Below are 45,326 nucleotides of genomic sequence, written 5' to 3' on the forward strand. Positions count from 1 at the left end.
GTGGATGTCGAGGGGCCGGCAGCCCTGGGGGTGGCTTGCCGGCCCCTCGACATCCACCCTTCGCCCGCCGGGGGCGCGGTGGTCAGCCCTGTGTGGCGATGTGCTGGGCTGCGAGCCGGCCGAAGGTGAGCGAGCGCAGCACCGAGGTGGCGGGCGGGTACTCGTGGTAGAACAGCCCGGTGATCTCACCGGCCGCGTACAGACCGGGGATCGGGGTGCCGTTCCCGGTGACGACCCGGCCGTTGAGGTCGGTGCGCAGCCCGCCGTAGGTGAAGCAGATCGCAGCGGTCACCGGCACGCCGATGAACGGCGCGGTGTCCAGCGGGGTGGCCCAGTTGGACTTGGGCGGGGTCAGGCCGACGGTGCTCTTGCCGTCCAGCCGGGTGTGGTCGAACTCGCCGGGGCCGACCGCCGCGTTGAACTCCGCGACGCTCTTCTCGAGCTGCTCGGCGTCCACCCCGAGCTTGTGGGCGAGCTCGCCCAGGGTGTCGGCCTGCTCCGGCGGGACGTCGCTCAGCAGGGAGTTCATGATGCCGGGGATGGCCAGGGTCTTGGCGTCGGCGATCCAGTACGCCTCCTGGTCCTGGTTGCGCCAGATCTCGAAGCCGATGTGCTCGAAGGTGTTGTCCCAGGTGTCCTTGCCCTCGTCGAAGAAGCGCTCCAGCTTGCTGTTGAGGAAGATCCCGGTGGGGTAGCCGTAGAGGACCGCGTCGGCCTTGTCGGTACGACGGTCCACCGGCTCGGCGTGGATGCCGTCGAACTGGCCTGCCGTGTCGGCGCCGAGCTCCAGCGCCATCCGCAGGCCGTCGCCGCGGTTGTTGGCGATGCCGGGAGCGATCAGCGGCAGGTCGCACGCGTTCTGGCCGAGATAGCGGGTGAGCATCTCGGCATTGCCCTGGAAGCCGCCGCAGGCCAGTACGACGGCCCGGCCGGCCAGCCGCTCGGTGCGGCCGTCGGCGCCGCGCACCAGCACGCCGTCCACGGTGCCGTCCTCGGCGACGCTCAGCCGCAGCGCCTCGGTCTGGTAGCGGATGTCCACCCGGGGGTCGTTCTCGATCCGGGAGGCCAGCGCCTCCACGATCGAGGCGCCGCCGCCGCGCGGTGCGCAGGGAGGGGTCATGGAGGGCTTGCCGGCTTCGAAGGTGTGCGGCAGCGGGAACTCGTCGAAGGCCAGCTCGACGCCGCGGTCCTCGATGAACTTCAGGGTGGCGGGGGTCTCCTGCTCCAGCAGTCGCATGTAGCCGTCGTCGGCCAGACCGCCGGCGGCGCGCTGGACGCGGTCGGGCCAGTCGGTGTCGAGTCGGCGCTGCTCGTCCACCCGCAGGAACGCACCGGTCCAGCGGGTGGCCCCGCCCCGGTCCTGCTCGGCGGAGCGTTCGAGGACGGCGATCCGGGTGGGCTCGGCGCGGTCGGCGGTGGCCTCGGCGTAGGTGACGGTGGCGGCCAGTCCGGCGGCGCCGAAACCGATCACAATCAGGTCGTACTGTGCTGGGCTCATGAGTCTTTTCCTTGGTAGGGCAAGGTGGTCGGACGTGGGGGAGGTGGATCAGCGCGCGGGGTTGATGACCCGGCTGGTGCGGTACAGGCGGAACCTGGCGCTCTCGGTGGTCTTGGCGAAGTCCGCGTAACGGCGGGAGAACTCCGGGTCCTGGAAGATCGCGGCGAACTGCTCCTCGCTCTCCCAGGCGGCGAAGTTGATGACGGTGTCGTTCTCCACGCTGGTCAGCAGCCGCGCCCCGCGGAACCCGTCGGCGGAACCCGCGACATGGTCGACCACATGGGCGAGCGCGTCGATGGACTGCTCGGCGTTCTCGGTGAGCGCGACGTTGACCAGCAGTACCGGCGCACCCGGCTCCGGCGCGGTCACCACGCCCGGGCTGACGACACCACGGGGCTCGAAGCCGTCGGTCTCGTACGCGGCGACGCCGAGCTGGTGCCACGGGTCGCTCTCGATGAGCTTGCGCAGTTCGTCGGCGTCGAGATCGGCGGTGACGACGATGGCACCGCCCTCGGGACGCGGCCCGCTGAGCAGGATCCGGCCCGCGTCGGCGTGCTCGCGGACCCATGCCTTGTGGGCGGCCATGCTGGCCTCGACGGCCGGCCGGGGCTGGAGGTAGCTGAGCTTGAGGATGTGAATCACGGTGGTGTCCTTGTCGGTTGCTCGACTGCGCGGGTTCCCTCGCGCAGTACTCGGGTGCTCGGGCGGGCGCCTGCCCAACTGCCGGGTCGGGTGCTCGGGTCGGGTGCTCGGGCCGGATACTCGGGGCGGGTGCCGCTCAGCCGCGGGTCGCGGCGCTGACGCGGGCGATGACCGACTCGGCCTCGGTGACCAGTTCGCGGACCAGCTCACCGGCCGGGCGGATGTCGTTGACCAGGTCGACCACCTCACCGGCGAACATGGCGCGCTGCTGCACGTCGTCCGCGGCGACGGCGGCGGCCCAGTCCGGCTCGACCTCCGCGCGGTGGGCGATCAGCTCGTCCTCGCGGTGGCCCCAGGTGCGGTAGAAGTCGTTGGCCACCGCGCGGGCCGGGTAGGCCCGGTCCCACGGGATGCCCCGGACCTGGTCGAAGATCCGGGTGTTGACGGTGTCGGCGGCCCGCGTGGTCGGCAGTGTCGCCTTGAAACCGGGCGTCGCCAGCGACTCCTCGGTGGCGGTGAAGCGGGTGCCCAGCATCACGCCGTCGGCACCGAGGGCAAGACAGGCGGCCAGGCCCCGTCCGTCCGCCACACCGCCGGCGGCGATCACCGGAACGGCGCCTTGGACCAGGTCGACGATGGTCGGGATCAGCGGCATGGTGGCCCGGACCTTGTGGTGGCCGCCGGCCTCGGCGCCCTGGGCGATGAGCGCGCTCGCGCCGGCCGCCAGGGCTGCCTCGGCCTGCTCGGGCTCGTGCACCTGGACCACCGCGTGGGCGCCGGCCGAGCGTGCCTCCGAGACGTAGCGGCGCACCTGGTCCGCGTTCCCGAAGGAGAGCGCGACCACGGGCGGCGCATAGCCGAGGACCTTGTCCCAGAGGCCGGGACGCTCGTCGAAGGTGAACATCACGCAGCCGGCGCCCCAGACGCCGCCGCCCGCCGCCGCGATCGGCAGATGTTCGTCGATGAAGGCGGCGTCGCCGTAGCTGACGCCGACCAGGCCCAGCCCTCCGGCAGCAGTGACCGCTGTGGCCAGCCGGCCGCCGGACACCGATCCCATGGGCGCGGACACCACAGGGTGGTCGATGCCGAGTAGTTCGGTCAGCTTGGTCTTGAGCATGCGGACTCCCTGGACGGAAGGCTGGTGGTGGAGAGGGAGGCGATGCGCTCTCCCTGTGCTCAACACACTAGGCAGCGGTACCAGTTGACGTCCAAGACCGGAAGTGAGTGGAAGCCATCAGCTCCAGCCTATGTCCCTTTTGAAACAAGGAAGTTGACGATGCATCATATGACTGAACGTCACAAGACCCGCCTCCGGAGTCACCGGAGGCGGGTCTTGCGAGGGTGCGGAATTCGGTTGTCCGGGCCGGTTGTCCCAGCCCCCGCGACGGCGTCTCAGTCCGTGTCGAGCAGCGGCCACCGCTGTTCGGCGGCCACCTCGCGCAGGATGCGACCCGGCGGGGTACCGCCGAGGGCGGCCAGCGCCAGCTGCTCCCGGGGGGCGTCCCCGGCGGCCCACGGGAGCCAGGTCAGCTCCGGGAGGCCGCGAACGGCGGACCGCGGGCGCAGCGCGACCAGGTTGGGGGTGGACCGGAGCGTGTGGACGAACAGCGCCTGCTGGTCGATGGCGATCGGCAGCAGTTTCGGCTGCCAGCCCAGCAGGGCCAGTTGGGCCAGTAGGGGATGGGTGTGGTCCGGGCCGCGTTCGGTCCGGGCCGACCAGAGGATGTGCTGCTGGGTCAGCTCGTCCCAGGGGAGCGAGGACCGGATGGCGAAGGGGTGATGGGCCGGAACGACGATCCCGAGCGGCTCGTCCCAGATGGTGGCGGAGACGATGCGGGGATGGCTCAGCGGAGCCCGGACGATCCCGAAAGTGATCTCGCCGTGCTGGAGCAGTTCGAGCTGCCGCTGGGACGGGACGCACTGGAACTGCACCGGGGAGAGCGGCTCCTCCGGCTCCCTGGCGGGCAGTCGTGAGGCGAGCGCGTCCTCCACCGTGCCCAGTACCTCGGACGGGATGTCGGCGCAGATGCCGACGGTCCAGGTCCCGCGCTTGGGTGCGGCGGCGTCGATGGCGGCGCGCAGCTGGCTCGGAATGCCCTCGACTCCGCGCAGGAACACCCGCCCGGAGTCGGTGAGTTCGACCCCTCGCGAGCTTCGGGTGAACAGCGGGGCACCCACCTTTCGTTCCAGCCGCAGGATCTGCTGGCTCAGGCTGGGCTGCGAGATGTGGAGCTCCTCCGCAGCGCCGGACACCGTGCCGACTCGGACCACCGTCAGGAAGTAGCGCAGGTGCCGTACGTCGACGTCATCGGCCGACTGGGCCGGACGGGAGGGCTGCTCCCGCCCCGCCGGTGCCCGGCGCTGGGGGGTGGTCGGGCGTCGGGTGGCCGTGGGGCGCTGGGGAGGGGCCGGGCGCTGGCCCGTGGGCGGGTGCTGCCCTCTCGCTGGTCTGGCGGTCGGTGCCGGCGCCGTCGTGACTGAGCGGTCGGTGGCCCTGTGCTGCTGTAGCGCAGTCATCTGTCGTCCTCGCTAAGCGTCGTGTGGGGCAACTGGCGTTCTTCGGGGGCGAGAATCAGCATCGCACCAGGAAGGTTCCTTCTGGAAGGTATTTTTTATGATTCTGACGTATCGCTTACGTGGTAGCCGGATCCCACCTCGCCGTGGATCATCGTCAGCAGCAGCCGGGCCTCGTCCTCCCAGCGGGAGCCCTGGCGGCCCGAACCCCGGGGATGTCCGGCGTGCTGCGCCGAGCTGACGACCGTGAGCAGCAACTGTGCCACCAGCTCAGGGCGGTAGGGCCGGGGGATGCGTCCCGCCTCCTGGGTCGCCCGGGCCAGCGACAGCATGACCCGGTAGATCTCCCGCAGGATGGCGGGGCCGTCGGCGGCGGACTGGGAGCGGTCCGCGATCAGCCGGGCGGCGGCGCGCAGTCGTACCTCGCTCCGCAGCCGGCGGCCGATGTCGAGGGTGAGGCGGTGCAGCGCCGTCGCGGTGTGCGCGTCTCCGTCCGTCTCGCCCCGCCCGCGGCCGGTGCGACCCTCCGTGTCCTCGGCTCCGCCCTCGTAGGTGTGGCGCAGTTGGCGCCAGGTCTCCTCGGCCTGCTGGACGAGGGCGGCGGCGAGCTGCTCCTTGGAGGTGAAGTGCCCGTACATCGCCCCCTTCGACATGCCGATTCTTCCGGCGACCGTGAGGAGGGTGGTGTTCGCGTACCCCTGGGTGGCGAACTCCTCGGCGGCGGCGTCGAGTACGCGCTCGCGGGTGCGGAGGGCCCTCTCCTGAGTCAATGCCGTCGTCCCTTCGGGTGGGTGGGTGCGTCCGGCCGGGCGCACTGAGGGTCTTTCAAAAGATACCATCCCAAAGGAATGTTTTCGGCTGAGGGAGACGGGGAGGCGGTGGAGCGCCTCCCCGCTGGTTCGGCATTGCCGCCACCCGCTACGGAAAACGGTACTGACGGCCGGTCAGGAGAGTGGAGAGTGCCTCAGGGCGCCGGCGGTGGCCGGAACGGTCCGCCAGCCCAGCCGCTCCGCATGGTCGAGCAGGACGGGGTCCTCCCCGACCACCGCGGGGTTTCCGACCGCCAGCAGCAGCTGGAGGTCGCTGGAGTGGTCCCCGTAGGCGGAGCAGTCCGTCGGGTCCACCCCCCGTGCGGCCATCAGGGCGGTGGCCGCCTCCGCCTTGGCCGGGCCGATCATCGGCCGGTCGACCTCCCCGGTGAGCACCCCGTCCGCGCTGCTGAGCTGTTCGGTGCAGATCGGGACCGCGCCGCCCAGGTCCTCGGCGAGCGGGGCGAGCAGCGCGTGGCAGGAACCGGAGACCAGAACCACCGTGTCACCCTTCGAGCGGTGGCGGTCCAGCGCGGCGACGGTGGCCGTCACAAAGGCGTCGGGCCGGGCGCGATGCTGCCGGTACCACTGCCGCGTGGCCTCCTCCAGCCGAGCCAGCCGGACTCCGGCGAACCGGCGGTAGTACGTCCGGTTCAGCGCACTGCGGTCCGCGCCGAGGCGCTGCAACTCGGTCAGCTGCTCTGCCGCCTGTGCGCCCCGCGCGGCCTCCTCCGGTGCGTAGCCGCCCCAGAACCTCCAGAAGTCGAGCATGCCCTTGACGGCGATCACCGTCTCGTCGACATCGAAGAAGGCGAGGCCGGCCCGTGCGGGTGCGGGTAGAACGCTGCTCATTCGGCGCCACCGTCCGTGCTCCGGCCGGTACTGCTGCCGCTAGCGGTGTCGAAGGCTGCTCCGGCATACGCCGTGGCGGCGGTCTCGAAGCGCAGAGTGCCGTGTCCGGCAGCGGTGTTGATGTCCCGCCACCGCTGCTGGACAGGATGGCCCTCGGACTGGGCGCGCACGCCGAGGGAGCGGAAGAGGCGGTCGACCGAAGCCGAGCAGAGCTGGACGGCCGCCACCGCGTCGCGCTGGTTCTGGGCCACGGCCAGTGCGGTGACATCGGCATGGTCGGCACGTTCGGCGACGGACTCCAGCAGCAGCTGCGAGGCTCGGATCTCCGCCGAGGACTGGGCCAAGGTTGCCTGCAACTGTGCACTGTGCCAAGCCGGTTCGCCATCAGGCCGGCGGCGTCCGGCCACGTCGGCCTGCCAGGCGTCCAGGGCACCCCGGGCGGCTCCCAGGATCGGCATCGCGAACAGCAGACCGGCGACCATCGGGTACGGCACCGAGTGGCAGCGGGCGGCATCGGCTGCGGGATGCAGCAGCCGGTCCAGGGTGACGGTGCGGTGCTCCGGTACGAACACCCCGTCAAGCTCGACCGAGTTGCTGCCGGTGCCGCGCATGCCGAGGGTGTGCCAGGTGTCGAGTACGGTCACCTCGGCGCGTGGGACGGCGAAGATCCGGTGCTCGCGGGCGGGCGCGGACCGGCCCGCGTCCACTCCGTCCCCGGGCCTCGCGGCGTCGGCCCCGCCGGAGAAACCGGAGAAACCGGAGAAACCGGAGAAACCGGAGAAACCGGGGGAGCCGGGGGAGTTGGTGGCCTCGGAGCCCTCGCCGGGCTGGGTCCAACTCGCGAACAGCACCCAGTCGGCGTGCTCCACCCCGCTGGCGAACGACCACTGACCGGCCAGCCGCCAGCCGCCCGCCACCGCGGTCGCACTGCCCTGCGGCGGAACCACCGAGGCGGCGATTCGCACGTCCGGGCCGTCCGCCCACAGGTCGTGCTGGGCCTGTTCCGGCAGGTAGGCGGCGAGCCGCCCGTGCGATGCGTAGAGGGTGGCGCACCAGGCGGTCGAGGCACACGCCTCGGCCACCGCGGAGGAGGCCGCGAGCAGGGAGCCGAAGGAGCCGGCCAGGCCGCCCCAGCGAGTGGGGACGAGATGCCGGGCAAAACCCGCTTCGGTGATGGCAGAGGCCAACTCCGTTGAGATGTGGCGCTGTTGTTCGACCTCGGCGGCGCTGAGCCGCGCGAGTCCGGCGACCCGGAGGGCGGCGGACTGCAGCGTCGCGGCCTGGTGCGCGGAGGACTGGCGGAGGGACCGGGAGGGGACTGCGGCGCGTCCGGTGGTCAGCAACGGATGCCTCCCCGGGTGCGGAGGCCACGGTGGGCAGTGCCGCCGACCGGGTGGACGGTGTGCTGTTCGGCGCTGTCGCCCGTGATGCGGGAGGGGAGGTCCCCGGGGGAGAGCGCGCTGCCGCTCATCAGACCGCTGGCCAGGATTCGTTCACCCTGCTGGGCGGTGAGGCGGACGGTGGTGCGGCGGCTGCCGGACCCGCCCGTGGGCGAGAGGTCTCCGCCGAAGGAGGGTTCGGCCACGGCGGTGATCGTGACGGGGATGTCCAGCTCGCCGAAGGACCCGAAGGCGGTGGAGGCAGAGGTCAATGTCCAGAGCGTGGGGGCGACCTCGGACGCCGTGGCCTCGGCGGCCGCGAGGTGCGCGGCCTGCCGGAAGGCCTCCAGGAGCAGCATGCCGGGGATGTGGTCGCACTCGTGGTCGAACAGGACCGGGTGGTCCGTGTTGACCCGCAGCAGCCAACTGTGCGGCGGGCCACCGGGATTGATGGCGAGGAGGACGTCCTCGTCGTCACGGTATCCGACGGCCATCGGCGGTACCGGAGGGGTTGCGGCCAGGGCGGTGGGCACCTGGAGCAGGGCCGTGTCGAGCGGCTCGGGGGTGGCGGCTCGGCTGCGCAGTGCGCGGTAGCGGCGGGGGGCCAGGGCCTCCCAGCGGATCGAAGCCCGGCCGTACCTCGTCCCGCCGATGTGGAGCGTGGCCTCCAGCACCATGCCGACCCGGCCCGGCCGGTCCACGGTGCGGGCCAGTGTGCAGTCGAGGACGACCGGAAGAGCGGACTGTTCTCCGGTGAGCGGGCCGGGGGTTAAGCCGGGGAGTAAGGCGGGGGCTAAGCCGACGCCCCCATCGGGCAGTTCGGGTGCATCGAGGTCGAGATCGAGGTCGAAGAGGACGAAGTTGTGGTCGACCGGTATGTCGTAGAAGGCGTGTGACAGGTGGATGACGCTCTGCCGGACCGTCTCGATCAGCAGGAGCGGGTCGCTGCTGCCGCCGGTCAGGTCCGCGTTCAGGAACCGCTCGCGCGGCCAGCGCGCGGCGACGGCGAAGCGGTCGGCGTGGATGCGCACGGCATCCGTCAGCAGGACCTCTCCCTGGGCGGCCTTGTGCACGGCGGCGGCCGGGAAGGCGGGCTCGAAGGAGAGCCTGCGGCCGCAGCGGTCGGACAGGGCGGTGCCGGACGCGGAGAACGGCGGTAACGATGGCTTGTACATGCTTGATCCCCCCAGCAGCAATGGACGAGAGCAGGGCACCCCGGACCGGCAGCGCCGGTCGAGTGCAGCCTGGCTGCTTCTCGAAAATATACTTTCCGGAAGGTATATTGCAACAGGCCAATACGGCCGCGGACCGGGGCAGCGATGCCCGCCACGAGAGGTGAGGAACCGTGACCAAACCACCGGGCGTCGATGCCTTTGTCGGCAAGGTGTTCGCCGACCGCAGTCCCGATCTCCGGCAGAGCCGGGCCATGCGCACGCGCGTGCATGTCCTGCGATGCGCGGCCGAGGTGTTCGCCGAGCGCGGCTTCGGGGCCAGCTCGGTCAAGGACGTCGCCGATCGGGCCCAACTGACCAAAGGCGCCGTCTACTTCCACTTCCCCAGCAAGGAACTGCTGGCCACTGCCGTGGTCGAGGCGCTCTACGAGCGATGGCCGGTGATGCTCGCCGACGTGCAGCAGGAGGAGCTCGGCCCGCTGGGGACCGCCAGGGAGATGCTCGACCGCACGGCGGTCGCGTTCCGGGACGACCCGATCGTCCAGGCGGGCGCCCGGCTCCAGATCGAGCGCGATCTGATCGAGGCCGAGCTGCCGCCGCCCTACTCGGACTGGACCGCCCTGCTCACCGGCCTGCTGGAGGAGGCCCGCGCGGCCGGGGAGCTGCGCGAGGGCGTCGATCCGGGTGCCGCTGCCCGGACCCTGGTGGCGGGCTTCTTCGGCATGCAGCACATCTCCGACAATCTGCATCGGCGCGCCGACATCATGGAGCGTTGGGCGGAGGTCCGCTCCCTGCTCTTCTTCGCCATCACCGGCTGATTCGCCATCACCGGCTGACCTCCTCACCATTGCCGGCCGTCGCGGCGCGGCCCCCGCACGTCCGCGCCGGCGGCCGGGCCGGGCCACGCCGTTCCGGTCGCGCTGCGCCGCCCGCGTCGTGCTCGGGGCCGGCGCACGACGGGCCGGTGCGCGGGCGGGCCGTCGTACGGACTGGGCGTCGTGCGTTGGTGGTCAGTGCAGGCCGAGCGCGGCCATGGGGTGTCCGGCCCAGATGGCCCGCGCGGCCTCGTGCGGGTAGCGGGTGACGCTGCTCCCGGTGTCGAAGATGCGGGTGAGGCGGGCCTCGGGGGAGTAGCGCCGCCAGTCGGCCATCCCGGTGGCGGCGAAGTCGGCCCAGGTCTGGCGCATCAGGGCGCCGAGTACCTCGGTCTCGGGCGCCGGCGGGTCGGAGTGGAAGGGGTTGGCCACGCCGGGGGTGTAGGTGCCGAAGACCAGCGGGACCTCGCTGCCGTGGCAGGCGCCGAAGACACCGCCGAGTTCGCGGGCGGTGTGTGCGTACTCGTAGAGGTAGGTGGTGCCGCCCGAACCGGTGTGGGCCTGGGCGAGCCGGACGGTCGGCATCCTGAACAGCCAGTCGGAGTGGGCGAGTTCGTAGAGCGTGCCGGCGTCTGCCGACGGATGGGCGGCGCGGTAGGCGATGACCGGGTCCGGACCCGGCACGAAGGTGCGCAGCGCGTGCTCGGCCTGCTCCTCGCCGATCCTGCCGAGCAGTCCGCCCGCGACGAGGTTGAGCCGGTACTCGTCCCGGGTGTGGCCGATCAGCAGTTCCGTGTCGCGCGCGCTGCCTGTGGCGACGGCCGCCCACGGGTCCTGCGGCAGCACCTCGCCGTCCACGACCGGGGCGAAGGGCAGCATGGCCTCGGCGACGGGGCCCCAGCGGTCTGCGTACTGGAGCATCTTCGCAGTCAAGGAGCTGCCTGCGTCGACCAGTTGCTGCGGCGTGAGCTCGCCCAGGGCCGCTGCCTCGGCGGGGCGGCCGACCTGGGCGGCGATCTTGCCGGCGATGTCCCGGGCGAGCTCGCTGGTGAAGTAGAGCCGCGGCACGCTCTGGAGGATGGCCCGCTGGAACAGGCCCGAGGCGCTGGGCATGGCCAGCAGCGCCGCGATGGAACCGGCGCCCGCGGACTGCCCGAACGCCGTCACACAGCGCGGATCGCCGCCGAAGGCCCCGATGTTCTCCCGTACCCAGTGCAGCGCCGCAACCTGGTCGAGCAGCCCGCGGTTGGCCACCGCGCCGTCCAGGTGGGCGAAACCCTCCACTCCCACGCGGTAGTTGAACGAGACCACGACGACGTGGCCCTCGTGGGCGAGCCGGGCCCCGTCGAAGGTCGGCACCGAGCCGTCCCCGGCCAGATAGGCGCCGCCGTAGAACCACACCAGGACGGGGAGGTCGGCCGAGCCCGGATCGGGAGTCCAGACGTTCACCGTCAGCCACTCGTGCTCGTCGGCCGTGCCCGGACCGCCGGTGGGCAGGGTCATCCCGAGGCAGGGCTGCGGCGCGGCCGGGCCGAAGGAGAGCGCGTCGCGCGCGCCGTCCCAGGGGAGAGCCGGGGCGGGGGCGGCGAAGCGCAGCGGGCCGACCGGCGGCTGGGCGTACGGGATGCCCCGGAAGGAGGCGACGCCCGCCGAGGCGGCGCCCCGGACGATGCCGAGGGTGGTGCGGATCTCGGGGAACGCGGGCAGGGATGTGTTCACGGTGCACCTCGCACTTCAGCGGGTCAGCGGCTGCTGCCCCCTTCGGCTCATGACCTTAGCAAATAAGTGGGGACATCTCCCCAGTTGTCCCCGGATGTACGGACGACTGCTTGTCGTCCGGTTAGCCGTCAGGACGTGCTGGGCAGAATGCTGACTCGCCGCTCCACCGAGCCCGAGCCGGTGCGCCCCCCTGCGCGCCCCGCGCACTCCGAACGCCGAACGCGTCCCCGGACCACCGGATCGCACAGAGTCGAGAGAAGGGCCGAGATGCCACAGTCACTGGGCCGCGCCGTTGTCCTGGGCGGCAGTCTGGCCGGGCTGCTGCACGCCCGGGTCCTCGCCGAGGCCGGTTGGCGGGTCACTCTGGTGGAGCGCGACCGGCGGTCCGAGGGCGCGCAGTTCGCCGGCGGAGTCCCGCAGGCCCGGCAGGCGCATCTGCTCATGCCCGCCGGACTGAACGCCATCGAGCGGCTGCTGCCCGGAACGACGGCGCTGCTCACCGGGGAAGGGGCGCAGCGCTTCGGCCTGCCCACCGACATCCGCTGGCTGACCCCCGCAGGGTGGCTCGACGGCTTCTCGCCGCGGCACACCATCGTCAGCTCCACCCGGCCGCTGATCGACTGGGCGCTGCGCCGCCAGGTGCTGCCCCATCCCGGGATCGAGGCGCGCGACGGCCTGGAAGCCATCGGGCTGACGGTCGGCGGCCGCCGGATCACGGGGGTCCGCTACCGCGAGCGCGGCGGCGGCGAGCGCTCCTCGGCGGTGCTGCCCGCCGAGCTGGTCGTGGACGCCACCGGCCGCACCTCCCGTACCCCGCAGTGGCTGACCGATCTCGGGCTCGCTGCTCCCGAGGAGAGCGTTGTCGACCAGGGCGTCAGCTATGCGACCGGGCTGTTCCGGCGGGTCGACGGCGGCCTGTCGGGCGGCCGTGCGATGTATCTCCAGCCCAGGGCGGGCCGCAATCCGCGCTTCGGGGTCCTGCTGCCGGTGGAGGGGGACCGGTGGATCGTGACCATCGGCGGGATGCGCGGTTTCAGCGCGCCGACCGACCTCGGAGGGTTCCTCGCCTTCGCCCGGGAGCTGCGCGCGCCGGACCTGTACGAGCTGGTCGGCGGTCTGGAACCGGCCGGCCCGATCCACGGGTTCCGCCCGCCGCCCAGCCGTCGGCGCCACTTCGAGCGGCTGGCCGATCTCCCCGAGGGACTGCTGGTGGTCGGCGACGCCGCCTGCACCTTCAACCCGATGTACGGGCAGGGCATGTCGGTGGCTGCGCAGTCCGCGCTCGCCGTGCACGGTCTGCTCGGTGGCGGGGCAACTCCCGGGGCGAGAGGCGATGTCGGGCTTCCCGCGTTCACCCGGCGGGCCCAGCGCGCGGTGTTCAGGGCGGCGGAGGCGGCCTGGCAGATGTCCTCCTCCGAGGACCTGCGCTACGACACCACCGTCGGCGGCCGCCGAGGTCTGTTGCTGAAACTCCAACATGCCTATCTGGACCGGGTGTTGACCGCCGCCCGGACCAACCGGGTGGCGCAGGGTGCCTTCATCGACACCCTGTCGCTGACTGCCGGGCCGACCCGTCTCTTCGCGCCCGGTGTGCTCTGGCAGGCCGTCCGGCACGGCGGTGCCAGGGGGCGCCGCGCCGAGGACTGAGCGCGGGCTCAAGCCAGCGGGGATGCGAATGCAGCTGTGGAACCGGAAGGTTCCCGTTCCGGACCGGTAAGTTCAGTCAAAATTAGGTAAATGTGGTCGGCGGGCTCTGCTGGCGGGTCTACGCTTGACGAGGTTTGCAGCGCTTGTTGCAAGACAGCGCTCGTTGCAAGAACTAGGCACCTCGTTCGGTGAGGCGTCTTCACGGACACAGGCCACTGATCCCAACCGTCGAGAGACGCTCCGGATCAGGACAGATCTTCCCGACCTAAGGGTTGATCCCAAGTGGCTTCCCGCCCCGGTGGCGGGATTACGCCGTGAAGTGCCAAAGCTCTGACGAGTTGGGGTGAACCGGCCGTTCCGGCTGGTCCGCTCCTTGCCGTGTCGATACGGCGCATCCGTGCGCCCCGGCCGGAAGGAGGCGAGAGACATGGATTCGAGTTGCAGTAGTCCGGGCCATAAACGGCCCCACATCCGCATGTCCTCGTACTCCATCGGCACGCGGTAACCACCCTCTCTGCGAGCATTTCCGACGCTTCCTCAGCTCGGCACGCCGTTATGTCGCCATGCCTTCATGTCGCCATTCCGTGATTTCGCCATGAGCTGCTTCGGCGTGCGCCCGTAGGGGGGATTGCTGCCGCGTGCCCCCGAACTCTCCCCCTACTGGGGGGTCAGGGAGGTTCGCCATGACCGACACCACCACGGTGACCGCAACCACCGCACCCACGATCCCGGCACCCCGCGCCGCGGTTCTCGACGACGCCCACATCGGCGACATCAAGGGCGCGCTCGGCACCATCAGCCTCGACGACACCACCGCCCGCCACGGCCTCTCCGCCAAGCTGAAGACGTTGCTCGCGATCATCGGCCCCGGCCTGATCGTGATGGTCGGCGACAACGACGCCGGGGCCTTCGCCACCTACGGGCAGGCGGGCCAGAACTACAGCACCCACCTGCTGTGGACGCTGCTGCTGCTGATCCCGGTGCTGTACGTCAACCAGGAGATGGTGCTGCGCCTCGGTGCGGTCACCGGCGTCGGCCACGCCCGGCTGATCCTGGAGCGCTTCGGCAAGTTCTGGGGCGCGTTCAGCGTGATCGACCTCTTCCTGCTCAACGCGCTCACCCTGGTCACCGAATTCATCGGCATCACCCTGGCGGCCGGATACCTCGGACTGCCCAAGGTGGCCTCGGTGGTCCTCGCCGCCGCCATCATCATCGCCTCGGCGTTCACCGGCTCGTTCCAGCGCTTCGAGCGGATCGCCATCGCGCTCTGCGCCGGTTCGCTGCTGCTGATCCCCATCTACTTCCTGGTCCACCCGAAGACCTCCCAGATGGCGCACGACTTCCTGGTCCCCAACATGCCCGGTGGCGCCGGTGAGCTGTCGACCGTCATGCTGCTCATCATCGGCATCGTCGGTACCACCGTCGCCCCCTGGCAGCTCTTCTTCCAGCAGTCCTACGTCATCGACAAGCGGATCACCCCGCGCTTCATGAAGTACGAGAAGGCCGACCTGGTCATCGGTATCGCGGTCGTGGTCATCGGTGCCGCCGCCATGATGGGCTTCACCGCCGTGGCCTTCGCCGGTACGGACGGCGTCGGGCAGTTCACCGACGCGGCCGGGGTCGCCAAGGGCCTGGCCGACCACGCGGGCAAGGTGGCCGGCGTGCTCTTCGCGATCGCCCTGCTGGACGCCTCGATCATCGGAGCCTTCGCCGTCTCGCTCTCCACCGCCTACGCCATCGGCGACGTCCTCGGTCTCAAGCACTCGCTGCACCGCGGTGTCGGCAGCGCCAAGGGCTTCTACGCCGTGTACGCCGGTCTGGTGGGGCTCGCCGCGGTCATCGTGCTGATCCCCGGTTCGCCGCTCGGCCTGCTGACCGAGGGCGTGCAGACCCTGGCCGGTGTGCTGCTGCCGTCCGCCTCGGTCTTCCTGCTCCTGCTCTGCAACGACCGCGAGGTCCTCGGCCCCTGGGTCAACGGACCCAAGACCAACGCCTTCACCGCGGCCGTCGTCGGTGTCCTGGTCACCCTGTCGGTCATCCTCACCGCCGCCGTCCTCTTCCCGGACATCAGCGCCGGAACGATCCTGCAGATCATGGCCGCCTGCGGTGTTATCGGAGTGCTGGCCGCCGGGTACTCCTTCACCCGCCGCCGTACCGCCACCAAGGAGGACCCGGTCGACCGCACCGGGCGCGACGACTGGCGGATGCCGCCGCTGGAGACCCTGACCAAGCCGGTGATGTCCACCGCTCGCAAGATCGGCATGGGCGCCCTTCGCAGCTACCTGCTGGTCGCGATGATCCTGGTCATCGTGAAGATCGTCCAGGTCGCGCTCTCCCAGTGACCTGCCCCGGGGGGCGGCGGTGTCGCCTCCCCGGGCCACCCCTCACTGCCACCGGCCTCATCCCATCAACTCCCCTGCGGAGAAAGGGAGAACACGCCATGCGAGTGACCCGGTGCCGACCCCGGTCGGCCTGCTGCACCCCTGACCCGATCAACGGCGCCGCCCGGCGGGCCCACAGCTGCCCGCGCCTGCGCCTGACCCTGCACGACGGCACCGAGCGCGCATACCGCCTCGACGACCCCGGCAGCTGCCCCGACTCCGGGACGCCGAACCGAGCCGACTCCGCGTACGAGCCCCGCGTCCACCTCGCGTACCTGCTGGCCCGCCAGGGCCACCACGCCGCCTGGCTCGCGCACTTCGCCGACCTGCCGCTGCCGGCCGCGCGCCGGATCGCCGAGGCCGCGGAGCAGACCGCCGCCTGATCCGGCTCTGCGCCCCGCGCCGCATCTTCCCGCAACACGCCGAGCCCTGGCCTCGGCACGCCCTCTTCGCGAATCAGACCCCGCCGTCACGAATCAGACCCCGCACCGCCAAGGAGGCCGATATGGTCGTGCGCTACCCACGGCTCAACGTCATCTTCTCCGACCGCCACACCGCACCGCCCGCGCTCCACCGGGTCGAGGCGCCCACTGCCCACGCCCGGGGTGGGGCCGCCGCGCCGCCGCACCTGCTGGTCGACCACTCCTTCCGGGTCGCCTCCGTCGACGGACGCGAACTGGAGCTGACCTACCTGGAGTTCGAGCTCCTGGCGCACCTGGTGGCCCATCCGATGCAGGTCCACTCGCGCCGCCGGCTGATGGAGGCCGTCTGGGAGCGACCCGACAACGGCGACACCCGGACCATCAGCACCCATATCGCACGGCTCCGCCGCAAGCTCGGCCCGGGCCACCGCGCCAGTATCGCCACCGTTCGTCAGATCGGCTACAAGTACGACCCCCGACTGGCCGTCGCGGCCTGACGCCGCGTCAACTACGTTCAGCACGAGATTGAGGAGGTGCCCCGATGCACACCATGACCACGGTCGAGTTCGTTCTGCGACTGGCCACCGGCGTCGCCTGCGGGGCGCTGATCGGCGTCGAACGCCAGTGGCGCGCCCGGATGGCGGGCCTGCGCACCAATGCGCTGGTCGCCGCCGGTGCCACCCTGTTCGTGCTGTACAGCGAGGCTGTCGGCGACACCGGCAGCCCGACCAGGGTCGCCTCCTACGTCGTCTCCGGGATCGGTTTCCTCGGCGGAGGTGTCATCCTCCGTGACGGCGCCGGAGTGCGCGGGCTGAACACGGCTGCCACGCTGTGGTGCTCGGCCGCCGTCGGGGTGCTCGCCGCCTCCGGACGCTACGACCTCGCCGCCATCGGCACCCTGGCCGTACTGGCCGTACACCTGGTGCTTCGCCCGGCGGGCCGCCTGATCGACCGGGCCCCCTCCTCCGGCAGCGACCCCGACGAGACCGTCCGCGCCACCGTCCACCTGGAGTGCGAACGCAAGGCGGAGACCCACGTCCGAGCCCTGCTGCTCCAGGCGCTGGCCGCCTCCGGCCTCGCCCCGACCGGGCTGCGCGCCCACCGCGAGCGGGGCGAGGTCACCGGAGTCCGGGCGACGGTGGCGGTCACGGGCGATGTCACGGCAGCGCTGGAGCAGGTCGTCTCCCGGCTCTCCCTCGAACCCGCCGTACGGGACCTGCACTGGCACCTGGAGGACAGCGCGGGCCACCCGGAGGACGAGGCGCTCGCCTGAGACCGCCCGGCCGCTCCTGCGGCATGGCTGGCGTCGTACTGCGCTGGATCGGCGCCGGAGTGCGACGGAGACTGGAAGAGGAGGTGCCCGTTGAAGCTGCATTCCGACCGCCGGACGGGCGAGGGACTTATGGTGCTCGGCGTCCTCGCCCTGCTCCTGCTGGAGATGGTCGCACTCGCCGTCTCGCCCGTCGAGGACCGGGTGGTGATCGGCGGAAGCCTGATCGGTGCCGCCGTCGCCGCCTTCGTCATCGCCGGGGCGATGGTGCACAGCCGCCGCTCCGCCACCAGAAGGGCGCACCCGGCCGGTCCTGTGCTGCCGCCGGGCGGGCAGTGGTACGGCGTGGACGCACTGGAGGGCTTCCCGGCGGAGGCCCTGGGCCGCCTGCTCCCGGCCTCGGCCGACCCGCACCAGGAGCTTCTGCACACCGCCTGGGTGCTCGCCAACCACGGCCGCGACGCCGCCTGGATCAGCCACCACCTCGACCTGCCCGCCGACGTCGCCCACCTCCTCGTCGACACCGCGAAGCACCGCGGAGTGCCGAGCCGGGGAATGCCGGTCCGGACCCCGCCCGTCGGCTGAGCCGGAGTCCGCCGGCTGTGTCCCCGGCGCCTTCGCGGGTGAGCCGGTGGTCAGGCGGGGGCGTAGCCCTGGTCGTGCACCCAGCTCCGCGCGAGCTCGGTGAAGGCGCGGGCGGCGGTGCTCTGGTAGGCGGTGTCCCGGCGGAGCAGTGTCACGGTGCGCGAGGGCAGGGCGGGCTGCAGGGGGACGGCGTGCAGATGCGGGTGCTCACGGGTGATGGCGTCGGGCAGCACGGTGGCGAGGCCGCTTCCTCTGACGATCTCGACGAGTGCGTTGACCGAGTCGGCCTCGACGGCGATCTGCGGGCGGACCCGGTGCTCGGCGAGGTGCCGGTCGATGTGCCGCCGGGTGGCGAAGTCGCCGCTGAGGAGGGCGAGTCGGTGCGTTCCGAGGTCGTGGATCGGCAGCGGCTCCCGGCTGCTCGCGGCCGGGTGGGCGGCGCCGACGACGAGGCTGAGGGTCTCGGTGAACAGGGCGGTGCCGGTGATCGCGGGCTGGTGCGCTCCGCCGAAGGCGATGCCGAGGTCCAGCCGGTCGTCGAGGAGGTCGGATTCGATGCGGTCCTGCGTCATCTCGTGGATGTTCAGGGTGATCCCGGGATGGCGCGTGTGGAAGCCGCCGACGAGCGGTCCTGTCAGGTAGGCGGTGAAGGTCGGGGTCATGGCCAGCCGGAGGGTGCCTTGCGAGAGGTCCCGGACGTCCAGCACCGCGCGTTCGGCGGCCGACAGATCCCGTAGCGCCTGGCGCGCGTAGCGGGCGAAGCCTTCGCCGGCGTCGGTGAGGCGCACGGTGCGCCCGGAGCGGTCGAGCAGCTGGACGTGCAGTGCCCGCTCCAACTGCTTGATCTGCTGCGACAGCGTCGGCTGCGAGATGTGCAGGGCCTCGGCGGCGCGGGTGAAGTTGGCATGCTCGGCCACGGCGAGCAGGTACCGGAGGTGGCGCAGTTCCATGAGCCCAACTATAGACATGGTCGATCGGTTCTATTGATCTTGCGTCTTGGACGCTATAGGTGCAGGTCATGCATCGTTGAGCTCGTCGGAACAAGCAACACCGGACGTCGAAGAAGCGGAAGAAGGAGTGACCCCATGAACGAGATAGCGGAGGGCTTCCAGCGGTTCAGCCGGGACGTGTTCCCCACCCAGGCGGCTCTCTTCAAGAAGCTCGCGACCACCCACCAGCCGACCGCCTTGTTCATCGGCTGCTCGGACGCCAGGGTCGTTCCGGAGCTGATCACCCAGACCGATCCGGGCGAGTTGTTCGTCATCCGCACCGCGGGCAATCTGGTGCCCCCGTACATGCAGGGTGCGGACGGCGTCGCGGCCAGCATCGAGTACGCGGTCAGCGTGCTCGGCGTGGCGGACGTGATCGTGTGCGGGCACTCCGCCTGCGGTGCGATGACCGCCCTCGCCTCCGGCGGCGACCTCACCGGACTGCCCGCCGTCGCCGGCTGGCTGCACCACGCCGACGCCTCCAAGGCCCGCACGGACGCGGGGGAACACCTGGTCGGCGTGGAGCGGGTCGCCGCCCTCGTACGGGACAACGTCCTTGCCCAGCTGGCCAATCTGATGACCCACCCGTCCGTGGCCAAGGCCCTGGTGCAGAACAAGGTGACCCTGCACGGCTGGGTCTACGACATCGGGACGGGCACCGCCGAGATGCTCGACGTCGACAGCGGACGGTTCACCGCGCCGGCCGGCTGACCGCGCCACCTCCCCCTCCACACACACACCCACGCCCGATCCGGGCGCACCCGCCCCGGATCTCCACCCCTGAAAGGCTCCCACCATGGTGCACGCCCAGTTCGACCAGAACGCCCGTCAGCAGCTCGCCCTCCAGGTCGTCGACGCCAAGACGCGCAAGGACCTCACCTGGCAGCAGCTGGCCGACGCCACCGGCCTGTCCGTGGCCTTCGTCACCGCAGCCCTGCTCGGCCAGCACCCTCTGCCCGAGGAAGCGGCCAAGGCCGTGACCGGGCTCCTGGGCCTGGACGAGGACGCCGCACTGCTGCTCCAGACGATCCCGCTGCGCGGCAGCATCTCCGGCGGCATCCCCACCGACCCGACCATCTACCGCTTCTACGAGATGCTCCAGGTCTACGGCACCACCCTCAAGGCCCTGGTCCACGAGCAGCTCGGCGACGGCATCATCAGCGCCATCAACTTCAAGCTGGACGTGAAGACGGTCGAAGACCCCGAGGGCGGCCACCGCGCGGTGATCACCCTCGACGGCAAGTACCTGCCCACCAAGCCGTTCTGAGCCCCGCGGTGGGCCGGGACTCGACCCCCGTCCCCGGCCCACCCGGCACCGACCCCCGCAACGGCGGCGAGCGCCGCGTGGCCGGATCCCTCACCTCGGCCTGATCCGTCCTGTTGCGTCGGGCATGTCCACAGGACTGATGGGACATCAAGGATTCATCAGGGAGAGTGAACCCGTCTTGCCCGGTGGTTCGCCGGTCCACTTCAATGAGGTCATGACCTGCTCGACACGCCACCACGACCGCCCGCCGCATCCGCGGGCGGGGGCTGTTGTCGCGGTCTTCGTCGCCATCCGGTAGCGCTTCCTCCCCGCGGAGCCTCTCCCGGTAGCGCCGCAGGCGGGCTCCCGGCGTACCTGGCCGGAGCCCGCCCGCGAACTTCCGCCGGGCCGTCGTCCTTCGACCGCCCGGCGGAGTTCCGCATCCGTGCACGTGCGCAAGGCGCGTACGGATCTCGCAAGTACACACCTCGCAGTCCCGGCCCCCGGCGCGCTGATCCTTCTGCGCGGCGGCACCCCGGGATGCCTGCAACCTCTTGGATGGGTCATGCCCGACGCAGTCCCCTCGTCCCGCGTTCTGTCGAACCGCACCGCTCTGGTCACCGGCGCCTCCTCCGGTATCGGTTGGGAGAGCGCCCGCCTGCTCGCCGAGCACGGCGCCACCGTCATCGTGCACGCGCGAACCACCGGGGAGGGTGAGGACGCCGTCGAGCGACTGGTGTCCGCCGGGGTCCAGCGCGACCAACTCATCGCGCTGGCAGCCGACTTCACCCGACTGGCCTCGGTCTCGGTGCTCGCCGGGACGGTCGCCCGTACGGTGCCCGCGCTCGATCTGCTGATCAACAACGCGGCGGTGATGGCCCCGGAGCGCTGCACCCTCACCGACGACGGCAACGAGGTCTCGCTCCAGGTCAACTTCCTGGCGGCGCACCTGCTCGCCAAGCAGCTCCAGGCCCCGCTGACGGCGGCCAAGGGGGCCAGGGTCGTCAATGTGTCCTCCTCGCTGCACCGGACCGCCGCGATGAACTGGACCGACCCGCACCGGGTCAAGAAGTACTCCCGGGTCGCCGCCTACGCGCAGTCGCAGCTCGCACTCACCATGGCCACCCGCGACATGGCGCCCGAGGGCTCCGGCATCACGGCGGTCAGCCTGAACCCCGGTCTGTGCGACACGGCGCTGCTGCCCCTGTACGGGCGCGTCGGCGCCCCGCCGGCCGAGGGTGCGGCGGCGGTGGTCCGCCTCTGCCTGCCGGACGTGCCGCTGGTCAACGGCGAGTACTACGACGGCGGCGACATCGCGCCGACCGCCCAGGCCGTGCACGAGGAGCGTTCCCGCCGTCGGCTCGCCAAGCTCGCCGACCAGCTGGTGGCCAGCGCCTGACTGTCCGTCAGGAAAATAACGCGCGTCAGAAGAGGGGCAGTACCCGCATGTCCAAGCGCGCCCGTAAGAAGAAGGCCCGCCGCAAGAAGAAGTCCAACCACGGCCGCAAGCCCGGCCAGTAACCCCCGTTGCCCACCCGGCGCCGAGTGCCACCGGCGCCGGGTGACGCCTCTTCGCAGTCTGTTCGCGGCCTCTTCGCGGCCCCGGGAAGACCGTCCCCGCCACGACAGCGGACGGACGGCCTCCCCGGGGCCGTCGGCATGTCCGACCTCGGGAAACGCGCCGTCGGCCCGGGGGGTGACACATTCCGGCCAAGGGCAGGTCTCGGGTGTGTGAAGCAGGCATCAAGGATGCATCAAGGTTTCCGATCCACCCGTATGGAGGGCGTCAGGGGCACGGGAACGGCGCGCGGTGGCTGGTTTGCTGCTTCTCGCCGGCCTCCCGTCGGTGTCGTGAGGGGCTTCCGGGGCGCCCGCGACCGGAGTCCCTGAACCACTTTGGTGGAGCCCATGCCCGATCTCATCTACGTCGGCGTCACGATCGTCGTGTTCGCCGCCCTGGCCCTGATTGCGAAGGGGGTCGAGAAGCTGTGAGTGCCGAGAACATCGCAGGTCTCATCGTCGCCGTCGCGCTGGTCGGCTACCTCGTCGTGGCGTTGATCTACCCGGAGAAGTTCTGACATGAGCTCCACTCTCGCGGGCTGGCTGCAGGCCGTCGCCCTGGTCGGCGCCCTGGCCCTGTGCTACCGCCCCCTTGGCGACTACATCGCCAAGCTCCTCACCACCGCCAAGCACCTCAGAGTCGAACGCGGTCTCTACCGCGTCATCGGCGTCGACGGCGACGCCGACCAGCGCTGGCCGAGCTACCTTCGCTCGGTGCTGGCCTTCTCCGCCGTCTCCCTTCTCTTCCTCTACCTGCTCCAGCGCACGCAGCAGTGGCTGCTGCTGAGCGTGGACAACAAGGCGGTCGAGGCGCACACGGCCTGGAACACCGCCGTGTCCTTCGTGACCAACACCAACTGGCAGTCCTACTCGGGTGAGTCCACCATGGGCCACCTGGTGCAGATGGCCGGTCTCGCGGTGCAGAACTTCGTCTCCGCCGCCGTCGGTATCGCCATCGTGGCCGCGCTGATCCGGGGCTTCACCCGCAACCGCACCGACCGCATCGGCAACTTCTGGGTGGACCTCACCCGGATCGTGCTGCGCCTGCTGCTGCCGCTCTCCATCGTCTTCGCCCTCGTCCTGGTGGCGAACGGCGTGATCCAGAACTTCCACGGCTTCCACGACATCGCGACCCTCGGCGGCGACACCCAGTCGATCCCCGGTGGTCCGGTGGCCTCGCAGGAGGCCATCAAGGAGCTGGGCACCAACGGCGGCGGTTTCTTCAACGCCAACTCGGCGCACCCCTTCGAGAACCCCAACGGCTTCACCAACTGGCTGGAGATCTTCCTGCTGCTGGTGATCTCCTTCGCGCTGCCGCGCACCTTCGGCAAGATGGTCGGCGACAACCGCCAGGGCTACGCGATCGTCGCGGTGATGGGCCTGTTCTGGGTCGCCTCCGCAGCGCTGATGACCCTCGCCGAGCAGCACCACGGCGGTGCCGCGCTGCAGGCGGCGGGCGGCGCGATGGAGGGCAAGGAGCAGCGCTTCGGCATTGCCGCCTCCAGCCTCTTCGCGACTTCCACCACGCTCACCTCCACGGGTGCGGTCGATGCGGCGCACGACTCGCTCACCCCCTTCGGCGGTGGCCTCACGATCTTCAACATGATGCTCGGCGAGATCGCCCCCGGCGGTACCGGCTCCGGCCTGTACGGCATGCTGATCCTGGCAATCGTCGCGGTCTTCGTGGCGGGTCTGATGGTCGGCCGGACGCCCGAGTACCTGGGCAAGAAGCTCGGTTCGCGGGAGATGAAGTTCGCCTCCCTCTACATCCTGACCACCCCGACCATCGTGCTGGTCGGCACCGGCCTCGCGATGGCGCTGCCGGGTGAGCGGGCGGGGATGCTGAACTCCGGTGCGCACGGCTTCTCGGAGGTGCTGTACGCGTTCACCTCGGCGAGCAACAACAACGGTTCGGCGTTCGGCGGTATCACCGTCAACACCGAGTGGTACGACACCACGCTCGGCCTGGCGATGCTGTTCGGCCGCTTCCTGCCGATGGTGTTCGTCCTGGCGCTGGCCGGCTCGCTCGCCCAGCAGCAGCCCGTCCCCGCCACCCCGGGCACCCTGCCCACCCACAAGCCGCTGTTCGTGGGCCTGCTGTCGGGCGTCGTCCTGATCGTCGTCGGCCTCACCTACTTCCCGGCCCTGGCTCTCGGGCCGATCGCGGAAGGTCTCCACTGATGTCGTCCACCCTTACCCCCACCCCGGTCGAAACGACCGAGGCAGCTGCTCCGCACAGAGTCTCCGGCGGCCTGCTCGACCCCAAGCTGATCCTGTCCTCGCTGCCGGACGCGGTGAAGAAGCTCGACCCCCGGGTCATGGTCAAGAACCCGGTCATGTTCGTGGTCGAGGTCGGCTCGGTGGTCACCACAGTCTCCGCGATCGCCAACCCGAGCGTGTTCGCCTGGGCGATCACCATCTGGCTCTGGCTGACCACGGTCTTCGCCAACCTGGCCGAGGCCGTCGCCGAGGGCCGCGGCAAGGCGCAGGCCGACACGCTGCGCCGGACCAAGACCGACACCACCGCCCGCCGCCTGCTCAACTGGCCTGCCGCGCAGGACGAGGAGGAGGTCTCGGCGACCGCGCTCCAGCTCGGCGACCACGTGGTGGTCGAGGCCGGGCAGATCATCCCGGGCGACGGCGACGTCGTCGAGGGTGTGGCCAGCGTCGACGAGTCGGCGATCACCGGTGAGTCCGCGCCGGTGATCCGCGAGTCGGGCGGTGACCGCAGTGCGGTGACCGGCGGTACCAAGGTGCTGTCCGACCGGATCGTGGTCAAGATCTCCTCGGAGCCCGGCAAGACCTTCATCGACCGGATGATCGCCCTGGTCGAGGGCGCCTCCCGGCAGAAGACGCCGAACGAGATCGCGCTGAACATCCTGCTGGCCTCGCTGACGATCGTCTTCCTGATCGCGGTGGTGACCCTGCAGCCGATGGCGACCTTCGCGGGCGCCCCGCAGTCGATGATCGTGCTGGTGGCGCTGGTCGTGGCACTGATCCCGACCACCATCGGTGCGCTGCTCTCCGCGATCGGTATCGCGGGTATGGACCGCCTCGTGCAGCGCAACGTGCTGGCGATGTCGGGCCGTGCGGTGGAGGCGGCGGGTGACGTCAACACCCTGCTGCTGGACAAGACCGGCACCATCACCCTGGGCAACCGCCAGGCCGCCGAGTTCCAGCCGGCCAAGGGTGTGAGTGTCGACGAACTCGCCGATGCCGCCCAGCTCTCCTCCCTCGCGGACGAGACCCCCGAGGGCCGTTCGATCGTGGTCCTGGCCAAGACCGAGTACGGCCTGCGGGCCCGGGCCCAGGGCGAGCTGACGCACGCCACCTGGGTGCCGTTCACCGCGCAGACCCGGATGTCCGGCGTCGACCTCGACGAGGCCGACGGCGTGCACTCGGTCCGCAAGGGCGCGGCCGGTTCGGTCACCAACTGGGTCACCGAGAACGGCGGTACGGTCGGCAAGGACGTCGCGGAGCTGGTCGACGGGATCTCCGCGGCCGGTGGCACCCCGCTGCTGGTCGCCTCCCGGATCGGGGCCAAGGCCCCGCGTGCCCTCGGCGTCATCTACCTCAAGGACGTCGTCAAGGAGGGCATGAAGGAGCGCTTCGACGAGCTGCGCCGGATGGGCATCAAGACCATCATGATCACGGGTGACAACCCGCTGACGGCCAAGGCGATCGCCGAGGAGGCCGGGGTCGACGACTTCCTGGCCGAGGCGACGCCCGAGGACAAGATGGCCCTGATCAAGAAGGAGCAGGAGGGTGGCAAGCTGGTCGCGATGACCGGTGACGGCACCAACGACGCTCCGGCCCTCGCCCAGGCGGACGTCGGCGTCGCGATGAACACCGGGACCATGGCGGCCAAGGAGGCCGGCAACATGGTCGACCTGGACTCCAACCCGACCAAGCTGATCGAGATCGTCGAGATCGGCAAGCAGTTGCTGATCACCCGTGGTGCCCTCACCACCTTCTCGATCGCCAACGACGTCGCCAAGTACTTCGCGATCATCCCGGCGATGTTCGCCAGCGTGTACCCGGGCCTGGGTCACCTGAACATCATGGCGCTGCACAGCCCGACCTCGGCGATCACCTCGGCGATCATCTTCAACGCACTGGTGATCATCGGCCTGATCCCGCTCGCCCTGCGCGGTGTCAAGTACCGTCCGTCCGACGCCAGTTCGCTGCTCCGCAGGAACATCGGCGTCTACGGTTTCGGTGGTCTGATCGTCCCGTTCATCGGGATCAAGCTGATCGACCTCGTCGTGCAGTTCATCCCCGGCCTGAGCTGAGAGAAGCAAGGAAATGTCCAAGCCACTGCCCACCGCCGTGCGCACGCACGCGACCGCGCTGCGGATGCTGCTGGTGATGACCGTGATCCTCGGTCTCGCCTACCCGCTGCTGGTCACCGGGATCGGCCAGGTCGCCTTCGCGAGCAAGGCGAACGGTTCGATCGTCAGCTCCGACGGCAAGGAGATCGGTTCCAGCCTGCTCGGCCAGAACTACAACCTGCCCAAGAAGAACCCGGACGACCCGAAGGAGGAGGCCCAGCCGGACCCGAAGTGGTTCCAGCCGCGTCCCGCCGCCAACGGGTACGACGGGAAGAACTCGGGTGCCTCCAACCTGGGCCCGAACAGCCCCGACCTGCTGAAGCTGGTCGAGGACCGGCGGGCAGCGGCGGCGGCCTTCGACGGCGTCGACCCGGCCACCGTTCCGGTGGACGCGCTGACCGCCTCCGGCTCCAGCCTGGACCCGAACATCTCGGTCGCCTACGCCAAGGAGCAGGTGGCGCGTGTCGCCAAGGCCCGCAACCTCTCGGCGGACACGCTCAACGGGCTCATCGCCAAGTACACCCAGGGCCGCTCCCTCGGTTTCCTCGGCCAGGACGGAGTCAACGTCGTCCTGCTCAACAAGGCGCTGAGCGAGCAGAAGTGACAATGTCACAGTTCATTCAGTTCACTCGGCTCGTCCAGTGAACCGACCGACCCGGGTGCGGGGGGACAACTCCCCGCACCCGGGTCGGTCTCCCATGTGTCCCCATACTGTGCCGATCCCCGAGCACGCCGCCCTTCGTACGGAAAGAGCAGCGCCCATGTCCCGTGACCTCACCCCCGGCACCCTCACCCGCCGCGGGCAGCTGAGGGTGTACCTCGGCTCGGCACCCGGTGTCGGCAAGACGTACCGGATGCTGGACGAGGCGCGCAGACGGCAGGAGCGCGGGGCGGACGTGGTGGTCGGGTACATCGAGTGCCACGGCCGCCGGCACACCGAGAACATGCTGGGGGGCCTCGACCTGATCCCGCGTCTGACCCGCACCTACCGGGAGACCGCCTTCCAGGAGATGGACCTGGAGGCGGTGCTCGCCCGCCGTCCCTCCGTGGTCCTGGTGGACGAGCTCGCGCACACCAACATCCCCGGCGGACGCCACGCCAAGCGCTGGCAGGACATCGACGAGCTGCTGGACGCGGGCATCGACGTCATCACCACCGTCAACATCCAGCACCTGGAGTCGCTCAACGACGTGGTGCAGAAGATCACCGGCATCCCGCAGCGGGAGACCGTCCCCGACGAGGTGGTCCGGCGGGCCGACCAGATCGAACTGGTCGACATGGCACCGCAGGCGCTGCGCCGCAGGATGGCCCACGGCAACGTCTACAAGGCGGAGAAGGTGGACGCCGCGCTCTCCAACTACTTCCGCGTCGGCAACCTGACCGCGCTGCGCGAACTCGCCCTGCTCTGGGTGGCCGGACGGGTGGACGAGGGTCTGCGCGACTACCGGGCCAGCCACAACATCGACCGGGTCTGGGAGACCAGGGAGCGCGTCGTGGTCGCCCTCACCGGCGGACCCGAGGGCGAGACCCTGATCCGCCGCGCCGCCAGGATCGCCGACCGTACGGCCGGTGGCGAGCTGCTCGCCGTCCACATCACCCGCAGCGACGGCCTCGCCGGGGCCTCGCCGGGAGCGCTCGCCCAGCAGCGACGACTGGTGGAGACCCTCGGGGGCAGCTACCACGTGGTGATCGGCGACGACATCCCCACCGCCCTGCTGGCCTTCGCCCGGGGCCGCGACGCCACCCAGCTGGTGCTCGGCACCAGCCGCCGGGGCCGGATCAACCGTTTCCTCACCGGGCCCGGTATCGGCGAGACCACCGTGGACGCCTCCGAGGACATCGACGTCCACATGGTCACCCACGAGTTCACCGGACGCGGCAAGCTGCCCTCACTCGGCCGCCGCCACTCCAAGCGCCGCACCATCGCCGGGTACCTATCCGGCCTCGTGCTGCCTTCGGTGCTGACGGCGGTGCTCTCCCAGTTCCACCACCAGATCAACCTCACCACCGACGCACTGATCTTCCAACTCGGCGTGGTGGCCGTCGCGTTGCTCGGCGGGGCGGTCTCCGCGCTGCTGGCCTCGCTGGTCGCCTCGCTGCTGCTGAACTACTTCTTCATCCCGCCCGTCCACACCTTCACCATCGGCGAGACCAACAACGTCATCGCCCTGCTGGTCTTCGCCGCCGTCGCGCTCACCGTCTCCACCGTGGTGGACCACGCGGCCAGACTGACCGCCCGGGCGGCCCGCGCCACCGCCGAGGCCGAGACGCTCTCCACCCTGGCCGGCAGCGTGCTGCGCGGCGCCGACGCGGTACCCGCGCTGCTGGAGAAGTCCCGTACCGCCTTCGCCATGGACTCCGTCGCCCTGCTCGACCGCACCAGCGGCGAGGTGCTGGCCCGCAGCGACGCCGAGGGTTCGGGCGAGGGCGAGCGCGAGAGCAGCCCCGGTGCCTCGGTCACCGAGATCGCGGTCGGCAGCGACGCCGTGATGATCCTGACGGGCCGTCGCCTCCCGGCCGCCGACCAGCGGGTCCTGACCGCCTTCGCCGCACACGTCGCCGCCGCACTGGAACGCGACCGGCTCGCCACCGTCGCCGCCGAGGTCGAGCCGATCAAGGCCGCCGACCGGATGCGCACCGCGCTGCTCGCCGCCGTCAGCCACGACCTGCGCACCCCGCTGGCCGCAGCGCTCGCCTCCATCGGCTCGCTGCGCAGCCCGGACGTCGAGTTCTCCCCGGAGGACGAGGCCGAACTCCTCGACATGGCCGACGAGGCGCTGGTCAAACTCACCCGGCTGGTGGACAACCTGCTCGACATGAGCCGCCTCCAGGCGGGTGCCCTCACGCTCCACCTGGCGCCCACCCACCTCGACGAGGTCCTGCCGCGCGCCCTGGACTCCCTGTCCGACCCCGATGCCCCCGTCCAGCCGCTCGACCTCGACACCGCCCCGCCGGTGCTGGCCGATCCGCCGCTGCTGGAGCGGGTGCTGGCCAACGTCATCACCAACGCCCTGCGCCACAACGCCCCCGGCGCACCCGTCCTGGTAGCCGCCAGCGGCTACCAGGACCAGGTCGAGATCCGGATCATCGACAGAGGCCCCGGCATCGCCCCCGAGGACCGCGACCGGGTGTTCCTGCCCTTCCAGCGCCTCGGCGACACCGACAACACCACCGGTGTCGGCCTCGGCCTCGCGCTCTCCCGGGGCCTCGCCGAAGCCATGGGCGGCAGCCTGGAGGTCGAGGACACCCCCGGCGGCGGGACCACCATGCTGCTCACCCTGCCCGCCGCCGGTCCGGGAGGAGTGCCCGTATGAGCAGGCGAGAAACCGAGAGGTACGCATCTCACGCAGCGAGCGACCAGCTTGGTGAGGTGGACGCATGAGTCACATCCTGGTCGTGGACGACGAACCGCAGTTGCTGCGCGCGCTGCGGATCAACCTGCACGCGCGCGACTACGCGGTGCTCACGGCGGCCACCGGCGCCGAGGCGCTGGAGTCCGCCGGACGCCTCGTCCCCGACGCCGTCCTGCTCGACCTCGGTCTGCCGGACCTGGACGGCATGGACATCATCCGGGGCCTGCGGGCCTGGAGCGCCATGCCGATCATCGTGCTGTCCGGCCGGAGCACCACGGTCGACAAGGTGCACGCCCTGGACGCGGGGGCCGACGACTACCTCACCAAACCCTTCGTCATGGACGAACTCTTCGCCCGCTTACGGGCGGTACTGCGCCGCCCCGGAACGGACGAGGCGAAGGCGACGGTGACGGTCGGCGAGTACGTCGTCGACATTCCGGCCACCACCGTGACCGGCCCTGGCGGTCCGGTGCGGCTCACCCCGACCGAGTGGAAGATCCTCACCCTGCTGCTTGCCACCCCTGGACGTCTGGTGCCAGGACGGCAGATCCTGCGCGAGGTCTGGGGGCCGGACGCGGAGGAGCACGGCAACTACCTGCGGGTCTACCTCGCGGGCCTGCGCCGGAAACTGGAGTCCAACCCGGCCCGCCCGCGCCACCTGATCACCGAGCCGGGGATCGGGTACCGATTCGAGCCGTGACAGCGGATCAGCTTCCGGTGATCAGCCGTCAAGAGAGCGTCAAGATCGGCCCCGGGGCCGCAAAGGACGCGTCAGGGGCGGCGGTCGCAGACTCCGGCCGCGCATAGCGTCAGCGGTGAGGAAACGGTCCTGCTCCTCGGGGGAGAGGCAGACCGTGTCCACGCCGGTGGAGACCTTCACCGTTCAACCACCGGCGGCCAGGTGATAGGGGAGGGGACGCGCGGCCATGACAGCGGGTCAATCGGGCAGACCGGTCCGTCCGGCAGGGGAGACACGTCCGCCGGGGGCGGCGGACGCCGGCGAGGCCGGCCCGAGATCCGCGTCGCGCGCCCCCCGCACCTCGACTGTGGGGGGCACAACACCTCCGGGACCGGCTGCGAGCACCTCACCGCCGCAGCCGGCCCAGGGAGGCGCGCCCGGCCGCCGGGCCGGGCGCAATCCGGGGGAACGCGAAGCCCCGCACCTGCGTGGCGGGTCGGCCGCCCGGTTCCCCGCACCGCTGCGGCGAGGCATCGCTGCCGTCCTGAAACCCGTTGCGCGGAGCCGAAGTTACCGGCAGACACCCCGACTTCTCAGGATCCTCACCGCTCTCTGCCTCGTGGCCCTGCTCACCGTGGGAGCCGTCGCCGCCACCGTCCTCGGCGGCGCCCGCGCAGGCACCGACACCATCGGCCACGACAAGGCCCCGCAGGCCATCCGCGCCGCAGACCTCTACTTCGCGCTCGCCGACATGGACGCCCAGGCGGCCAACCTGCTGCTCACCGGCGCCGACCCCGACTACGCCGCCCTGCGCACCCGGACGCAGCGCACCTACGAACAGCGCCGCGCCCAAGTCGACTCCGACCTCCAGGGCGCCGCCGAGGCCGCCATCGGCGACCCGGGCGGCGAACGGGCCGTGCACACCGTCATCGACGACCTCGGCCAGTACGAGAGCCTGGTCGCCCGCGCCCAGCTGCTGGAGGACCAGGCCCACGCCCCGGCCGGCCGCCCGTCCGGCGACGCGCTCACCGCCTACCGCCAGGCCACCGACCTGCTGCGGCAGCAACTCCTGCCCGCCGCCGACCAGGTGACCGCCACCAACGCAGCCGCCGTCGACCACGTCTACACCGCGCAGCAGGCCGACCTCGCCGCCGGACGCTGGTGGCTGCTGGCCGCAGGGCTGGCGGCGCTCGCCGCGCTCGTCCTGCTCCAGCGCACCCTCGCCGTCCGCTTCCGGCGGATCCTCAACCCGCCGCTGCTCGCGGTCACCGTGCTCACCGCCCTCGCCGTCGCGGTGGGCCTCGGCCTCGCCGCCGCGGCCGACCGCCACCTGCTCGTCGCCAAGGGCAACGCCTACGACTCGGTGATCGCCCTCAGCCGCGCCCGTGCCGTCGCCTACGACATGAACGCCGACGAGAGCCGCTACCTCACCGACCCCACCCGGGCCGCCGCGTACGAGCAGAGCTACCTCGACAAGAGCCAGTCCCTGGCCCGCCTCGGCGGCGCCACCCTCGCCGACTACGACACCCGGCTGGGCGCCGCCCACGCTGCCCACCGGGCCGACCCGCAGGCCAAGGTGCCCTTCGACGGCTTCCTCGGCGCCGAGCTGCGCAACATCACCTTTCCCGGTGAACAGCAGGCGGTGGATCAGGTGTTGGCGAGCTATCAGCAGTACCAGCAGGACGACCTCAGGATCCGCGAACTGCGCGAGCAGGGCCACCTCAAGGACGCCGTCACCTTCGACACCGGCACCGCTCCCGGTCAGTCCAACGCCGATTTCGGACGTCTCTCCGACGCGATGGACCAGGTCCTCGCCATCAACCGGCAGTCCCTGGACCGCGCGGTCACCGCCACCGACCACGCCCTCGGATCCGGCCTCGCCGTCGGCGGCGGGATCCTGCTGGCGGGCGCACTGGCGCTGACCGTCCTCGGTGTCCGCCCGCGCCTGCGCGAGTACCGCTGACCCCGGCTCGCGGCCGTCCTCGGCGACCCTGCGGTCTGACCCGGGCGCACCGCCATCGGACCCATGAGCGCGGAACGACCACGTTCTCAGGGGCGCGAGGTTGTCAGGCCGGGGCCACGGCCTCGGTCCAGTGCTCTCGCAGCGGGCCCAGCCGCAGCCCCCGGGCCTGGCAGGCGCCGATCAGGCGCGGTAGCGCGCCGAGCGTGGAGCGCCAGGCGCCCGGCGCGGAGGTGCAGTCCGAGTCGTGGAGCAGCACGGTACCGCCGCCTGCCAGCCTGCGGGTCACCGTGCGGTACACCGAATCGGGGCTGGCGCCGGCCGTCCAGTCGCGACCCCAGGTGCTCCAGAGCACCGGCGTCAGTTCCAGCTCCCGGGCGGCGGCCAGTGCACCGGCCGTCAGTACACCGTACGGCGGCCGGTACCGGGTGGGCCGCTCGCCCGTCAGGTCGGCGATCACGTCCCGGGCCCGGGCTATGTCGTCGCGTACCGCGCCCGGAGTGCGGGCGAGCAGACAGCGGTGCTCGTACCCGTGCACGGCGATCTCGTGGCCCGCCGCGACCAGTTCACGGCCCAGGCCGGGGGCGCGGACCAGCATCCGGCCGAGCAGGAAGAAGGTCGCCTGCACGCCCGCCTTGTCCAGCTCCCGCAGGAAGGCCGGAGTGGAGGCCGGGTCGGGTCCGTCGTCGAAGGTCAGCGCAACATGGTCCGGAGTGCCGTGCCCGCACAACTCGGGGGTGAGCCAAGGCCGGAGTGCGTTGAGGGCGCTGAGCGCGGGCGCGGCGTGCGCCACCGCCAGCGAGGTCGCCGCCAGCGCGCCGGACACTGTCAGGGCCTTGGCCACGGGGTGAATCAAGCTGCTCAAGAGGCCATCTCCCGGGTCTCCGCACGCCGGGATGCCGGCGCTGCGGGCGTTGTGCGAGCGGCGTGGGTGGCGTGCGCGGCCGGCGCGGCGGGCGCGGTCAGGACGGCGCCCGCCAGGGCCGCTACCACCTGATCGGCCGGGACGGCCGTCTCGGAGGGCGCCGCCGGGGCCGAGCCCAGTGCCGCCCGCAGCAGCGGGGCGAGCTGCTCGGGGGTTCGTATCCACGGGGCGAGCCCGGCCTCGTCCAGTGCCGCGGCGTTGGTGACACCGTGTCCCGGCAGGCAGCGATAGCTGACCACGGGGACACCGGAGGCCATCGCCTCCAGGGAGGTGAGCCCGCCCGCGTTCTGCACCACGACGTCCGAGGCGCGAAGCAGCGCGGGCATGTCGTCCACCCAGCCGAGCGCCACGCCCACGCCTTCCCTGACCAGCCGTTCACGCAGTGCCTCGTTCCGGCCGCACACCGTGACCGGCGTGGCCAGACCGGTGGCCGCGATCTCCCGGGCGGCCAGCTCCACCTCGCCCACACCCCAGGATCCGGCCACCACCAGCACGACCGGGCGGCCCGTCGGCAGCCCGAACCGTACGCGCTCGCAGAGCTGTTCGTCCTCGGAGGCCGCGGGGCGGAACTCCGGCCCGACCATCGGCCCGCAGACCAGTACGCCGACGGCCCGGTGATCGCGGGCCTGGACGGCGGCCACCGGGTGCAGTGCCAGGTGCAGATCGACCCCGCGGGCCACCCACAGCGGGTGCACCGACATGTCGGTGAGGAAGGTGACCACCGGTGCCGCGAGCCTGCCGCGCCGGCGGAGCCTGCCCAGGGCCTGGCTGGCCAGCGGGTAGGTCGACACCACGGCGCCCGTGTCGGGGCCGATCACCGCGCGGGTCCGCCGGGCGGCGGCGCAGCCCGCGAGTGCGCTGACCAGCGCCGAGGACCAGCGGTGCCGCTGCAGGCTCTCCAACAGCCAGCCCCAGGCCCATGGCGCGACCCGCAGTTCCAGCTCGTAACTCGCGCGGAGAATCCGGCCCCATCCCGGCGGCAGCAGATCGAGGAAGTCGTGGCAGTCGACCGCGAGTCCGAACTTCCTCAGACGGCGGACCAGTTCGCGGGCAGCGCCGTCATGTCCGGCTCCGATGCTCGCGGACACCACCGTGACCCGTCGGGGCGGGACGCGGTGGAGCCGGGCGCTGTGGGGCGGCTGCGCCGGCAGGTGCTGCTGCGTGGGGTCCGCCGCGCGTCGGGGCACGCGTTTCGGCACATCGAGCCCCTGCGCCCCGCCGTCGCCCGTTGCGCCGTGCTCGGACGGCTCCGGTGTATGGGGCTGAGACATCAAGGACTCCTCGCACAGGACCGGAACCTCCGTCCGGCAGTGCGGCCCAGCATCAACCCGCGAGCCTGAAGCCAGCCTGAAGCAAGCTGAAGACCCCTTCAGCGGACACGGTGCGAAAGGGGTCTTCGGTAGAACTCGCGTACTGCTCGGGGAGCGGTGGCCCGGAGCGTCAGGAGCGGACCAGCCGGGCGATGGCGGCGTTGGCTTCCTTCAGCTTGAGGGCGGCCTCGTCGCCACCGGCGCTGACGGCGTTGCTGACGCAGTGCGCGAGGTGCTCCTCCAGCATCTGGAGAGCGAAGGACTGGAGGGCGCGGGTGCTGGCTGAGACCTGGGTGAGGACGTCGATGCAGTAGGTGTCCTGCTCGACCATCCGCTGGAGGCCCCTGATCTGGCCCTCGATGCGGCGCAGTCTCTTGAGGACGTCGTCCTTGTGGTTGCTGTAGCTGTGGTCGACCATGGGCCTACTCCGGTTCCCTCATATGCTCGGCTCTCGCCCGCTCGGGGCGGATCCCACCCTTTTCCGGGGCGGCCATCGGCAGTGCCCGCCGGATCTCTGTCGGTGTGTCACTCGCTGCGGCTGCCTGGCGGACATGTGCGGACGTGTGCCAGGTCACTCACCAGCTTACTTTACCCGGGGACGGTATCGGTCGGAACGGCTGCGCCGGACGGGACCAGGGTGCGCTGGGCGAGCGCGGTGACGGCGGCGACCGCCAGCAGCACCGCGCCGATCGCCAGCCCGGCAGTGGTGCCGCTCGGTCCGTCGGAGAGGGTGCCCGCCAGCAGCGGGCCCAGGCACTGACCGAGGGCGAAGACGGTGGTCAGCCCGGCGATGGCGGCCGTCCAGCAGCGCTCGGGCAGGCTGTCCCTGGCGCAGGTGGTCACGGCGGTGATCACGGAGAGGAAGGCCGAGCCGAAGAGCAGCGCGGAGCCGTACGAGACCAGGGCGTTCGAGGAGAGCAGGGGGAGCGTCGCCGCAACGGCGGTGACGGCCATCAGCAGTGCACTGCCGCGTCCGCCCCGCAGCCGTCCGAGGACCCCGCCCCAGGCGAATCCGGCCACCACGGCGGCGCTGCCGAGCGCGATCCAGAAGGTGGTGATCAGGCCGTTTCCGGCACCGTGACCGCGCAGATGGGCCACGATGAAGGTCATGTAGGCGATGTAGCCGGCGCCGAACAGGCCGTAGGAGACGAGCAGCGCGAGCAGCGGTCGGGCGGGCCAGCGCAGGCCGGGTCGGGCCCCGCGGTGCCCGGCGGGCGGAGCGGACCGGGCCGAGCCCGGCAGGCAGGCGGGGACGGCAGCCAGCGAGAGGGCGGCGAGCACCAGCCAGGCCGTGCGCCAACTTCCCTCTGCGGAGCTGCCCATGACGAGCGGGACGGCGGCTCCTGAGACGGCCACGCCGAGGCCGCCACCGGCGAAGTACACCCCGAGCAACAGGGCGGAGCGGCCCGGTGCGGCCCCGGCGCCCAGGCGGGCGGCGAGCGTGCCGCCGACGATCAGTGCGATGGCGCCCGCCGTCCCGGCCACCAGACGGACCACGAGCAGATAGGCGAGGTCCGCGAAGGCCGCCGTGGCGGCCAGTGAGAGGACGATGGCGGTCAGGCTCCCGATCAACGCGGTGCGTTCGCCGCGCCGGGCGGCGACGGAGGGTGCGGCCAGCGCTCCGGCGAGGTAGCCGACCGCGTTGGCGGTGGTCAGAGCGCCCGCGGTGGCCAGCGACCAGTGCAGGGAGGTGCGCATCGCGGGCAGGACGAGCGCGTAGGCGAAGCGGCCGAGCCCCAGCGAGACGGCCGGTGCGGTGGCGAGTCCGAGAGCGGTCGCCATCGAGCGGGCCAGTCCGGGAGGTGCCGCCGTGTTCGTGGAGCTGCTTGCAGTTTCGGCAAGTTGACGGATCGTCATGAGACTCCTTGGCGAGGCCGAGCGAGCCGCGGGTACCGTCGTCGTCGTTTCTGGGCGGTGCTCGCGTCCTGCGGTGCACGGCCGGTCCACCGGTCCGCAGGGTGTCCCGGAATGCGGTGGGCCCGGGGTGTGCGCGGCGGTGCCGGCCTCGCGCACACCCCGGGGTGCTCCGGGTGGCTCAGGCTCGGGCGTGCTCCACCAGCTCGTAGCCGGCCTCGTCGATCGCCTCGGCCACGTCGCTGCGCTCCAGTGGCTGGTCGCTGTCGACGGTGACGTTGCCGGAGGCGAGGTCGACGGCCACCGCACTGACGCCCGCGAGCTTCTTCAGCTCGGCGGTGACGGAGCTGACGCAGTGTCCGCAGGTCATGCCCTGGACCAGGTAGGTCTCGCGGACGCCGGTGGCAGCGGAGGGGGCGTCGGCAGCGGCGCCGGTCCCGCACGAGCCCCCGCCGCAGCAGGAGGAGGCTGCGGCCTTGGTGACGTCGTCGGTGAGGAGGTTCTCGGACATCGGATGCTCCCTTTGCTGGGTTTCTCGCGTGCTCTCGCGTCAGGCGGTCCGGCGGCCTCGTCGGCCACCGACCCGATGAACATACTATACCCCCCTAGGGTACAGTCATGCCTCGATTGGCACTCGACGGGCGCGCGGATCCGCTCGTGGGTGACCAGGGCCTGCTTCGGCTGGGTGAGCTCGTCGAACTCGCCGATGCCGGTCGGGACCGGGCAGGTGATCTCGCCGACTCGGCCCTTGCCCAGCACGGCACCGCCACCCTCGCCGCCGCGACGGACGTGCTGCGGAACCTTGCGGAGATCTACGACCGGCTCTGACACCACGGTCGGTTCGGCCCAGGCCGGTTAGGTCGAGGCCGGTTCGGCCCGGGCTGCCTCAGCCCAGGGTGGGGCCGCAGGTGACGAAGTACGGGAGGGCCGGAGCGCAGAGTGCGAGGAGCAGGAGGGCGGTCCGGGCTGCCGGGTGGAGTCCGCCCCGGGGGCGCAGCAGGCGCTTGAGGCGCAGCAGTACGGTGGGCCCGCCTGCGGCGAGTGCGGTCTGCGGTACGCCGCCCGCGGCCACCTCGCACATCGCGGCGGCGAGCGCCTTCGGTGTGCAGCTGCGCAGCGCGTGGTCGTCGGCGACCATCTCCAGCAGGTCGGCGGTCTGGGTGCGGGCGGCCCGGGCGAGCGGCAGTCCCGGGAAGGCGCGGGCGAATCCCTCGGTGAGAGCGAGTGAGAGATGGTGCCGTCCGCGCAGGTGGGCGCGTTCGTGTTCGAGGACCGCGTGCAGCTGATCGGGCGTCAGGGCCGCCAGGGTGCCGCTGGTCAGGACGACGCGCGGCTGTGGCCCGGGCAGGCAGTACGCGGCCGGGGTGTCGTGCTCCAGCACGACCGCGTGCAGTCGGGGCTCGGGCCGTCCGGCCAGGTCCAGTAGTGCGAGATGGCGGCGGCGGTGGCTGCGGGAGCGGACGAGCACGGCGCCGAACCAGGCGAGCGGCCAGGCGGCGGCGAGGGCGATCGGCACCAGCAGGCCGGGCCCCTCGGCGGCGCGTTCGGTCGCGGGCGTCCCGGTCCCGCCGAGCCAGACGTCGAGAACTCCGAGCAGTCCGTGCAGGTGCTGCCCGGTGCGGGTGAGGTGGTACGCGGTCAGGGCGAGGGCGATGACGAACGAGAGCATCAGCGCCCGCCAGAGCGCCAGGGCGGCCTTGGGGGAGCGATGGGCCCAGCGTGCGCGGGCGAGGGCGGCCGGCGCCGCCCATCCCACCACGGTGGCGTAGCCGGCCAGGACGGCAGCGGCGATCACTGCTGGTCGGCTCGGTCGATGGCCAGGAGTGCCTGGCGGAGCGCCTCCTGCTCGTCGGGGGAGATCTGCTCGACGAACCGGGCGAGCGCGGTGGAGCGGTCCGGGCTGACACCGAGGGCGTCGTGCATCAGGGCCGCCGTGTACGCCTCGCGGCTGCGCGTGGGCTGGTAGACCCAGGCCCGGCGCTCCTTCTCGCGGCGCAGGTGGCCCTTGTGGTAGAGGATGTCGGCGACGGTCATCACGGTGGTGTAGGCGACGGCGCGTTTCCGGTTGAGGTCGTCGACGATCTCCCGGACGGTGGCCGGTCGCCCCCAGGTCCACAGGCGGTCCATGATCTCCGCCTCCAGGTCTCCCAGTCGTCGCACGCTGACGTCCCCTCCTCGTCGCACCGCCCGTCTGCGGTGCTCATGGTAGACGAAATCCTCCTTCCGGCGGGAGACCGGGCCGCTGCGGCCAATACCATCGGGGGGTATGGTATTAATCTCACCTGTTGCATCACTGCACGTCAAGTGTCCTTCGGAACAGCGAAGTTGAAGAATCCACGACGTCATCACTGTGCGGACGGCGCCGGGGCGGGCATTCTGGCCGACATGACAACCACCGCAACCAGCGCTGCCGGAGCCCCCGTCGCCGCGCCGAACGGCCATGCCCGCCCGCAGACCCGCGCCGTCCACATCACCGCCCCCGAGCCCCCGGGCAGCCGCCCGCTGAGCGTGCCGCTCTACCAGACCTCCGGCTTCGCCTTCGAGGATCCGGACGCCATCGCCGACGCCATGGCGGGACCCGACGGCGCCTTCGTCTACACCCGGCGCGGCAACCCGACCACCCGGGCGCTGGAGTCGGCGCTCGCCGATCTGGAGGGTGGCGCGGCAGCGATGGCCACCGCGTCCGGGATGGGGGCGATCAGCTCCGTCCTGCTCTCGCTGCTGCGGCCCGGCGACCATGTGATCGCTCAGCAGTGCCTGTACGGCGGCACCTTCTCGATCCTGTCCGACCTCGCCGAACGCTACGGCGTCGAGGTCACCGCCGTCACGGGCGACGATCCCGCCGAGGTCCGGGCCGCGCTGCGCCGCAACTCCCGGCTGCTCTACCTGGAGACCATCGCCAATCCCACCACCCAGGTGGTGGACCTGCCTGCGCTGCTCGCCGTGGGCCGCTCGGCCGGGCTGATCGGCGTGGTGGACAACTCGCTGGCCACGCCGCTGCTCTGCCGGCCGATCGAGTGCGGCGCCGACATCGTGGTCCACTCCACCACCAAGTACCTGGGCGGGCATTCGGACGTGATCGGCGGCGCGGCCGTCTTCGCGGACCGGGCGCGTCACCGAGAGGTCTGGCAGCGGGCGGTCGAACTCGGCGCCACCGCAGACCCCTTCGCCGCCTGGCTGACCATCCGGGGCATCCAGACACTCCCGCTGCGGATGCGTCAGCACTGCGAGAACGCCTCCTTCCTGGCCCGGCGGCTGGCGGCGCACCCGGCAGTGACGGCCGTCCACTGGCCGGGCCTGGAGAGCCACCCCGGCCACCGGGTGGCCCGGCGGCTGCTCTCGGGGTACGGCGGGGTGCTCGCCTTCGACCTGGCCGGGGGCCGGGAGGCGGGCCGCCGCTTCATCTCCTCGGTCGAGCTCGCCTCGCTCGCCCTGTCACTGGGCGGCGTGGAGACGCTGGTCACCCACCCCGCCAGTACCTCGCATCGTGAACTCGCCCCGGAGCAGCTGGCCTTGGCGGGGATAGGCGCGGGCACCGTACGGGTCGGTGTGGGCATCGAGCATCCCGAGGACCTGTGGGCCGACTTCCGGCAGGCGCTGGCCGGGCTCTGAGTCGACCGGTATCGCCTCCCCTCTGCCTCACTTCGATCGAACGCAGATGGACGGGCCGGTCGCACCGATGCCGTTGCGACCGGCCCGTCGGCGTCACCACCCGGGCGCCCACCCGCATCCATCCCCGATCCATCCAAAGATTTGTATTGACCAAATTATTGGCAGCCTCGTATGTTGTTCACGGCCCTGAAGCGCCATCCCACTCCTGATCGAGACGGTGTGCGGCCGGCCCGGTCGTGCGCACACGCAGACAAGAGGCACTCATGTACTACTTCGAGGACTTCGCCGCCGGGGACGTGTTCGACCTCGGCACGGTCGCCCTGACGGAGCAGGAGATCATCGACTTCGGCCGTCGCTGGGATCCGCAGCCCTTCCACACCGACCCGGAGCAGGCGGCCGGCTCCCCGTACGGCTCGCTGATCGCCAGCGGCTGGCAGACGGCGTCGATGTTCATGCGCCGGTACGTCGACGGGCTGCTCGCCGACAGCGCATGCGCCGGATCGCCCGGCGTGGACGAGATCCGCTACATCCGCCCGGTGCGGGCGGGCGACGTACTCACCGCCAAGGTGTACATCCTCGGCTCCGGGCCGTCGTTCGGCCGTCCGACCACGGGCATCGTCAAGCCCCGCTGCCAGCTGGAGGCGGCGGACGGGACGGTCGTCTTCAGCATGATCCTGCACAGCATCTTCGAACGGCGGGGCGAGCGCGAACTGGTCGGCAGCCGGCCCTCGGCCGGGTTCTCGCCGGACCCGGTGCACCCGTAACTCCCGTACTCCATCAGCGAACCAGACAAGGGGGACCTCCGTGGAGGCCGTATCCCGTACCGCCCAGTGGACCGCCGCAGCGCGCGCCCTGGAATCCGAGCGCACCGACGCCCTGTTCGTCGACCCGTACGCCCGGATCGTCGCCGCCGACACCGGTTTCAAACTGCTCGACCGCTACGCAGGGGCCGGGACGGTCGAGTTCCTGGCCATCCGGACCGCCTACCTGGACGGTGCGATCAAGAAGGCCGTCGCCGAACAGGGCGTCCGACAGGTCGTCTTCCTCGCCACCGGCATGGACACCCGTCCCTACCGGCTGCCGTGGCCCGAGGGCGTCACCGTCTACGAGCTGGACCGGCCCGCGCTGCTGGAGACCAAGGCACGGATGCTCGACGAGGCAGCCGCCGAGCTGCCCACCGGAGTCACCCGCCACCCGATCGCCGTGGACCTCGCGGGGGAGTGGTCCTGCGCGCTGCGCGCCGCCGGCTGGCAGGAGGAGACGCCGACCCTGTGGGTGGTGGAGGGCCTGCTCTTCTTCCTCCCCGAGGACGCGGTGCGCAGGCTGCTCACCACCGTCGGCTCGCTCTCCGCCCGGGGCAGCGTGCTGCTCGGCGACTTCGCCAGCCGGGTCTCCCTGATCAACCCGATGGCCCGGCCGTTCCTGAACGCGCTCAAGGAGGACGGCAACCCGTGGCTGTTCGGCACCGACCACCCCGAGAGCTTCCTGAACGAGTGCGGCTGGCTGCCCCGGGAGGTGAAGCAACCCGGTGACGAGGGCGCGGAGTTCGACCGCTGGCCGTACACCGTGGTGGCCCGCGAGACACCCGGTGTGCCCCGCTCCTTCCTGTTCACCGCCGACCTGCCGCAGGGCTGAGTACCCGGAACTTCCGTCAGGAGAAGCCGAGATGACCACCGAGACCATCGAGCAGTTCCACCAGCGGGTGATCAACGATGCGGGTGCGGCCGTCCGCGGCCTGACCGTCGCCCTCGGCGAACGCCTCGGCCTGTACCGGGCGCTGCTCGGTGCCGGACCGCTGACCATCGACCAGGTCGCCGAGCGGGCCGACGTCCACCCGAGGTACTCCCGAGAGTGGTTGCACGCGCAGGTCGCCGCGGACTACGTCGCGTACGACCCCGAGGCCGACACCTTCGAGCTGACCGCCACCCAGGCCGCCGTCCTCGCCGATCAGGACAGCCCCACCTACGCCGCCGCCTTCTTCACCGCCCTCAAGGCCCTCTACGCCACCGAGGACCAGCTCGTCGAGGCGTACCGCACCGGCGGCGGCGTCGGCTGGGCCGCGCACCATGCCAGCCTGGACTCCGGTATGGGCAGCTACTTCCTGCCCGGCTACCGGGCCAACCTCGTCCAGCGCTGGCTGCCCGCCCTGGACGGCGTCACCGACAGGCTCGCCGCCGGCGGCCGGGTCGCCGACATCGGCTGCGGCCCCGGCCACGCCACCCTGCTGATCGCCCAGGCCTTCCCGAACGCCGTCGTCCACGGCTACGACTACTCCGAGGAGGCGATCGGCCAGGCCCGCGAGAACGCCCGCGCGGCCGGACTCGCCGACCGGGTGCTCTTCGAGGTCGCCACCGCCGACGGCATCCCCGGCGGCGACTACGACCTGATCACCTTCTTCAACGTTATGCACGACCTCGGTGACCCGGAGACGGCCGCCCGCCAGGTCCTGGGAGCCCTCGCCCCCGACGGCGTCTGGATGATCGTCGAACCCAACGCGCACGCGGCCGTCAGCGACAACGTCAGCCCGGCCGGCCGGATGTTCATGGGCCTGTCGGCGGTGATGTGCCTGCCCGTGGCGGCCGCCGAACAGGGCCCGTACGCGCTGGGCAACCACGCCGGGGAGGAGACCTTGGGCGTCATCGCCAAGGATGCCGGCTTCACCCGCTGGCGCCGGGCCGCCGAGAGCGCCGTCAGCGCCGTGTACGAAGCACGCCCCTGAGTCTCCCGAGCCTCCTGAGCATCAACTCATCCACGGTATCCACGATGTCCACGGTATCTACGGAGAAGACCAGATGACCACTGCCACCCTCGAGCTCACCGACCGGTTCCGCGAACTCCTCGACCGGCTCTCGCAGAAGTCCGTCGAGGACTACTACAACCCGTACCAGAGCTTCGACTGGGCCGACAGCCTGCCCGAGGATCGGTACTGGATGAGCCCCGACCTGGTCTCCGTCCACGGCTCCGCGCTGTACGACGAGCTCGACGAGGACACCCTCAAGCGGCTCTCCAAGTGGGAGAGCATCAACTTCTACAGCCTCAATGTGCACGGCATCCGCGAGCTGATCATCGAGGTCATGGACCGGATCCACACCCCGGGCTTCGAGGTGCCCTCGGACTTCTTCCACCACTTCATCGGTGAGGAGAACGAGCACATGTGGTTCTTCGCCGAGTTCTGCCGCCGTTACGGCGGCAAGATCTACGCCGGCGCCGCCCTGAAGTCCGCCCCCGCCGAGAAGCGCTCGCCCGAGGTGGAGAACTTCCTGGTCTTCGCCCGGATCCTGTTCTTCGAGGAGATGGTCGACCACTACAACATGCGGATGGGGCAGGACGAGACGCTCCACGAGACGATCCGCCAGGTCAACCGGATCCACCACCAGGACGAGTCCCGGCACATCGCCTTCGGCCGCGAACTGGTCTCCCACCTCCACGGCCGGATGAAGGCCCGCGTGGACGAGGACGAACTGCGCGAGGTCGAGGCCTACCTGAAGCGGTACATCGTCTTCAGCCTGCACTCCTTCTACAACCCCCACGTCTACCGCGACGCCGGTATCGCCGACCCGCTGGCCATGCGGGACGCGCTGATCGCGGACGAGGGCCGAAAGGCCGTCCAGCGCAAGGTCGTCCGCAAGCCGATGGCCTTCTTCCTCAAGTCCGGCATCTTCGCCGACGACACCCTGCCGGACTGAACTCCCCTTCCCTCACCCCACCCTGGGAGGTGGCCCATGAGCCCCGTTACCAGCCCTCCTCTCGGCGCCGCTGCCGCCGCTGCCGCTGTCGAGACCACCGTCGAGACCCCCGTCGAGCGCAACGGCCTCTCCGTGCTCGGCCCCGAGGCAACCGCCCTGCTGCGCCTGCTCGACGACACCTTCGCCGCCTGGGGCACCGACGCCGGCGCGACGGCCATGACCATGCCGCCGCTGCTCCCGGCCGCCGACCTGGCCAGACTGGACTACTACGACAACTTCCCGCACCAGGCGATCCTCGCCTCGCCGCTGGACCTCGCCGAGCGAGAGCGCCACCCCTTCGACCACGACCGGGGCACCTTCGCCTGCAACGCCCTGGAACCCGCCGCGCTCGGGCTGCCCTCGGCCGCCTGCTACGGCGTCTACCTGCACCACGCGGGCACGAGACTGCCCGCCGACACCCTGGTGACGGTGGCCGGCCGATGTTTCCGCAAGGAGACCGAGTACGAGAACCTGCGCCGCCTGCTCGGCTTCCATATGCGCGAGATCATCGCACTCGGCTCGCGCGACCACGCCGAGGCGCACCTGCGCACCTTCACCGAGAAGATCGGCGCCTTCGCCGAGGCCCTGGAGCTCCCACTGCGCAGAGAGGCTGCCACCGACCCCTTCTATGACCGGGGTGGTGCGCGCCTTCTGCTTCAGCAACTCTCGCCGGTCAAGCACGAGTTCCTGTACGAGGACCTGGCCATCGCCTCCGTCAACGTGCACCGGAACTTCTTCGGCGAGCGCTGTGACATCACCCAGGCCGAGTCCGGCGAGCCCGTCTTCACCAGCTGCGTCGCCTTCGGCCTGGAGCGCTGGCTCTCCGCCCTCACCCGTCGGCACGGCAGCTGGCAGGCCGCCACCGCCGCCGTCGCGTGGGCGCGATCGGCGGTCTGACATGGTGGCAGGCTCCGTACCTGCCCGCGCCCCTGGCTGGGCGAACCTCGGCATGGACATCGTCTCCGCACAGCGCGTCCGCCAGATGGTGGCCGACCACGGCGAGTCCTTCCTGCTGCGGATGCTGACCCAGCAGGAGCTGGCCGACTGCCGCACGGACGAGGGGCTCAACCTGCTCACCGTCTGCGGACGGATCGCGGCCAAGGAGGCGGCGTTCAAGACACTGCGCGTCGCGGACCGGATCCTGCCCTGGCTCGACATCGAGGTCCACCGGGCCGACGGCGGCTGGCCGCTGATCGAACTGCGCGGCCGGGCAGCCCAGTTGGCGCAGGACGCGGGCATCGAAGGTATCACCGTCAGTATCAGCCACGACGTGGACTACGCCGTCGCGGTCGGGGCACCGGTGCTGAGCACCGGCAACTGAAGCCCCCACTCTCCCCCTCCTGTACCACCCCACCCTCCACCCCACCGAAGAGGAGCACCACCATGTCCGCAGAGCTGCAGCAGGTCAAGAACTGGATCCTCAAGCGCCACCCCGAGCGCCAGGACATCGCCGGTGACCTCGACCTGATCGAGAACCGCCTCATCGACTCGCTCTCCTTCGTCGAGTTCGTCTTCCTGCTGGAGCAGACGAGCGGCCGGACGATCGACATGGAGTCCCTGGAGGTCGACCACCTGCGCACCCTGAACATCATCGAGGCCCGGTTCTTCGGCGTCACCGTCCACTGAACCACTCGTCCGTACTGACGAATCCTCCCTCCGGTCCGGGCGGCTCGACCGCACAGAGCCGCCCGGCGGGCTCCTGCCCGCTGCCCACCCAATTGAAGGGGCCTGCTGCCATGGCACGCCGACTGTTCACCTCCGAGTCCGTGACCGAAGGCCACCCGGACAAGATCGCGGACCAGATCAGCGACGCGATCCTCGACGCGCTGCTGCACGGCGACCCGTCCTCCCGGGTCGCCGTCGAGACCCTGGTCACCACCGGCCAGGTCCACGTGGCCGGTGAGGTCACCACCTCCGCCTACGCGGACATCGCCACCCTGGTGCGCGAGGCCGTGCTCAGGATCGGCTACGACTCCTCGGCCAAGGGCTTCGACGGTGCCTCCTGCGGTGTCTCGGTGTCGATCGGCGCGCAGTCGCCGGACATCGCGCAGGGTGTCGACACCGCGCACGAGCACCG

At 71.1% G+C, this 45,326-nt stretch carries 44 protein-coding genes and 1 riboswitch; of the genes, 27 read left to right on the top strand and 17 right to left on the bottom strand.

Annotated features, from left to right (window positions below; all coding sequences use genetic code 11):
• Nucleotides 1-82: 82 nt before the first annotated feature.
• The 8 genes from P3T39_RS32105 to P3T39_RS32140 form a co-directional block, all read right to left on the bottom strand.
• Nucleotides 83-1,498, bottom strand: a complete 1,416-nt coding sequence (locus P3T39_RS32105) for an FAD-binding protein (protein WP_280702762.1) — start codon at nucleotides 1,496-1,498, stop codon at nucleotides 83-85.
• Nucleotides 1,499-1,546: 48 nt separating this feature from the next.
• Entirely contained in the window at nucleotides 1,547-2,140 is a 594-nt protein-coding gene (locus P3T39_RS32110; RefSeq protein WP_280702763.1) for an antibiotic biosynthesis monooxygenase, read from the bottom strand.
• Between the two features lie 136 nt (nucleotides 2,141-2,276).
• Nucleotides 2,277-3,257, bottom strand: a complete 981-nt coding sequence (locus P3T39_RS32115; RefSeq protein WP_280702764.1) for a nitronate monooxygenase — start codon at nucleotides 3,255-3,257, stop codon at nucleotides 2,277-2,279.
• A gap of 275 nt (nucleotides 3,258-3,532) precedes the next feature.
• Complete coding sequence (locus P3T39_RS32120) at nucleotides 3,533-4,657, bottom strand: LysR family transcriptional regulator (protein WP_280702766.1); 1,125 nt, start codon at nucleotides 4,655-4,657, stop codon at nucleotides 3,533-3,535.
• 95 nt (nucleotides 4,658-4,752) lie between these two features.
• On the bottom strand, nucleotides 4,753-5,424 hold the full coding sequence (locus P3T39_RS32125; protein WP_280702767.1) for a TetR/AcrR family transcriptional regulator: 672 nt from the start codon (nucleotides 5,422-5,424) through the stop codon (nucleotides 4,753-4,755).
• 174 nt (nucleotides 5,425-5,598) lie between these two features.
• A complete protein-coding gene (locus tag P3T39_RS32130; RefSeq protein WP_280702768.1) occupies nucleotides 5,599-6,315 on the bottom strand; it encodes an HAD-IB family hydrolase in 717 nt (238 codons plus the stop codon).
• Nucleotides 6,312-7,658: an acyl-CoA dehydrogenase family protein gene (locus tag P3T39_RS32135; RefSeq protein WP_280702769.1), complete on the bottom strand. Its 1,347-nt coding sequence runs from the start codon at nucleotides 7,656-7,658 to the stop codon at nucleotides 6,312-6,314. The genes P3T39_RS32130 and P3T39_RS32135 overlap by 4 nt, the downstream gene beginning before the upstream one ends.
• On the bottom strand, nucleotides 7,652-8,869 hold the full coding sequence (locus tag P3T39_RS32140; protein ID WP_280702770.1) for an AfsA-related hotdog domain-containing protein: 1,218 nt from the start codon (nucleotides 8,867-8,869) through the stop codon (nucleotides 7,652-7,654). The genes P3T39_RS32135 and P3T39_RS32140 overlap by 7 nt, the downstream gene beginning before the upstream one ends.
• A gap of 170 nt (nucleotides 8,870-9,039) precedes the next feature.
• On the opposite strand from P3T39_RS32140, the gene P3T39_RS32145 reads away from it, so the two are divergent.
• Nucleotides 9,040-9,684, top strand: coding sequence for a ScbR family autoregulator-binding transcription factor (locus tag P3T39_RS32145; protein ID WP_280702771.1), 645 nt, complete (start codon nucleotides 9,040-9,042; stop codon nucleotides 9,682-9,684).
• A gap of 192 nt (nucleotides 9,685-9,876) precedes the next feature.
• Here P3T39_RS32145 and P3T39_RS32150 read toward each other — a convergent pair whose 3' ends face one another.
• Nucleotides 9,877-11,400 (bottom strand): carboxylesterase family protein, encoded by a 1,524-nt coding sequence (locus P3T39_RS32150; protein WP_280702772.1) that lies wholly within the window; start codon nucleotides 11,398-11,400, stop codon nucleotides 9,877-9,879.
• Nucleotides 11,401-11,667: 267 nt separating this feature from the next.
• Here P3T39_RS32150 and P3T39_RS32155 point away from each other — a divergent pair, with 267 nt between their 5' ends.
• The 6 genes from P3T39_RS32155 (at nucleotide 11,668) to P3T39_RS32180 (ending at nucleotide 17,705) form a co-directional block, all read left to right on the top strand.
• On the top strand, nucleotides 11,668-13,047 hold the full coding sequence (locus P3T39_RS32155; RefSeq protein ID WP_280702773.1) for a hypothetical protein: 1,380 nt from the start codon (nucleotides 11,668-11,670) through the stop codon (nucleotides 13,045-13,047).
• 173 nt (nucleotides 13,048-13,220) lie between these two features.
• A riboswitch (M-box (ykoK) riboswitch) is annotated at nucleotides 13,221-13,397 on the top strand.
• Nucleotides 13,398-13,730: 333 nt separating this feature from the next.
• Complete coding sequence (locus tag P3T39_RS32160; protein WP_280702774.1) at nucleotides 13,731-15,389, top strand: divalent metal cation transporter; 1,659 nt, start codon at nucleotides 13,731-13,733, stop codon at nucleotides 15,387-15,389.
• 98 nt (nucleotides 15,390-15,487) lie between these two features.
• Complete coding sequence (locus P3T39_RS32165) at nucleotides 15,488-15,811, top strand: hypothetical protein (protein WP_280702775.1); 324 nt, start codon at nucleotides 15,488-15,490, stop codon at nucleotides 15,809-15,811.
• Between the two features lie 122 nt (nucleotides 15,812-15,933).
• Nucleotides 15,934-16,347 (top strand): winged helix-turn-helix domain-containing protein, encoded by a 414-nt coding sequence (locus tag P3T39_RS32170; RefSeq protein ID WP_348534413.1) that lies wholly within the window; start codon nucleotides 15,934-15,936, stop codon nucleotides 16,345-16,347.
• A 44-nt stretch (nucleotides 16,348-16,391) separates the two neighbouring features.
• Nucleotides 16,392-17,123, top strand: coding sequence for an MgtC/SapB family protein (locus P3T39_RS32175; protein WP_280702776.1), 732 nt, complete (start codon nucleotides 16,392-16,394; stop codon nucleotides 17,121-17,123).
• Nucleotides 17,124-17,213: 90 nt separating this feature from the next.
• Nucleotides 17,214-17,705 carry a hypothetical protein gene (locus P3T39_RS32180; protein WP_280702777.1) on the top strand — a complete coding sequence of 164 codons (492 nt, stop codon included), beginning with the start codon at nucleotides 17,214-17,216 and terminating at the stop codon, nucleotides 17,703-17,705.
• A gap of 50 nt (nucleotides 17,706-17,755) precedes the next feature.
• Here the strand turns inward: P3T39_RS32180 and cynR are convergent, their stop codons facing one another.
• A complete protein-coding gene (cynR, locus tag P3T39_RS32185; protein ID WP_280702778.1) occupies nucleotides 17,756-18,655 on the bottom strand; it encodes a transcriptional regulator CynR in 900 nt (299 codons plus the stop codon).
• Between the two features lie 135 nt (nucleotides 18,656-18,790).
• Between cynR and P3T39_RS32190 the strand changes: the two genes are divergently transcribed.
• The 10 genes from P3T39_RS32190 to P3T39_RS32235 all read left to right on the top strand — a co-directional run bounded on the left by P3T39_RS32190 (nucleotide 18,791) and on the right by P3T39_RS32235 (nucleotide 31,826).
• Complete coding sequence (locus P3T39_RS32190) at nucleotides 18,791-19,405, top strand: carbonic anhydrase (protein WP_280702779.1); 615 nt, start codon at nucleotides 18,791-18,793, stop codon at nucleotides 19,403-19,405.
• A gap of 85 nt (nucleotides 19,406-19,490) precedes the next feature.
• A complete protein-coding gene (gene cynS, locus P3T39_RS32195; protein ID WP_280702780.1) occupies nucleotides 19,491-19,961 on the top strand; it encodes a cyanase in 471 nt (156 codons plus the stop codon).
• Between the two features lie 544 nt (nucleotides 19,962-20,505).
• Nucleotides 20,506-21,339 carry an SDR family NAD(P)-dependent oxidoreductase gene (locus P3T39_RS32200; protein ID WP_280702781.1) on the top strand — a complete coding sequence of 278 codons (834 nt, stop codon included), beginning with the start codon at nucleotides 20,506-20,508 and terminating at the stop codon, nucleotides 21,337-21,339.
• Nucleotides 21,340-21,928: 589 nt separating this feature from the next.
• Nucleotides 21,929-22,018 (top strand): K(+)-transporting ATPase subunit F, encoded by a 90-nt coding sequence (gene kdpF, locus P3T39_RS32205; RefSeq protein ID WP_097237446.1) that lies wholly within the window; start codon nucleotides 21,929-21,931, stop codon nucleotides 22,016-22,018.
• A gap of 1 nt (nucleotide 22,019) precedes the next feature.
• Nucleotides 22,020-23,681: a potassium-transporting ATPase subunit KdpA gene (gene kdpA, locus P3T39_RS32210; RefSeq protein ID WP_280702782.1), complete on the top strand. Its 1,662-nt coding sequence runs from the start codon at nucleotides 22,020-22,022 to the stop codon at nucleotides 23,679-23,681.
• Complete coding sequence (kdpB, locus tag P3T39_RS32215; RefSeq protein WP_280702783.1) at nucleotides 23,681-25,792, top strand: potassium-transporting ATPase subunit KdpB; 2,112 nt, start codon at nucleotides 23,681-23,683, stop codon at nucleotides 25,790-25,792. Before kdpA ends, kdpB begins: the two co-directional genes overlap by 1 nt.
• A gap of 13 nt (nucleotides 25,793-25,805) precedes the next feature.
• Nucleotides 25,806-26,435, top strand: a complete 630-nt coding sequence (gene kdpC / locus P3T39_RS32220; protein ID WP_280702785.1) for a potassium-transporting ATPase subunit KdpC — start codon at nucleotides 25,806-25,808, stop codon at nucleotides 26,433-26,435.
• A gap of 157 nt (nucleotides 26,436-26,592) precedes the next feature.
• A complete protein-coding gene (locus P3T39_RS32225) occupies nucleotides 26,593-29,145 on the top strand; it encodes an ATP-binding protein (protein ID WP_280702786.1) in 2,553 nt (850 codons plus the stop codon).
• Nucleotides 29,146-29,209: 64 nt separating this feature from the next.
• The gene (locus P3T39_RS32230) at nucleotides 29,210-29,884 is read left to right on the top strand and encodes a response regulator (protein ID WP_280702787.1); all 675 of its coding nucleotides are present in this window, start codon (nucleotides 29,210-29,212) and stop codon (nucleotides 29,882-29,884) included.
• Between the two features lie 598 nt (nucleotides 29,885-30,482).
• The gene (locus P3T39_RS32235) at nucleotides 30,483-31,826 is read left to right on the top strand and encodes a hypothetical protein (RefSeq protein ID WP_280702788.1); all 1,344 of its coding nucleotides are present in this window, start codon (nucleotides 30,483-30,485) and stop codon (nucleotides 31,824-31,826) included.
• Nucleotides 31,827-31,929: 103 nt separating this feature from the next.
• On the opposite strand, the gene P3T39_RS32240 is transcribed toward P3T39_RS32235, so the two are convergent.
• The 5 genes from P3T39_RS32240 to P3T39_RS32260 form a co-directional block, all read right to left on the bottom strand.
• Nucleotides 31,930-32,688 carry a polysaccharide deacetylase family protein gene (locus P3T39_RS32240; RefSeq protein ID WP_348534414.1) on the bottom strand — a complete coding sequence of 253 codons (759 nt, stop codon included), beginning with the start codon at nucleotides 32,686-32,688 and terminating at the stop codon, nucleotides 31,930-31,932.
• Nucleotides 32,685-34,019: a glycosyltransferase gene (locus tag P3T39_RS32245; protein ID WP_280702789.1), complete on the bottom strand. Its 1,335-nt coding sequence runs from the start codon at nucleotides 34,017-34,019 to the stop codon at nucleotides 32,685-32,687. Before P3T39_RS32245 ends, P3T39_RS32240 begins: the two co-directional genes overlap by 4 nt.
• Before the next feature lie 169 nt (nucleotides 34,020-34,188).
• Entirely contained in the window at nucleotides 34,189-34,476 is a 288-nt protein-coding gene (locus tag P3T39_RS32250; RefSeq protein ID WP_045305943.1) for a metal-sensitive transcriptional regulator, read from the bottom strand.
• A 170-nt stretch (nucleotides 34,477-34,646) separates the two neighbouring features.
• Nucleotides 34,647-35,915, bottom strand: a complete 1,269-nt coding sequence (locus P3T39_RS32255; protein WP_280702791.1) for a YbfB/YjiJ family MFS transporter — start codon at nucleotides 35,913-35,915, stop codon at nucleotides 34,647-34,649.
• Nucleotides 35,916-36,093: 178 nt separating this feature from the next.
• On the bottom strand, nucleotides 36,094-36,423 hold the full coding sequence (locus P3T39_RS32260; RefSeq protein WP_280702792.1) for a cation transporter: 330 nt from the start codon (nucleotides 36,421-36,423) through the stop codon (nucleotides 36,094-36,096).
• A gap of 107 nt (nucleotides 36,424-36,530) precedes the next feature.
• Between P3T39_RS32260 and P3T39_RS32265 the strand changes: the two genes are divergently transcribed.
• The gene (locus P3T39_RS32265; RefSeq protein WP_280702793.1) at nucleotides 36,531-36,740 is read left to right on the top strand and encodes a hypothetical protein; all 210 of its coding nucleotides are present in this window, start codon (nucleotides 36,531-36,533) and stop codon (nucleotides 36,738-36,740) included.
• Nucleotides 36,741-36,798: 58 nt separating this feature from the next.
• Here P3T39_RS32265 and P3T39_RS32270 read toward each other — a convergent pair whose 3' ends face one another.
• Together P3T39_RS32270 and P3T39_RS32275 are read right to left on the bottom strand one after the other, a co-directional pair.
• Nucleotides 36,799-37,707, bottom strand: a complete 909-nt coding sequence (locus P3T39_RS32270; RefSeq protein ID WP_280702794.1) for a M56 family metallopeptidase — start codon at nucleotides 37,705-37,707, stop codon at nucleotides 36,799-36,801.
• A complete protein-coding gene (locus P3T39_RS32275; protein ID WP_280702795.1) occupies nucleotides 37,704-38,072 on the bottom strand; it encodes a BlaI/MecI/CopY family transcriptional regulator in 369 nt (122 codons plus the stop codon). Before P3T39_RS32275 ends, P3T39_RS32270 begins: the two co-directional genes overlap by 4 nt.
• A gap of 225 nt (nucleotides 38,073-38,297) precedes the next feature.
• Between P3T39_RS32275 and P3T39_RS32280 the strand changes: the two genes are divergently transcribed.
• The 9 genes from P3T39_RS32280 to P3T39_RS32320 all read left to right on the top strand — a co-directional run.
• Nucleotides 38,298-39,524 (top strand): aminotransferase class I/II-fold pyridoxal phosphate-dependent enzyme, encoded by a 1,227-nt coding sequence (locus P3T39_RS32280; protein WP_280702798.1) that lies wholly within the window; start codon nucleotides 38,298-38,300, stop codon nucleotides 39,522-39,524.
• A gap of 263 nt (nucleotides 39,525-39,787) precedes the next feature.
• Nucleotides 39,788-40,288 (top strand): MaoC family dehydratase, encoded by a 501-nt coding sequence (locus P3T39_RS32285; protein ID WP_280702799.1) that lies wholly within the window; start codon nucleotides 39,788-39,790, stop codon nucleotides 40,286-40,288.
• A 40-nt stretch (nucleotides 40,289-40,328) separates the two neighbouring features.
• Nucleotides 40,329-41,159, top strand: coding sequence for an SAM-dependent methyltransferase (locus tag P3T39_RS32290; RefSeq protein ID WP_280702801.1), 831 nt, complete (start codon nucleotides 40,329-40,331; stop codon nucleotides 41,157-41,159).
• Between the two features lie 31 nt (nucleotides 41,160-41,190).
• The gene (locus P3T39_RS32295) at nucleotides 41,191-42,243 is read left to right on the top strand and encodes a class I SAM-dependent methyltransferase (RefSeq protein WP_280702802.1); all 1,053 of its coding nucleotides are present in this window, start codon (nucleotides 41,191-41,193) and stop codon (nucleotides 42,241-42,243) included.
• 73 nt (nucleotides 42,244-42,316) lie between these two features.
• Nucleotides 42,317-43,210 carry a diiron oxygenase gene (locus tag P3T39_RS32300; protein WP_280702804.1) on the top strand — a complete coding sequence of 298 codons (894 nt, stop codon included), beginning with the start codon at nucleotides 42,317-42,319 and terminating at the stop codon, nucleotides 43,208-43,210.
• 36 nt (nucleotides 43,211-43,246) lie between these two features.
• Entirely contained in the window at nucleotides 43,247-44,146 is a 900-nt protein-coding gene (locus tag P3T39_RS32305; protein WP_280702805.1) for a hypothetical protein, read from the top strand.
• 52 nt (nucleotides 44,147-44,198) lie between these two features.
• A complete protein-coding gene (gene acpS, locus P3T39_RS32310) occupies nucleotides 44,199-44,570 on the top strand; it encodes a holo-ACP synthase (RefSeq protein WP_280702806.1) in 372 nt (123 codons plus the stop codon).
• A 62-nt stretch (nucleotides 44,571-44,632) separates the two neighbouring features.
• Nucleotides 44,633-44,875, top strand: coding sequence for an acyl carrier protein (locus P3T39_RS32315; RefSeq protein ID WP_280702807.1), 243 nt, complete (start codon nucleotides 44,633-44,635; stop codon nucleotides 44,873-44,875).
• A 110-nt stretch (nucleotides 44,876-44,985) separates the two neighbouring features.
• Nucleotides 44,986-45,326 (top strand): S-adenosylmethionine synthetase N-terminal domain-containing protein (locus P3T39_RS32320; RefSeq protein ID WP_280702808.1); only part of this gene is annotated, 341 nt, incomplete at its 3' end.

This window comes from Kitasatospora sp. GP82 (assembly GCF_029892105.1).
In the GTDB taxonomy this organism is placed as follows: Bacteria; Actinomycetota; Actinomycetes; order Streptomycetales; family Streptomycetaceae; genus Kitasatospora.

What these genes read in the sequence shown, in the direction of transcription:
- P3T39_RS32115 (WP_280702764.1), bottom strand. Translation starts at nt 3,257, where the DNA reads ATGCTCAAGACCAAGCTGACCGAACTACTCGGCATCGACCACCCTGTG.
- cynR (WP_280702778.1), bottom strand. Translation starts at nt 18,655, where the DNA reads ATGGAACTGCGCCACCTCCGGTACCTGCTCGCCGTGGCCGAGCATGCC.
- P3T39_RS32160 (WP_280702774.1), top strand. Translation starts at nt 13,731, where the DNA reads ATGACCGACACCACCACGGTGACCGCAACCACCGCACCCACGATCCCG.
- P3T39_RS32140 (WP_280702770.1), bottom strand. Translation starts at nt 8,869, where the DNA reads ATGTACAAGCCATCGTTACCGCCGTTCTCCGCGTCCGGCACCGCCCTG.
- P3T39_RS32190 (WP_280702779.1), top strand. Translation starts at nt 18,791, where the DNA reads ATGAACGAGATAGCGGAGGGCTTCCAGCGGTTCAGCCGGGACGTGTTC.
- P3T39_RS32200 (WP_280702781.1), top strand. Translation starts at nt 20,506, where the DNA reads ATGCCCGACGCAGTCCCCTCGTCCCGCGTTCTGTCGAACCGCACCGCT.
- kdpA (WP_280702782.1), top strand. Translation starts at nt 22,020, where the DNA reads ATGAGCTCCACTCTCGCGGGCTGGCTGCAGGCCGTCGCCCTGGTCGGC.
- P3T39_RS32295 (WP_280702802.1), top strand. Translation starts at nt 41,191, where the DNA reads ATGACCACCGAGACCATCGAGCAGTTCCACCAGCGGGTGATCAACGAT.
- P3T39_RS32225 (WP_280702786.1), top strand. Translation starts at nt 26,593, where the DNA reads ATGTCCCGTGACCTCACCCCCGGCACCCTCACCCGCCGCGGGCAGCTG.
- P3T39_RS32305 (WP_280702805.1), top strand. Translation starts at nt 43,247, where the DNA reads ATGAGCCCCGTTACCAGCCCTCCTCTCGGCGCCGCTGCCGCCGCTGCC.
- P3T39_RS32170 (WP_348534413.1), top strand. Translation starts at nt 15,934, where the DNA reads ATGGTCGTGCGCTACCCACGGCTCAACGTCATCTTCTCCGACCGCCAC.
- P3T39_RS32120 (WP_280702766.1), bottom strand. Translation starts at nt 4,657, where the DNA reads ATGACTGCGCTACAGCAGCACAGGGCCACCGACCGCTCAGTCACGACG.
- P3T39_RS32155 (WP_280702773.1), top strand. Translation starts at nt 11,668, where the DNA reads ATGCCACAGTCACTGGGCCGCGCCGTTGTCCTGGGCGGCAGTCTGGCC.
- P3T39_RS32285 (WP_280702799.1), top strand. Translation starts at nt 39,788, where the DNA reads ATGTACTACTTCGAGGACTTCGCCGCCGGGGACGTGTTCGACCTCGGC.
- P3T39_RS32175 (WP_280702776.1), top strand. Translation starts at nt 16,392, where the DNA reads ATGCACACCATGACCACGGTCGAGTTCGTTCTGCGACTGGCCACCGGC.
- P3T39_RS32260 (WP_280702792.1), bottom strand. Translation starts at nt 36,423, where the DNA reads ATGTCCGAGAACCTCCTCACCGACGACGTCACCAAGGCCGCAGCCTCC.
- P3T39_RS32245 (WP_280702789.1), bottom strand. Translation starts at nt 34,019, where the DNA reads ATGTCTCAGCCCCATACACCGGAGCCGTCCGAGCACGGCGCAACGGGC.
- kdpB (WP_280702783.1), top strand. Translation starts at nt 23,681, where the DNA reads ATGTCGTCCACCCTTACCCCCACCCCGGTCGAAACGACCGAGGCAGCT.
- P3T39_RS32280 (WP_280702798.1), top strand. Translation starts at nt 38,298, where the DNA reads ATGACAACCACCGCAACCAGCGCTGCCGGAGCCCCCGTCGCCGCGCCG.
- P3T39_RS32130 (WP_280702768.1), bottom strand. Translation starts at nt 6,315, where the DNA reads ATGAGCAGCGTTCTACCCGCACCCGCACGGGCCGGCCTCGCCTTCTTC.
- P3T39_RS32315 (WP_280702807.1), top strand. Translation starts at nt 44,633, where the DNA reads ATGTCCGCAGAGCTGCAGCAGGTCAAGAACTGGATCCTCAAGCGCCAC.
- P3T39_RS32300 (WP_280702804.1), top strand. Translation starts at nt 42,317, where the DNA reads ATGACCACTGCCACCCTCGAGCTCACCGACCGGTTCCGCGAACTCCTC.
- kdpC (WP_280702785.1), top strand. Translation starts at nt 25,806, where the DNA reads ATGTCCAAGCCACTGCCCACCGCCGTGCGCACGCACGCGACCGCGCTG.
- P3T39_RS32265 (WP_280702793.1), top strand. Translation starts at nt 36,531, where the DNA reads ATGCCTCGATTGGCACTCGACGGGCGCGCGGATCCGCTCGTGGGTGAC.
- P3T39_RS32165 (WP_280702775.1), top strand. Translation starts at nt 15,488, where the DNA reads ATGCGAGTGACCCGGTGCCGACCCCGGTCGGCCTGCTGCACCCCTGAC.
- acpS (WP_280702806.1), top strand. Translation starts at nt 44,199, where the DNA reads ATGGACATCGTCTCCGCACAGCGCGTCCGCCAGATGGTGGCCGACCAC.
- P3T39_RS32105 (WP_280702762.1), bottom strand. Translation starts at nt 1,498, where the DNA reads ATGAGCCCAGCACAGTACGACCTGATTGTGATCGGTTTCGGCGCCGCC.
- P3T39_RS32250 (WP_045305943.1), bottom strand. Translation starts at nt 34,476, where the DNA reads ATGGTCGACCACAGCTACAGCAACCACAAGGACGACGTCCTCAAGAGA.
- P3T39_RS32230 (WP_280702787.1), top strand. Translation starts at nt 29,210, where the DNA reads ATGAGTCACATCCTGGTCGTGGACGACGAACCGCAGTTGCTGCGCGCG.
- cynS (WP_280702780.1), top strand. Translation starts at nt 19,491, where the DNA reads ATGGTGCACGCCCAGTTCGACCAGAACGCCCGTCAGCAGCTCGCCCTC.
- P3T39_RS32255 (WP_280702791.1), bottom strand. Translation starts at nt 35,915, where the DNA reads ATGACGATCCGTCAACTTGCCGAAACTGCAAGCAGCTCCACGAACACG.